This window comes from Burkholderia sp. WSM2230 (assembly GCF_000472445.1).
Taxonomy (GTDB): domain Bacteria; phylum Pseudomonadota; class Gammaproteobacteria; order Burkholderiales; family Burkholderiaceae; genus Paraburkholderia.
On sequence record NZ_AXAJ01000018.1, the window covers coordinates 1 to 56,583 of the forward strand.

Annotated in this window: 53 protein-coding genes (1 of these 53 only partly in view); 27 read left to right on the plus strand and 26 right to left on the minus strand. The window is 63.5% G+C overall.

The genetic code is table 11. From position 1 onward, the window contains the following. The first annotated feature begins 509 nt into the window (after nt 1–509). On the plus strand, nt 510–1,784 hold the full coding sequence (locus tag A3AC_RS0125485; RefSeq protein WP_025602274.1) for an EAL domain-containing protein: 1,275 nt from the start codon (nt 510–512) through the stop codon (nt 1,782–1,784). Here A3AC_RS0125485 and A3AC_RS0125490 read toward each other — a convergent pair. Then, on the minus strand, nt 1,740–2,957 hold the full coding sequence (locus A3AC_RS0125490) for a sigma-70 family RNA polymerase sigma factor (RefSeq protein WP_025602275.1): 1,218 nt from the start codon (nt 2,955–2,957) through the stop codon (nt 1,740–1,742). The two genes, A3AC_RS0125485 and A3AC_RS0125490, sit on opposite strands and share 45 nt — an antisense overlap. Before the next feature lie 197 nt (nt 2,958–3,154). On the opposite strand from A3AC_RS0125490, the gene clpP reads away from it, so the two are divergent. Together clpP and A3AC_RS0125500 are read left to right on the plus strand one after the other, a co-directional pair. Next, nucleotides 3,155–3,814, plus strand: coding sequence for an ATP-dependent Clp endopeptidase proteolytic subunit ClpP (gene clpP, locus A3AC_RS0125495; protein WP_025602276.1), 660 nt, complete (start codon nt 3,155–3,157; stop codon nt 3,812–3,814). Nucleotides 3,815–3,922: 108 nt separating this feature from the next. Beyond that, the gene (locus tag A3AC_RS0125500) at nt 3,923–5,437 is read left to right on the plus strand and encodes an NYN domain-containing protein (RefSeq protein WP_025602277.1); all 1,515 of its coding nucleotides are present in this window, start codon (nt 3,923–3,925) and stop codon (nt 5,435–5,437) included. A 211-nt stretch (nt 5,438–5,648) separates the two neighbouring features. Here A3AC_RS0125500 and A3AC_RS30810 read toward each other — a convergent pair whose 3' ends face one another. The 4 genes from A3AC_RS30810 to xseA form a co-directional block, all read right to left on the minus strand. After that, nucleotides 5,649–5,825, minus strand: a complete 177-nt coding sequence (locus A3AC_RS30810; protein WP_198018036.1) for a hypothetical protein — start codon at nt 5,823–5,825, stop codon at nt 5,649–5,651. A gap of 548 nt (nt 5,826–6,373) precedes the next feature. Then, on the minus strand, nt 6,374–6,949 hold the full coding sequence (locus A3AC_RS0125515) for a glycine zipper family protein (protein WP_025602279.1): 576 nt from the start codon (nt 6,947–6,949) through the stop codon (nt 6,374–6,376). Nucleotides 6,950–7,502: 553 nt separating this feature from the next. Further along, nucleotides 7,503–8,081, minus strand: coding sequence for a superoxide dismutase [Fe] (sodB, locus tag A3AC_RS0125520; RefSeq protein WP_015003605.1), 579 nt, complete (start codon nt 8,079–8,081; stop codon nt 7,503–7,505). A 229-nt stretch (nt 8,082–8,310) separates the two neighbouring features. After that, complete coding sequence (gene xseA, locus A3AC_RS0125525; protein WP_025602280.1) at nt 8,311–9,690, minus strand: exodeoxyribonuclease VII large subunit; 1,380 nt, start codon at nt 9,688–9,690, stop codon at nt 8,311–8,313. Nucleotides 9,691–10,282: 592 nt separating this feature from the next. Between xseA and lpxK the strand changes: the two genes are divergently transcribed. The 5 genes from lpxK to A3AC_RS0125550 all read left to right on the plus strand — a co-directional run bounded on the left by lpxK (nt 10,283) and on the right by A3AC_RS0125550 (nt 14,406). Beyond that, nucleotides 10,283–11,299, plus strand: coding sequence for a tetraacyldisaccharide 4'-kinase (lpxK, locus tag A3AC_RS0125530; protein ID WP_025602281.1), 1,017 nt, complete (start codon nt 10,283–10,285; stop codon nt 11,297–11,299). Then, nucleotides 11,280–11,483 (plus strand): Trm112 family protein, encoded by a 204-nt coding sequence (locus A3AC_RS0125535; protein WP_006050060.1) that lies wholly within the window; start codon nt 11,280–11,282, stop codon nt 11,481–11,483. The genes lpxK and A3AC_RS0125535 overlap by 20 nt, the downstream gene beginning before the upstream one ends. A gap of 288 nt (nt 11,484–11,771) precedes the next feature. Continuing rightward, nucleotides 11,772–12,572, plus strand: a complete 801-nt coding sequence (gene kdsB / locus A3AC_RS0125540) for a 3-deoxy-manno-octulosonate cytidylyltransferase (RefSeq protein ID WP_025602282.1) — start codon at nt 11,772–11,774, stop codon at nt 12,570–12,572. Between the two features lie 207 nt (nt 12,573–12,779). Then, nucleotides 12,780–13,445 carry an adenylate kinase gene (gene adk / locus A3AC_RS0125545; protein ID WP_025602283.1) on the plus strand — a complete coding sequence of 222 codons (666 nt, stop codon included), beginning with the start codon at nt 12,780–12,782 and terminating at the stop codon, nt 13,443–13,445. Between the two features lie 202 nt (nt 13,446–13,647). Beyond that, nucleotides 13,648–14,406, plus strand: a complete 759-nt coding sequence (locus A3AC_RS0125550; protein ID WP_025602284.1) for a 3-hydroxyacyl-CoA dehydrogenase — start codon at nt 13,648–13,650, stop codon at nt 14,404–14,406. Nucleotides 14,407–14,536: 130 nt separating this feature from the next. Here the strand turns inward: A3AC_RS0125550 and A3AC_RS0125555 are convergent, their stop codons facing one another. Beyond that, nucleotides 14,537–15,379 carry a SirB1 family protein gene (locus A3AC_RS0125555; protein WP_025602285.1) on the minus strand — a complete coding sequence of 281 codons (843 nt, stop codon included), beginning with the start codon at nt 15,377–15,379 and terminating at the stop codon, nt 14,537–14,539. A 5-nt stretch (nt 15,380–15,384) separates the two neighbouring features. After that, nucleotides 15,385–16,935: a murein biosynthesis integral membrane protein MurJ gene (gene murJ / locus A3AC_RS0125560; protein WP_025602286.1), complete on the minus strand. Its 1,551-nt coding sequence runs from the start codon at nt 16,933–16,935 to the stop codon at nt 15,385–15,387. Nucleotides 16,936–17,439: 504 nt separating this feature from the next. Between murJ and rpsT the strand changes: the two genes are divergently transcribed. Continuing rightward, nucleotides 17,440–17,718 carry a 30S ribosomal protein S20 gene (gene rpsT / locus A3AC_RS0125565; RefSeq protein WP_013340322.1) on the plus strand — a complete coding sequence of 93 codons (279 nt, stop codon included), beginning with the start codon at nt 17,440–17,442 and terminating at the stop codon, nt 17,716–17,718. A 197-nt stretch (nt 17,719–17,915) separates the two neighbouring features. Here rpsT and A3AC_RS0125570 read toward each other — a convergent pair whose 3' ends face one another. Then, nucleotides 17,916–18,263, minus strand: a complete 348-nt coding sequence (locus A3AC_RS0125570; protein ID WP_013340323.1) for a DUF3579 domain-containing protein — start codon at nt 18,261–18,263, stop codon at nt 17,916–17,918. A gap of 481 nt (nt 18,264–18,744) precedes the next feature. On the opposite strand from A3AC_RS0125570, the gene argF reads away from it, so the two are divergent. After that, a complete protein-coding gene (argF, locus tag A3AC_RS0125575) occupies nt 18,745–19,674 on the plus strand; it encodes an ornithine carbamoyltransferase (protein WP_025602287.1) in 930 nt (309 codons plus the stop codon). Between the two features lie 235 nt (nt 19,675–19,909). Further along, complete coding sequence (locus A3AC_RS0125580; protein ID WP_025602288.1) at nt 19,910–21,136, plus strand: argininosuccinate synthase; 1,227 nt, start codon at nt 19,910–19,912, stop codon at nt 21,134–21,136. Nucleotides 21,137–21,400: 264 nt separating this feature from the next. Here A3AC_RS0125580 and murB read toward each other — a convergent pair whose 3' ends face one another. Then, nucleotides 21,401–22,447, minus strand: a complete 1,047-nt coding sequence (gene murB / locus A3AC_RS0125585; protein ID WP_025602289.1) for a UDP-N-acetylmuramate dehydrogenase — start codon at nt 22,445–22,447, stop codon at nt 21,401–21,403. 170 nt (nt 22,448–22,617) lie between these two features. Here murB and A3AC_RS0125590 point away from each other — a divergent pair, with 170 nt between their 5' ends. Next, on the plus strand, nt 22,618–23,103 hold the full coding sequence (locus tag A3AC_RS0125590; RefSeq protein ID WP_013589450.1) for a YajQ family cyclic di-GMP-binding protein: 486 nt from the start codon (nt 22,618–22,620) through the stop codon (nt 23,101–23,103). Between the two features lie 47 nt (nt 23,104–23,150). Here A3AC_RS0125590 and plsY read toward each other — a convergent pair whose 3' ends face one another. Both plsY and ybaK read right to left on the minus strand, forming a co-directional pair. Further along, entirely contained in the window at nt 23,151–23,795 is a 645-nt protein-coding gene (plsY, locus tag A3AC_RS0125595; RefSeq protein WP_025602290.1) for a glycerol-3-phosphate 1-O-acyltransferase PlsY, read from the minus strand. A 155-nt stretch (nt 23,796–23,950) separates the two neighbouring features. Further along, nucleotides 23,951–24,442, minus strand: coding sequence for a Cys-tRNA(Pro) deacylase (ybaK, locus tag A3AC_RS0125600; RefSeq protein WP_025602291.1), 492 nt, complete (start codon nt 24,440–24,442; stop codon nt 23,951–23,953). A 140-nt stretch (nt 24,443–24,582) separates the two neighbouring features. On the opposite strand from ybaK, the gene A3AC_RS0125605 reads away from it, so the two are divergent. Further along, nucleotides 24,583–26,145: a class I adenylate-forming enzyme family protein gene (locus A3AC_RS0125605; protein WP_025602292.1), complete on the plus strand. Its 1,563-nt coding sequence runs from the start codon at nt 24,583–24,585 to the stop codon at nt 26,143–26,145. A gap of 13 nt (nt 26,146–26,158) precedes the next feature. On the opposite strand, the gene xerD is transcribed toward A3AC_RS0125605, so the two are convergent. The 3 genes from xerD to queG are packed head-to-tail and all read right to left on the minus strand — an operon-like array spanning nt 26,159 to nt 28,874. Then, the gene (xerD, locus tag A3AC_RS0125610) at nt 26,159–27,103 is read right to left on the minus strand and encodes a site-specific tyrosine recombinase XerD (protein ID WP_025602293.1); all 945 of its coding nucleotides are present in this window, start codon (nt 27,101–27,103) and stop codon (nt 26,159–26,161) included. Next, a complete protein-coding gene (locus A3AC_RS0125615; protein WP_025602294.1) occupies nt 27,100–27,570 on the minus strand; it encodes a methylated-DNA--[protein]-cysteine S-methyltransferase in 471 nt (156 codons plus the stop codon). The genes xerD and A3AC_RS0125615 overlap by 4 nt, the downstream gene beginning before the upstream one ends. Nucleotides 27,571–27,626: 56 nt before the next feature. After that, complete coding sequence (queG, locus tag A3AC_RS0125620) at nt 27,627–28,874, minus strand: tRNA epoxyqueuosine(34) reductase QueG (RefSeq protein ID WP_025602295.1); 1,248 nt, start codon at nt 28,872–28,874, stop codon at nt 27,627–27,629. Nucleotides 28,875–28,891: 17 nt separating this feature from the next. Between queG and tsaE the strand changes: the two genes are divergently transcribed. Together tsaE and A3AC_RS0125630 are read left to right on the plus strand one after the other, a co-directional pair. After that, nucleotides 28,892–29,473 carry a tRNA (adenosine(37)-N6)-threonylcarbamoyltransferase complex ATPase subunit type 1 TsaE gene (tsaE, locus tag A3AC_RS0125625; RefSeq protein WP_025602296.1) on the plus strand — a complete coding sequence of 194 codons (582 nt, stop codon included), beginning with the start codon at nt 28,892–28,894 and terminating at the stop codon, nt 29,471–29,473. Next, nucleotides 29,455–31,056: an N-acetylmuramoyl-L-alanine amidase gene (locus A3AC_RS0125630; RefSeq protein WP_025602297.1), complete on the plus strand. Its 1,602-nt coding sequence runs from the start codon at nt 29,455–29,457 to the stop codon at nt 31,054–31,056. Before tsaE ends, A3AC_RS0125630 begins: the two co-directional genes overlap by 19 nt. Before the next feature lie 30 nt (nt 31,057–31,086). Here A3AC_RS0125630 and A3AC_RS0125635 read toward each other — a convergent pair whose 3' ends face one another. Next, nucleotides 31,087–31,968 carry an EamA family transporter gene (locus tag A3AC_RS0125635; RefSeq protein WP_025602298.1) on the minus strand — a complete coding sequence of 294 codons (882 nt, stop codon included), beginning with the start codon at nt 31,966–31,968 and terminating at the stop codon, nt 31,087–31,089. A gap of 184 nt (nt 31,969–32,152) precedes the next feature. Between A3AC_RS0125635 and A3AC_RS0125640 the strand changes: the two genes are divergently transcribed. Both A3AC_RS0125640 and trxA read left to right on the plus strand, forming a co-directional pair. Further along, entirely contained in the window at nt 32,153–33,028 is an 876-nt protein-coding gene (locus A3AC_RS0125640; RefSeq protein WP_025602299.1) for a pirin family protein, read from the plus strand. 87 nt (nt 33,029–33,115) lie between these two features. After that, the gene (gene trxA, locus A3AC_RS0125645; RefSeq protein ID WP_025602300.1) at nt 33,116–33,964 is read left to right on the plus strand and encodes a thioredoxin; all 849 of its coding nucleotides are present in this window, start codon (nt 33,116–33,118) and stop codon (nt 33,962–33,964) included. A gap of 91 nt (nt 33,965–34,055) precedes the next feature. On the opposite strand, the gene tcdA is transcribed toward trxA, so the two are convergent. Further along, complete coding sequence (gene tcdA, locus A3AC_RS0125650) at nt 34,056–34,907, minus strand: tRNA cyclic N6-threonylcarbamoyladenosine(37) synthase TcdA (RefSeq protein WP_025602301.1); 852 nt, start codon at nt 34,905–34,907, stop codon at nt 34,056–34,058. Nucleotides 34,908–35,128: 221 nt separating this feature from the next. Between tcdA and pdxH the strand changes: the two genes are divergently transcribed. From pdxH to A3AC_RS0125665, 3 genes are all read left to right on the plus strand, one after another. Next, a complete protein-coding gene (gene pdxH / locus A3AC_RS0125655) occupies nt 35,129–35,770 on the plus strand; it encodes a pyridoxamine 5'-phosphate oxidase (protein ID WP_025602302.1) in 642 nt (213 codons plus the stop codon). Nucleotides 35,771–35,911: 141 nt separating this feature from the next. Continuing rightward, complete coding sequence (locus A3AC_RS0125660; RefSeq protein WP_025602303.1) at nt 35,912–37,126, plus strand: SAM-dependent methyltransferase; 1,215 nt, start codon at nt 35,912–35,914, stop codon at nt 37,124–37,126. A gap of 71 nt (nt 37,127–37,197) precedes the next feature. After that, complete coding sequence (locus tag A3AC_RS0125665; RefSeq protein ID WP_025602304.1) at nt 37,198–38,391, plus strand: DUF72 domain-containing protein; 1,194 nt, start codon at nt 37,198–37,200, stop codon at nt 38,389–38,391. A 108-nt stretch (nt 38,392–38,499) separates the two neighbouring features. Here A3AC_RS0125665 and msrA read toward each other — a convergent pair whose 3' ends face one another. Further along, nucleotides 38,500–39,048 (minus strand): peptide-methionine (S)-S-oxide reductase MsrA, encoded by a 549-nt coding sequence (gene msrA / locus A3AC_RS0125670; RefSeq protein ID WP_025602305.1) that lies wholly within the window; start codon nt 39,046–39,048, stop codon nt 38,500–38,502. 256 nt (nt 39,049–39,304) lie between these two features. Between msrA and A3AC_RS0125675 the strand changes: the two genes are divergently transcribed. After that, nucleotides 39,305–39,814: a flavin reductase family protein gene (locus A3AC_RS0125675; RefSeq protein ID WP_025602306.1), complete on the plus strand. Its 510-nt coding sequence runs from the start codon at nt 39,305–39,307 to the stop codon at nt 39,812–39,814. Nucleotides 39,815–39,882: 68 nt separating this feature from the next. On the opposite strand, the gene A3AC_RS0125680 is transcribed toward A3AC_RS0125675, so the two are convergent. Beyond that, nucleotides 39,883–40,398: an Lrp/AsnC family transcriptional regulator gene (locus A3AC_RS0125680; protein WP_013340345.1), complete on the minus strand. Its 516-nt coding sequence runs from the start codon at nt 40,396–40,398 to the stop codon at nt 39,883–39,885. 128 nt (nt 40,399–40,526) lie between these two features. On the opposite strand from A3AC_RS0125680, the gene kynB reads away from it, so the two are divergent. The 3 genes from kynB (at nt 40,527) to kynA (ending at nt 43,431) form a co-directional block, all read left to right on the plus strand. Further along, nucleotides 40,527–41,165 carry an arylformamidase gene (kynB, locus tag A3AC_RS0125685; RefSeq protein WP_025602307.1) on the plus strand — a complete coding sequence of 213 codons (639 nt, stop codon included), beginning with the start codon at nt 40,527–40,529 and terminating at the stop codon, nt 41,163–41,165. Between the two features lie 63 nt (nt 41,166–41,228). Beyond that, on the plus strand, nt 41,229–42,479 hold the full coding sequence (gene kynU / locus A3AC_RS0125690; protein WP_025602308.1) for a kynureninase: 1,251 nt from the start codon (nt 41,229–41,231) through the stop codon (nt 42,477–42,479). A 10-nt stretch (nt 42,480–42,489) separates the two neighbouring features. Continuing rightward, nucleotides 42,490–43,431, plus strand: a complete 942-nt coding sequence (gene kynA, locus A3AC_RS0125695; RefSeq protein WP_025602309.1) for a tryptophan 2,3-dioxygenase — start codon at nt 42,490–42,492, stop codon at nt 43,429–43,431. Between the two features lie 21 nt (nt 43,432–43,452). Here the strand turns inward: kynA and A3AC_RS0125700 are convergent, their stop codons facing one another. From A3AC_RS0125700 to A3AC_RS0125730, 7 genes are all read right to left on the minus strand, one after another. Further along, nucleotides 43,453–44,190 carry an SDR family oxidoreductase gene (locus tag A3AC_RS0125700; RefSeq protein ID WP_025602310.1) on the minus strand — a complete coding sequence of 246 codons (738 nt, stop codon included), beginning with the start codon at nt 44,188–44,190 and terminating at the stop codon, nt 43,453–43,455. Next, nucleotides 44,187–45,731, minus strand: a complete 1,545-nt coding sequence (locus tag A3AC_RS0125705; RefSeq protein WP_025602311.1) for an FGGY-family carbohydrate kinase — start codon at nt 45,729–45,731, stop codon at nt 44,187–44,189. Before A3AC_RS0125705 ends, A3AC_RS0125700 begins: the two co-directional genes overlap by 4 nt. Nucleotides 45,732–45,776: 45 nt before the next feature. After that, nucleotides 45,777–46,874 carry an alcohol dehydrogenase catalytic domain-containing protein gene (locus A3AC_RS0125710; RefSeq protein ID WP_025602312.1) on the minus strand — a complete coding sequence of 366 codons (1,098 nt, stop codon included), beginning with the start codon at nt 46,872–46,874 and terminating at the stop codon, nt 45,777–45,779. Between the two features lie 43 nt (nt 46,875–46,917). After that, nucleotides 46,918–47,925 (minus strand): ABC transporter permease, encoded by a 1,008-nt coding sequence (locus A3AC_RS0125715; RefSeq protein ID WP_025602313.1) that lies wholly within the window; start codon nt 47,923–47,925, stop codon nt 46,918–46,920. Then, the gene (locus tag A3AC_RS0125720; RefSeq protein WP_025602314.1) at nt 47,912–49,432 is read right to left on the minus strand and encodes a sugar ABC transporter ATP-binding protein; all 1,521 of its coding nucleotides are present in this window, start codon (nt 49,430–49,432) and stop codon (nt 47,912–47,914) included. Before A3AC_RS0125720 ends, A3AC_RS0125715 begins: the two co-directional genes overlap by 14 nt. A 76-nt stretch (nt 49,433–49,508) precedes the next feature. Next, nucleotides 49,509–50,462: an ABC transporter substrate-binding protein gene (locus A3AC_RS0125725; RefSeq protein WP_025602315.1), complete on the minus strand. Its 954-nt coding sequence runs from the start codon at nt 50,460–50,462 to the stop codon at nt 49,509–49,511. A 132-nt stretch (nt 50,463–50,594) separates the two neighbouring features. Further along, on the minus strand, nt 50,595–51,575 hold the full coding sequence (locus tag A3AC_RS0125730; protein ID WP_025602316.1) for an AraC family transcriptional regulator: 981 nt from the start codon (nt 51,573–51,575) through the stop codon (nt 50,595–50,597). 385 nt (nt 51,576–51,960) lie between these two features. Here A3AC_RS0125730 and dalD point away from each other — a divergent pair, with 385 nt between their 5' ends. The 3 genes from dalD (at nt 51,961) to A3AC_RS0125750 (ending at nt 56,003) form a co-directional block, all read left to right on the plus strand. Next, nucleotides 51,961–53,373, plus strand: coding sequence for a D-arabinitol 4-dehydrogenase (dalD, locus tag A3AC_RS0125740; RefSeq protein ID WP_025602317.1), 1,413 nt, complete (start codon nt 51,961–51,963; stop codon nt 53,371–53,373). Between the two features lie 112 nt (nt 53,374–53,485). Further along, nucleotides 53,486–54,967 carry a xylulokinase gene (xylB, locus tag A3AC_RS0125745; RefSeq protein WP_025602318.1) on the plus strand — a complete coding sequence of 494 codons (1,482 nt, stop codon included), beginning with the start codon at nt 53,486–53,488 and terminating at the stop codon, nt 54,965–54,967. Nucleotides 54,968–55,055: 88 nt separating this feature from the next. After that, nucleotides 55,056–56,003, plus strand: a complete 948-nt coding sequence (locus A3AC_RS0125750; protein WP_025602319.1) for a sugar-binding transcriptional regulator — start codon at nt 55,056–55,058, stop codon at nt 56,001–56,003. A gap of 69 nt (nt 56,004–56,072) precedes the next feature. Here the strand turns inward: A3AC_RS0125750 and A3AC_RS0125755 are convergent, their stop codons facing one another. Continuing rightward, on the minus strand, nt 56,073–56,583 hold the 3' portion of the coding sequence (locus A3AC_RS0125755) for an ABC transporter ATP-binding protein (RefSeq protein ID WP_025602320.1). Its footprint extends 599 nt past the window's final position; only the last 511 of its 1,110 coding nucleotides appear in the window; the start codon falls outside the window, past its right edge — the gene reads right to left on this strand; it ends in the stop codon at nt 56,073–56,075.

The window sequence follows — 56,583 nt, forward strand, 5'->3', positions numbered from 1 at the left end:
GGGGTTTTGGGGCGTGGGGTTTTGGGGCGTGGGGTTTTGGGGCGTGGGAGGGTTGGAGCGCGAGGTTTCCGGGGGCCGAGGCTTTGACTACGTCAAACCACTGCTCAGGGCTACGGGCCGAAGTCTTGGCTGCGTCGTGTCACTGGTCAGCAGCGTTGGGCCGAAGTCTTGGCTAGGCCGGACGTCTGGTCAGCATCCGGGACATGAGTTTTACGACAGCAGTTGCCGGTCCACATGGGGAATGGCCAACGCCTGGCCCGATTCCACGCAAGGTGCCCCCGTCAATTTCGATCCGCAACAGGGCGCGGCCCGCACCAGCAAAGTGCGGATTGCGCGTGCACACGTCGCGTTGACGCTCACTCTTAAGCGACTCAAGCGTCAACCGCACGCGCAGTGAGCATAGCCGCATGCGCATAAATCTTGCTCCGCTATCCTGTAAACTGACGTATCGCGCATTGAGGTTGCGCAACTAGCACGCAGTCTCGCCGCCACCCCACACGACTGACATGATGAGCATGATCGAACTCGATCCTCCCGGCTTTCAGCCTCCCCGCCCGATGGCCGGCGACGAGGGCTCCCGGCGCACCGTTCTCTACGGCGGCTACACCGTCTTCAGCGTATTCCAGCCAGTGTTCTCGGTGTCGCACCGGCGCGCGATTGGCTATCACGCCTCGCTGCGCGCGCACGACGAACATGCCCTGCAAGTTCCCTCGCACGAGGTCTTCACGCAGGCAGCGCGCCGCGGCGACCTGTTGGAACTCGGCCGGCTGGCGGAGTCGCTCCACCTTGGCAACTTCAACGCGTTCGACAGTCACGACGAATGGCTGTTTCTTAGCCTTCATCCGGCCGCGCTGATGGACACCAGCTACGGCGACGCACTGCTGGCCGGGCTGAAGGCACTGGGCTTGCCTCCACAGCGCGTAGTGCTCGAAGTGTCTGAACAGGCGGGCGGTGAAACGACCCGTTTCGCAGAGATCATCGACGCGCTGCGCAAGTCGGGCTTCCTCATCGCGCTGGATGGCTTCGGCGCCAAGCACTCGAACATTGACCGCGTATGGAACCTGCGCCCGGATATCGTCACGCTCGACCGCTGCATCCTCGCACAGGCGAGCGAGCATTCGCACATCGAACGCGTTCTGCCCGGCCTGGTTTCGCTGTTGCATGAATCCGGCCAATTGGTCCTGATGGGCGGCCTGACTACCGAACGTGACGCCCTGATCGCACTGGAATGCAACGTCGACTTCGTGCAGGGCGCGTTTTTTGCCGGCCCGAGCGTTGAACCGGTTAAACCGCAAACCGCAGCCGGCCTGATGGACTCGCTTTCCGCGGCGTTGCGCGAGCGCGTGGCCGCGCGCGAACGCGCGCAGGCCACGCGGCTCGCACCGTACGTCACCGCGCTGGAAACAGCGGCAGCGCAACTTGTTGCCGGACAGTCTGCTGCCGAAGCGACTGCCCCGCTGCTCAAACTCGGCGAAACGGCACGCTGCTTCATTCTAGATGGTTCCGGACGGCAGATTGGCGACAACGTGTTGCCTCCTGGACGCGCCTCGCAGCGCGCCAAGCGCTTCCGTCCGCTGTTGCATTCGGAAGGCGCAAGCTGGGAGCGCCGCCCATATTTCATTCAGGCGATGCGGGCGCCGGGCCGAGTGCATCTCACCCCTCCTTATCTCTCGATAAATGAAGCGCACTTGTGCGTGACTGCCTCGATCGCCGCGCATACGCCGGGCGGCACCCAGGTGCTATGCGTAGACATCAACTGGGAAGTCGCGGCCCATCGCAATTGAATCCAGCGAGCGCTGCTGGATTCGCGCCAGCAGTTCGGTGACGGCGTTGCGGCCGAGCAGGCGGTTGGCGGCCTGCAACCGCGAAGCGCTCGTGACCCAGCGCAACGAAACGATTTTCGCGACGCCATGGGTATGGCCGTAGAGCGGTCCTTGATCGTGCGCTGTGCGGCTTGTTATGCCGCTTGTCGCGTCGCCTGTGATGCGCTTTGTCGTGCCGCTGGCCGGGCCCCTCATCGCGCCGCGTGTCGTCCCACTGGTCAGCCCTTCGTCCGAGCCTCCTGTGGAAACGTCGATCAAGGCGACGACCTCGCCTTCGATAAGCAGCGCAATAGACAGCATTCCGTCCACCGACACCAGTTCCGCCTGCCTCGCCTGACATGCGAGCGAGGTCACCTTTTCCATCCAATCGTGAAATGCCAGCTCTGATACGCTGGCCCCGGCTTCGGCGAGTGCCTTTGTCGGCGCACCATGCGCGTGTGTTCCCACATAGGCAGGCACAGTTCCGGATGAACACGCTACCGTGTCAAGCGGTCCGCGCACCGGCTCGTCGCTGACGACTTCTGGCGCATCGCTAAACAGTTCGAGCAAGCTGGACCTGTCTTGCGCCTGTAGCGCGTTGCGCAAACGCTCGACGATCTGCGCGTGCGCCTCAGGATCGCGCCGCTGCAGCGGTGCACCCGCGCGCTGCAAGCGCGCCCTCGCCCGATGGACGATCTGTCGGCAACTGGCTGGCGGTCGTTCCAGGATCTTGCCGATTTCCGCGTAGTCACAATCAAACGCTTCGTGCAGCACGAACGCCGCGCGCTCGTCGGGCTTGAGACGATCAAGCAACAGCATCACGCCATAGGACATTTCAGCAGCACGCAAGGCAAGTTCTTCAGCTGATGGCGCGAATTCGTCGAGCCACGGCTCCGGCAGCCAGCCGGTGGCCTGAGACTCGCGCTCGCGCTGCACATTTCTCAGACGGTCGATCGCCGTGCGCGTGGTCAGCGTGGTGAGCCAGGCGGCCGGCGTCTGCACATCATGCGTATCGGCAAGGTGCCACTTCAGCCAGACGTCCTGCACGATGTCCTCCGCCTCCGCGCGGCTGCCGAGCATGCGATAGGCCAACGCGAGCAGACGGGCGCGCACCGCCCCGAAGCTGGATGCCTTGTCGATTTCATGTTCTTTCATGCGTGGACCTCCAGATCGTGCGTGGTGAAAAGCGCGTGCGCCGCCTACGGGATTCTTCGACGGCGCGCCGCAAAGGCATCCATTGCAGCTTGACGGTTGGGCGGGCCGCCGCGTGACAGGCGCGCGAAAAAAATTCGTGTCACGCTGCCGACAGCCGGAGCGTCATACGGACAGCAGCCCACTTCAACGAGGCAAACATGCAATCCAGCTACCCCCCGGTTACAGGCCTCGGCCTCGTGCCAACCGTAATCGAGCAGTCCGGCCGCGGCGAACGCGCCTACGACATTTATTCGCGCTTGCTGCGCGAGCGCATCGTATTTCTGGTCGGGCCGGTGAACGAGCAATCGGCCAGTCTCATTGTGGCGCAATTACTGTTTCTGGAGTCGGAGAACCCGGACAAGGACATTTCGTTTTATATCAATTCGCCGGGCGGCTCCGTGTACGACGGGCTCGCCATTTACGACACCATGCAGTTCATCAAGCCGGAGGTATCCACCTTATGCACCGGCTTTGCTGCGAGCATGGGCACGTTCCTGCTATGCGCCGGCCAACCGGGCAAGCGGTATGCATTGCCCAATGCACGCATCATGATTCACCAGCCTTCGGGCGGCGGCCAGGGCACGGCAGCCGACATCGACATTCAGGCAAAGGAAGTGCTCTACTTGCGCGAACGCCTCAACACGATGATGGCCGAACGGACAGGGCGCAGCATGGAAGAAATCGCGCGCGACACCGACCGAGACAATTTCATGTCCGCAGTCGCGGCAAAAACATACGGCCTCGTGGACGAGGTACTGGAAACGCGTACGGCATTAAGCTCATCTTCGGTCGCCTCAGGCAGGCACCATGACGTGTAGCGCGGCAAGGTTCGCTGCGTTGCCGGGGCAAAAGCTGATCCGGTTGGCTGGAATCGCTATCATGGTCGCGATTCGTCGATTCCGACGAGCGCTTCAATGGAGATTCATATGGCGTCATCCAACGAAACCGTCAGCATGGCGCTATTTTGCGACTTCGAGAATGTCGCGCTGGGCGTGCGTGACGCGAAGTACGACAAGTTCGATATCAAGCTGGTGCTCGAGCGTCTGTTGCTCAAGGGCAGCATTGTCGTCAAGAAAGCGTACTGCGACTGGGACCGCTATAAAAGTTTCAAGGGTGCCATGCATGAGGCCAACTTCGAATTGATCGAGATTCCGCATGTGCGTCAATCGGGCAAGAATTCGGCGGACATCCGGCTTGTCGTGGACGCGCTCGACCTTTGCTACACGAAGTCGCACGTCAATACGTTTGTGATCATCAGCGGCGATTCCGACTTTTCGCCCCTTGTATCCAAATTGCGCGAAAACGCGAAGCAGGTGATCGGCGTCGGCGTCCAGCAGTCCACGTCCGACCTGCTGATCGCGAACTGCGACGAGTTCTTTTTTTACGACGACCTCGTGCGCGAGAGTCAGCGCGCCGTCGCGAAAAGGGAATCGTCACGCCAGAAGAACGCTCAGCCGACAGCCAAAGCATCGCAAGACGAAGAGAAAAGCCGCAACAAGGAAGACCTCGAAAAGCGCCGCACGAAGGCCATCGAGATCGCGGTGCAGACATTCGACGCGCTTGCTTCCGAACGCGGCGACAGCGGAAAGATCTGGGCCTCGGTATTGAAGAATGCGATCAAGCGGCGCAAGCCTGATTTCAACGAAACATATTATGGCTTTCGCGCGTTTGGCAATCTGCTCGAAGAGGCACACGCCCGCGGACTGCTGGAATTCGGCCGCGACGAAAAGTCAGGGGCGTACGTGTATCGTAGTACCGCCTCGAACGTGGTCGGAGAGAATGTGGGCGAATCGGGGGCCGAGCAAACAGGAGAACCTGCGGGCGCGCCTGTCGATATTGCGGAGGAAGCAGGACAGCTTGACGCATTGCATACCGCCGGAATGGTGCACACGGAGACAGGCAGCAAACAGGACTCTCGGCGTCGGGGACGCGGCGATCCCAAGCGAGGCGCGAGTCAGCAAGCCGCCCGCGGCGGCGCGCCTGAAGCAGCCCGTGACGCAGCGCGTGAAGGAACCCACGAAGCCGCGCGTGAAGTAGCACATCAAACGGCCCAAGAGGCCGCGAGCGAACAGCCCGGAGCGATGCATGCGCACGCGCCGACACCCGAGGTCACCTCATCCGCGTTGCCGCAACCGCCTACGGCAGAGCCTGGGCATGTAGCCGGCCCCGCTGACCTGGCCGAAATCAGCGACTCCCCGCGCGCCGACGCAACGGAACCAAAGCGTCGCAAGCAGCGGGAACCACGTCAGGCAGCCGCGAAGAAGAGCCGAAAGTCGGCAGCATCAAGTGCAGATGACACTGCGCAGGCCACACCGTCCGGAACGCAACCTCCAACGACCATGGAGGAAAAGCCCGCAGCACGAAAAAATGCCGCGCGTAAGACAGCGTCCACGCGCAATCGCCAGCCGCGCAAGACAAAGGGAGACAACGACACTGAATAGACCATGCGTGGGAGCGGGCTCGGCGGCAAACCCGACGGCACGCCGCCTGCCCGCCGATCTCAGGGGTGAAGTCCCGCATCCGCGGTCGTCGCTGAGCGTTTCGCCGCTGCGGTTCGGCGTCACGTGCCGCAACCGCGCGAAGCTCGCGGCGTCGTAGGCATAGACACTATTGTGCTCACTGGCGACGTAGACCACGTCGTGCGGCGTGCCGTCAATCGGCAACGCTGTCACGAAAAGGCAACGCTGCCACGAAAAGCGGTTGTGCATCCACTTTGCCGTCCGCCGCAAGAAACGCGACTTTGCCGAAGCTCGAGGGTTGACATTGATTGGGCGTGAGCGTCGTCCCGCCCAACATCTGGCCCGTGCGCGCGAAATCGTTGTGATGCATCAGCACGTCCGTGGCATAGGCAGACGGGGCCGGCGTCGTGCCCCCCAACCCGCTTCCCGCGCTGGACCCGCCGCTGTCGGCGCTCGCGCCTGCGCCACCAGCGCCCGCCCCTGCGCCCAACGATGTGGACGACGCTTCCTGTGGACCGCCCGAACCGCCGCCGCAGAAGCGAAAGCCCACGCAGCAGCAAGCAACGCTGCCAAGGTGCACGCACGGACGCACGCCCCGGCCCATGCCCTATCACCGCCACCTTGCGAGATGCGCATGTTCGCCTCGTCTTTCGAACGATGCGACGGTCAGCTCCGCAAAGACGAAGGCTGCGCGTGGTCGGATCACGTCGCGTGCCGCGGACAGGCGCGCCACGCGCGTCTCTCAATGGCTAATCACATTCATCGTCCTCGCGGCAATTGACCGAACGCCGTTTGCGCATTTGAATGTCGCCATGGTCTCGCCAGTCTCGGCCAAGCCGACGTGCGCCCGACCGCGCGGCGCTAGGCGAACGCGAGGCGCTCTGACATGACCTATCGTCATGTCAGAGCATGAGCGGCTCAGTAGTACGGGTAAGGCGCGTAAATAACCGGCGGCGGGCCGTAATAGCGCGGCCGCGGCGCAACATAGACGGGCGGCGGCGCATAGACCGGTTGCGGCACATAAACCGGCGCCTGCGGCTGCGCGATCGTATTGCCCTTCGAAGTCATGCACTGCGCGTATGCCGCGTCATATCGTGCCTGCAGGCCGTTCGCCGAGTACTGCGCGCCGTTCGCGCCAGCCGCGCCGCCAACAAGCAAACCGCTGCCGGCGCCGATTGCGGCGCCCGCTCCGGCATTGCCGGCCGCCGCCCCGAGGAGCGCGCCGACGGCCGCCCCGCCCAACGTGCCCACCGCTGCACTGTTGACGCTGTTCGTGGTTGCGCTCTGCGAAGCACCGGCTGGATCGGACGAACGGAACGCATAGTCGCGGCAAGCGTAATCGTCTTGCTGGAATTGACTGAGTGGCTCGCCGCTGCGCGGCATGGCCACCACCGAAGGACCGCTCGGCGGCACCACGGCACAGCCGCCCAGCAGCGCGAGCGCCAGCGCGCCGAGAGGCAGCGCGACGCGTACCGGTTTGAGACTCGAAATCATGATGGCGCGAATAGCAGAAGATGAGAAAACATACGTTATGCCAATCCGCGCACGACATGTTTACCGCATGGTTACCGTATGTTTTGCATCAACACGCAAACCCGCGCCGACCGCCCGAGCCTTGCGGGTGGCCAGCTAGCGCGGTTACGAACGGTGACAAAAATTATTCAAGCCTGCGAACCCCGTGCGAGCCCGGGGCAGCGCTGGAGACAGGGAAGCCCTCACGCGACATTGCTCCCAAGAGAGGGGCCATGTTCAACTACAAACGTTAGTCCCCTTGCAGTGGCTCTTCCTTGTACTCGGGTAATTCCAACGTCGGTTACGCGCACCTTCAGTATGGCCATGCACCCGAGCATCGCACCTACGTCGCTGCTGAGGTCAAAGCACATCGGTTATCAACGGTGCGATGGCGCATCGCCTACGACATCGCTCCGCCCCGCCCGCACCCCACAAAACAGAAAGCCCTCACACAGGAGGGCTTTCATTTCCACCACGGTTTCCGAACCACATTGCAGCGCCTGGTTTGGATTTCCGGGTCAGTTACACCAGCAAATCACGCAAAATTCTTCGACGCGAATTCCCAGTTGACGATGTTCCAGTAAGCCTCGACAAACTTCGGACGTGCATTGCGATAGTCGATGTAATACGCGTGCTCCCACACGTCGATGGTCAGCAGCGCTTTCGCGTCCGTGGTGAGCGGCGTCGCAGCGTTGCTCGTGGACACGAGGTCGAGCGAACCGTCTGCCTTCTTCACGAGCCATGCCCAGCCCGAGCCGAACGTGCCGATGGCGGTCTTCGCGAACTCTTCCTTGAACTTGTCGAACGAGCCCCACTTGGCGTTGATCGCGTCGGCCAGCGCGCCGGTCGGTGCGCCGCCACCTTGCGGCGACAGACTGTTCCAGAAGAACGTGTGGTTCCACACCTGAGCTGCGTTATTGAACACGCCGCCCGACGACTTCTTCACGATTTCTTCGAGCGACAGGTTCTCGAATTCCGTGCCCTTGATCAGATTGTTCAGGTTAGTCACATAGGTCTGGTGATGCTTGCCGTAGTGAAACTCGAGCGTCTCTTCCGACATGTGCGGAGCGAGTGCGTTTTTCGCGAACGGCAGCGGCGGGAGCGTATGTTCCATGGTGCTTTCCTTCAGTCTGTATCTGTTGTGGGGAGTCTGCGGATAACGCTTCAGAGCACTCGATTGTAGGCGACTTGGAATAACCCCGCAAACCAGCGGACTTTATGTCCGGCATCGGCGAACGGTCCGTAATAACCGCGTAATTACTGCTTGCGTCCGACAGTTGCGCGCGGCCTCACACAGTCAAAAGTACGCACGCGCGGCTGTGCGCAATCTCATTCATGCGATGTCACAAACCGTCGGCAAGACGCGGCTGCACGTCGGACAAAGCGACGTCGGCGGCGCCTTCCGCGAGGTGCATGGTCAGGCGGCGTCCCGGTTTCAGCGACGAGGGCGAGCGCATCGCGCGACCGGTCTGCGCATCGAGCACGGCAGCATAGCCGCGCTCGAGTGTGCGCTTCGGACTCAGCACTTCGAGCCGCGCCGACAGCGTGGCAATGCGCGCAACCTGACGTTCGTGCTGGCGCAACAAGGCGGCATCGAGCCGTTGCGCGAGACCGCCAAGCCTCGCCTGATGCGCGGCGAGATCGGGACGCCAGCGCTGCCAGCGCATCTGCAGCAGCGAAAAACGCGCTCGGGCGTCGCGCACCGGCCGTGCGCCCGCCGACGCAAGCCGCGCGCTCAATTGCTGCAAATGCGTGCGTTGCCGCGCGAGACGCTCGGCGGGCGACACAAGCCGGCGCGCGAGCCAGTCCAGTTGCTGCGCGCGCCGCTCCATCATCCGGCCGAAGCCGCGCGCGAGCGCGGCGTGCCGATGATCGAGCTCGCGCAGCAGCAGCACGCGCTGCGGGCTCACCAGTTCGGCCGCGCCGGTGGGCGTGGGAGCGCGCACGTCGGCGGCAAAATCGGCAATCGTGAAATCGGTTTCGTGGCCGACGCCGCTCACGACCGGAATCGCGCTCTCTGCAATGGCGCGCGCGAGCACTTCTTCATTGAAGGCCCAAAGGTCTTCAATCGAGCCGCCGCCACGGCATACGATCAACACGTCGACCTCGCGCCGCGCGCTGGCCGCCTCGACCATCGCCGCCAGCTTCGCGCTCGCGCCCGCGCCTTGCACCGGCGCGGGATAGACGATCACGGCAATGTGCGGCGCGCGGCGCGACAGCGTCGTCAGCACATCCCGCAGCGCCGCTGCCTGCAACGACGTGACGATACCAATCGCGCGCGGATGCGACGGCAACGCGCGCTTGCGTTCAGCAGCAAAGAGGCCCTCGGCTTCGAGCTGCGCCTTCAGCCGCAAAAACGCTTCGTAAAGACGACCTTGGCCGGTCCGCCGCACGGCCTCGACGTTCAGTTGCAGTTCGCCGCGCGGCTCGTACATCGTCACGAGCGCCCGCACTTCGATACGGTCGCCTTCTTTCGGCGTGAACTCGGCGTACTGCGCGCGGCCGCGGAACATCACGCAACGCATTTGCGCCTGCGCGTCCTTGATCGAGAAGTACCAGTGACCGCTCGCGGCACGCGTGAAGTTCGAGACTTCGCCCGCCACCCACACAAGCGGAAACGAGCGTTCGAGCATGCTGCCGATCGCGCGGTTCAGAGCGGAAACGGGAACGACGACTTCGCCGCCGGGCATCGTCGACGAGGTAAAGGGACTGTCGGGATTCATGCGAGAACTGGTTATGGCTGGCCGGACAGACGATAGACCGACCGGCCATCCGCGTCCAGCGCGACGCGCAAATTGTTAAAAGTGTCCACATGGCGGGACTGGCAAGACAGATTCCGCCACACGCCTGCCTCAACTACGTAAAACATAAGCATCCCCTTGATTTATATGAAATTTAGCGGGAAGCCGCTGAACTCACCGCCGAGGCGATGCGCCTGCAACGGCCTTGGCGGCGGTGCGGCAGGCCGGTTCTCCACAAAGTTATCCACAGGCCGCCGAAGGACCAGGCAGCGACACACGGGCATAGGACGCAGCGTCCGCGACTTGCGGCCACCGACGCGTGCGCGCTAGAGTGGCGGGTTCGACAGCAAGGGAATAGCCGCATCGGGGGCCGCACAATGCCCGCAGCAATCCCCACAGCTGGGCGCTGGCGCGAACAACACTGCCCGCCCCGCCGCCCTTTCCCTTGTCTTCATTTTTCGACCGTCCGGAGAATCGCGCTGATGCCTGTCCCGCGTATTACCCCTGGCGCCTTCATGCCGCTGCCCCCGCGCCGAACCGCGAGCAGTGCGCCGCGCACCCGCCCGGCTTGCCGATGAGCGGAATCTTCGATCGTCTGGAAACGCGCGTAGCGCGCGAGTGGCAGCAGCGTGGACCGCTCGCCTGGTGCCTGACGCCGCTCGCCTGTGTATTCGGCGCTATCGCCGCTTTGCGCCGCGCCGCCTTTTCGCTCGGCTGGCTGAAGTCGGTGCGCGTGGGCGTGCCTGTCGTAGTGGTGGGCAATGTGACCGTCGGCGGCACGGGCAAGACGCCGACCGTGATTGCGCTCGTCGAAGCGCTGCGCGGCGCGGGCTTCAGCCCCGGCGTCGTGTCGCGCGGCTATGGCGCACGCGTGAAAACGCCGACGCCGGTCACACCGGCGTCGGCGGCCCACGTCGGCGGCGACGAACCGCTGCTGATCTCGCGCCGCACCGGTGCGCCGGTGTGGGTGTGCCCGGACCGCGTGGCGGCTGCCGAGGCGCTGTGCGCGGCGCACGAGGACGTCGACGTGATCGTCAGCGACGACGGCCTGCAGCATTACCGGCTCGCGCGCGACGCGGAGCTGGTGGTGTTCGATCACCGGCTGGGCGGCAACGGTTTCCTGCTGCCGGCCGGTCCGTTGCGCGAGCCGCTCTCGCGCCGCCGCGACGCCACGCTGATCAACGACCCATACGCTAAAAGGCTGCCTGCGTGGCCGAACACGTTCGCACTGCAACTCGCACCGGCCGACGCGTGGCACCTCGAAAACCCCGCGTTGCGCCGGCCGCTCGCGCAGTTCCGCGGCGAGCGCGTGCTGGCGGCCGCCGGCATCGGCGCGCCAGAGCGGTTTTTCGCCACGCTGCGCGCCGCCGGCCTGACGCCCGAGACGCGCGCGCTGCCCGATCACTATGCGTTCGAGCGCAATCCTTTTGCGGACGCCGACGCTGACGCGATCCTGATCACAGAAAAGGATGCGGTAAAATTAGGGTCCTGGCGCGACGCGCGCATCTGGGTTGTTCCCGTCGAAGCCGCGCTCGATCATCGCCTCATTGCATTAGTTGTGGAGAAAGTCCGTGGACGCTCGCCTGCTTGAAATTCTCGTCTGCCCGATCTGCAAGGGCCCGCTCAGCTACGATCGTTCCGCGCAGGAGCTCATCTGCAACGCCGACAAGCTCGCGTACCCGATCCGCGACGGCATCCCCGTCATGCTGGTCGACGAGGCGCGGCAGACTGTCGAAGGCACGCCCGTCGATCTGAATCCGGGCTCCGTGGCCTGAAGCGCGGTGCGCGCACGGGCGTAGATCCCGTGCGTCACACGGACGGCGGAGTTAGCGGCGTCCCGTTAGTGTTGTAAGCGGGGCCGCGCGGCAGGCTGGCTTTTAGCTGCCGGTAGCCTTGCCGGCGAGAGTTGACGGCGAGGTTGACGGCCAGATTCGCACCCTCGCTGCCCGGCCACCGTTGGCCGCCGTTGCAGATTCCAATGCGGGCTCACGCGCTGCCGCCGTCCTCTAGCGCGCGCCGTCTTACCCGGCACCAACAACTTCACCCTTCTACTCATCTCTGCGATGAACCACACCGACACCGCCACGCCTCCATTCATTGCCGTCGTGCCGGCGCGCCTCGCGTCGACGCGCCTGCCCAACAAGCCGCTCGCCGATATCGGCGGCAAGCCGATGGTGGTGCGGGTCGCCGAGCGCGCACGCGAGTCGGGCGCACAGCAGGTGTTGATCGCGTCAGATGCGCAGTCGGTGCTCGACGCCGCCCGCGAGCATGGTTTCCAAGCGGTGCTGACGCGCGCCGATCATCCGTCGGGCACGGACCGTCTCGCGGAAGTCGCGTCGCAATTCGGCTGGAGCGACGAAACGATCGTGGTCAACGTGCAAGGCGATGAGCCGCTGATCGATCCGTCTCTCGTGCGTGGCGTCGCGTCCCACCTTGCGGCGGCGAGCAATTGCGCGATCGCCACCGCCGCGCATCCCATCGCGGATGCCGCGGAGATCTTCAACCCTAACGTGGTCAAGGTCGTGCTCGATGCGCGCGGCGTCGCGCTCTACTTCTCGCGCGCGCCGATTCCCTGGGCGCGCGACGCCTACCAGCCCCACTGGCCCGACGTCGCGTCGATGCCGGTGCCGCCCGCGCCGGCCGTGGTTCATCGGCATATCGGCTTGTATGCGTATCGGGCCAGGTTCCTGCGCAGCTATCCCGATCTTGCGATCTCGCCGATCGAGCAGGTCGAAGCACTCGAGCAATTACGCGCGATGTGGCATGGCGAACGGATCGCGGTTCTCGTCACGCGCGACATGCCGCTTCCGGGCGTGGACACCCCCGCGGATCTCGCACGCGTGCGGGCTTTATTCGGGTCTTGAGCGCAAAAACCCATGGCATAATCGGACGCTTGCGCGCGCCTCCTGTTATCAGCGAGAACCAGGGTTTGCCCGGTCGTGCCGCACGTGTTTCTGCAGCGCCGTCGTCGACGTGCAGCGCGAAACGCAAGCGGCAGTCAACGCGGGTCCCTCGCCCCTCGTGGGATGGCTGCAGTGCCACCAAGAATTCACATAGATCTGGAGATACACATGCGTTTGATTCTTTTGGGTGCACCGGGCGCGGGTAAGGGCACTCAGGCAAACTTCATCAAGGAAAAGTTCGGGATTCCGCAAATTTCAACCGGCGACATGCTGCGTGCGGCCGTCAAGGCAGGTACGCCGCTCGGCCTCGAAGCCAAGCGTTTCATGGACGCGGGCGAGCTCGTCACCGACGAGCTGATCATCAACCTCGTGAAAGAGCGTCTGCAACAGCCCGACTGCGCAAACGGCTATCTGTTCGACGGCTTTCCGCGCACCATTCCGCAAGCCGAGGCGATGAAGCAGGCCGGCGTCGCGATCGACTACGTGCTGGAAATCGACGTGCCGTTCGACGAGATCATCGTGCGTATGAGCGGCCGCCGCTCGCACGCCGCATCGGGCCGCACCTACCACGTGAAGTTCAACCCGCCGAAGGTCGAGGGTCTGGACGACGTGACCGGCGAGCCGCTGATCCAGCGCGAGGACGACAAGGAAGAAACGGTCAAGAAGCGTTTGCAAGTGTATGAAGCGCAAACCAAGCCGTTGGTCGAGTACTACAACAACTGGGCGAAGAACGGCGACCAAACCACCCCGCTGAAGGCGCCGCAATACCGCCGCATCTCGGGTCTCGGCACGGTCGAGGAAATCCGCGACCGCGTGTTCGAGGCGCTGAAGTAATCCATGAGGTAGTACCCGATGCCGCAGCCTTCGCTGCAGTCAGACACAGTGAAAGAAACCCGCCCTCTTCCCGGCGGGTTTTTTTATCGCATTCGGTACGGTCGTTTTAATTTGCTCTAGCGCGATGACGATGTGGGATCATCCAGGATCGACAAGCTATTCGATCTGGACGTTACTTACCGTATCAACGAAAGGAGCAGAGATGGAGATTCGTGACAACGCATTCCTGATCACGGGCGGCGCCTCGGGCCTCGGAGCCGCCACCGCGCGTCTTCTCGCGGAGAACGGCGGCAAGGTGGTGCTCGCCGATCTGAACCAGGACGCGGGCGAGGCGCTTGCCAAAGAACTCGGCGGCGTGTTCGTCAAGTGCGACGTGAGCCGCGAAGACGACGCGACGCGCGCCGTCGAAGCCGCAACGAAGCTGGGCACGCTGCGCGGTCTCGTCAATTGCGCAGGTGTGGCGCCCGCCGCCAAGACGGTTGGCAAGGACGGCCCGCATCCGCTCGACACGTTCGCGCGCACTATCTCAATCAACCTGATCGGCACGTTCAACATGATTCGCCTCGCGGCCGCCGCGATGTCGAAGAACGAGCCCAATGCAAATGACGAGCGCGGCGTGATCATCAACACGGCTTCGGTGGCGGCGTATGACGGCCAGATTGGTCAGGCAGCGTACGCGGCGTCCAAAGGCGGCGTGGTCGGCATGACGCTGCCTGTCGCACGCGACCTGTCGCGCAACGCGATCCGCGTGATGACGATTGCGCCCGGCATCTTCGAAACGCCGATGCTGCTCGGCATGCCGCAAGAGGTGCAGGACGCGCTCGGCGCCATGGTGCCGTTCCCGCCGCGTCTCGGCAAACCGGCCGAATACGCGATGCTCGCGAAGCAGATTTTCGACAACCCAATGCTCAATGGCGAGGTGATCCGCCTCGACGGCGCGATCCGCATGCAGCCGAAGTAGCAACGTAGGCGCTGGACGCCGTTTTCCGGCGGCGCAGCCCGTCACCGCCGCGTGAACAAAAAACGCCTGCACATGAAACATGTGCAGGCGTTCTGTTTTGAGGCGCCCGAAAGCCGCGAGCGCTGAATTGCTAGTCGCCGTCGTTATGCTGCGTGCGCTGGCGCAACTCGTGCAACTGCGACTCCACGACCGTTGCGTCTTCCGCGTCCGGGCATTCGCCGAGATAACGCTCCAGGTCTTCTAGCGCCGGGCGCAGATAATCCAGACGCGCGTAAGCGAAACCGCGGTCGCGAATCTCTTCGATGCTGTCGGGCAGCAGAATCACAAGGCGCTGCTGCACGGCAAGCAGACGCTGCCAGCGCTCAGTCTGCAGATACGTGGACTTCAGATTGCGCAACATACGCGCAATGATTTCGCGTCGCGTGGCCGGCTGCAGCAGCATGCGCAACGCCCTGCTCACCGACTCGCCAGCCGACGCCACATACGGCTCCAGCATGTCGACCATTTCCGACTCCGACAGCGAATGTCCGCTGGTGGGGTCGAGCATCACGTCGCCATCCGGCGTGGTGACCCGCAACAGGAAATGGCCCGGAAACGACACGCCGCGCGCTGGAATGCCAATCTGCTCAGCCATCTCCAGATACAGCACGGCGAGCGAAATCGGGATGCCGCGGCGGCGCTTGAGCACCGCGTTCAGATGGCTGTTGTCGGGGTCGTAATAGTCGTTCAGATTGCTCGCGAAGCCCAATTCGCGGAAAAAGAACCGGTTCAGAATGCCGACCTTCTGGCGAATGTCGGCGTCGTCCGGCATGCGGCGCTGCAGGCGCACGACGAGTTCGTCGATCTCCGCCAGCGTGCCTTGCAGGTCGAGGTCGGGGTATGCGTCCTGCGCGAGCGAGAGCGCCGCCTCGGTCAGCGGCAAACTCTCGTCTTCGGCGACGAGCGTGCTGAAATAGTCGAGAACCCGCGTCATCGTCATCACTTCACTCGCCTTTTGAAATACGCGTACTTGAAGCCCATGAGCCAAAGCATACCGAAATATAGCGCGGCGAACAGTACGAGGCAGGCAGCCAGCAGCGCGATGCGGTCGATCGGCCGGTCATGCATGCCGATCCAGTCGAAGCTCTGCGACAGCCAGTGCATGGCGCCCGCGAGCACAAGACACGCGCCGAGCAGCTGCACGAAGAATTTGAGCCAGCCGCCCGACGGCGTGTAGATGCCGCGCTTGCGCAGTCCGAGGAACAGCAGCAGCGCATTGCCGCAAGCGCCGAGCCCGACGCTCAGCGTAAGCCCCGCATGCGCGAAGATCGGCACGAACACATAGTTGCTCAACTGCGTGAGAACCAGCACGCCGATGCCGATTTTCACGGGCGTCTTGATGTCCTGCTTCGCATAAAAGCCTGGCGCGAGAATCTTGATCAGAATCAGGCCGATCAGGCCGACGCCGTAGGCGGCAAGCGCGCGCGCAACCATGACGACCGCGTTGCCGTCGAACTTGCCGTAGTGGAACAACGTGGCCGTCAGCGGCTCTGCGAAAAAGAACAGCGCGACGGCGCTCGGCGCGGCCAGCAGAAACGTGACGCGCAAGCCCCAGTCGAGCAGCGACGAATATTCGTGCGGATCGGCGTCGACGTGCGCCTTCGAAAGGCTCGGCAACAGGATCGTGCCGAGCGCGACGCCGAGCAGCGCGGTCGGAAATTCCATCAGCCGGTCGGCGTAGTTGATCCACGACACGGCGCCCGGCCCAATGCGCGACGCGATATTCGTGTTGATGATGAGGCTGATCTGCGCGACGGAGACGGCGAACATTGCCGGCACCATCTTCCAGAGCACACGCTTCACGCCGCGATGCGCGAGCGCGCGCAGCGGATTCATACCGATGCGCGGCACCATGTCGATCTTCTTGAGACCGGGCAGCTGCACCACGAACTGCAACAGGCCGCCGGCGATCACCGCCCACGCGAGCGCATAGACCGGCGTGTGCATGCGCGGCGCCACGAACACAGCCGCGACAATGAATGCCACATTCAGCAGGACCGGCGCGAAGGCGGGCAACGAGAAGTTCTTGTACGTGTTCAGCACGCCCGACGCCAGCGACGTCAGCGAAATGAAGATGATGTACGGGAACATGATGCGGGTCATGGCGACCGCGAGCGCGTAGGCCTGGCCCTCATGAGCGAGGCCGGAGGCCACTACGAACACCACGCCCGACGCGCCCAGCACGCCGAGGATCGAGAGTACCGCGAGCGCCCACGCGAGCACCGTCGAGGTCGCGTCGACCAGCGCCTTGGTGGCGTCGTGCCCCTGCTGGTTCTTGAATTCAGCGAGAATTGGCACGAAGGCCTGCGAAAACGCGCCTTCGGCGGAAATGCGGCGCAACAGGTTGGGAATGCGGAACGCGACGTAGAAAGCGTCAGTGTATTGACTGGCGCCGAACGCGCGGGCGATCAGCGTTTCGCGGGCCAGTCCGGTCACGCGTGACAACAGCGTGAAGCCGCTGACCGTCAGCAGGGCTCGGAATAGATTCATGGGGCGCTTATTATACGGGTGCCGCAAATGCGGACGACGAGCCAGGAAGCGATTCGGACCGGTTTAGTCGGCAGACGTTCGGCGCGGGCGGCGATTTCCGCTACTTTTATTGCGCGCGGCTCGCGCGGCCGGGGAGGGTTTAGCGAGGCGCGCAGCGCCCGCGCCGGCGAAATCGCGGAGCGCCGGCTTTGCCGCGGGTGCCAGCGCGGCAGCGCATTTCCGTTGCCACGTCCCTGATTTTGTTGCTATAATCGCCGGTTTCGAAGCTCGCTCAGTTCACGGACGGCTTCCGGACGAGGCCGAGGTTGGCACGAAGTTGCCCGCCACGTCCTTGGGATACGCCGGAACATGGCGCCGCAAACACCGGCCCGCCTTCGCGTAGTTCGATCGTTTTTCGACACTTTTGCGCTCTTGGGCAATCGCTTCCAAGAGTTCGGATCTAAAAGCAGCGCCTCACCACTTGAAGGTCAGGTACTGGAAACAGGAACAGGATAAGGAACCGTCATGGCTAACTCCGCACAAGCACGCAAGCGCGCCCGCCAGGCCGCCAAGGCAAACTCGCACAACTCGGCACTGCGCTCGAAGTTCCGCACGGCTATCAAGGCAGTGCGCAAGGCGATCGACGCCGGCGACAAGGCCAAGGCCGCTGAAATCTTCCAGGCATCGTCGAAGACCATCGACATCATTGCCGACAAGAAAATCATTCACAAGAACAAGGCAGCTCGCCATAAGAGCCGCCTCGCCGCAGCCATCAAGGGTCTGCAGGCGTCCGCAGCACAGTAATTCCGGTCGGCCCGCTTCGGCGGGCTACCTCCTGTTTCCGCTGCGCATGAAAGCCCGCTTTGGCGGGCTTTTTTGTTTGCAGCGAATCTGCCGCGAATCTCCCGTGCCGGGGCAAAGACCGCCAGGTCGCCGCCCCACGCATAAAAAAACCCGCCGGCCGCGGGTTTTTGCTTTCCGGCGAGCCGGCGCGGCTCCCCTCAGATGATGTGCCGCTTGGTTTGCGGCGGCGGCGCATGCTCGAGTTCGAGCTCGCACGCCTCGGTCACCACGAGGTCATTGTCTTTCGCAAAGTTCATCACGAAGTCGAATGCCATGGGTTCGATATCGCGCAGGCGCGAGTCGAGAATCACGCATTTGAGGTCGCCGATCATGGTTGGGCGGACGTATAGCGAGTACTGCATATAGGCGTTCGGGCCCTTCCTCGCACCCGGCCCGAAGGATGACATTACGCCTGCGAGACGCTCCGACCAGTCGCTCGGCCGGAATCTTTTTCCCGTCGACGTGATGCCCTGAATGAAGTATTCGGTTGGAGCTGCTTCGGCCATGTAGAAATACCTGTGTGACTGCCCAGCGGATGACGGCGACAGCAAGCGGCAAAACGGATTTCGAAACGTTGTGCCCGCGCTGCGCCCCGCGTTTGAACCGATCGGGAAGAGCCGCGCCGCCGCAGACCGTGCAGGACGGTTGGCCCCGCGGGTTGGCCGCCGGGTTGGCCGCGATTGTTCGCGGCTTTTTCACTCCAACGCGTGCCCGTGACGCTCGCGCTGTGCCTACGTCGACATACCTCACGAGCGGAGCACCGGCCTGCTGGGCCTTGGAATAACCCGCAGATTATAGCGCAGCGAGCCTTTTTCCGCACTGCACACAAGCTTCTTCCGACAGCCTCGCGAGGCTTTCAAGAGGCTTTCCTGGCCTTTTGGCCGACTCGTCAAACGAGGCGAAATCCTTTATGCTGCATTGAGTTACCACAAAACGACGGCGGCGCCGTCCGGCAATCCTGCCGGGTGAGACCGCCGTATTTGTTTCATGACCGCCAAGAAAATTCGCCACTATCTGCAGTTCAAGGATTTCTCGCTAGACGACTACGAGTACGTGCTGGAGCGCGCGCGAATTCTGAAGCGCAAGTTCAAGAGCTATGAGACATACCACCCGCTGCACGACCGCACGCTCGCCATGATCTTCGAAAAAAATTCGACACGCACGCGCCTGTCGTTCGAAGCCGGCATTTTCCAGCTGGGCGGCCACGCCGTCTTCATGAGCACGCGCGACACGCAACTGGGCCGTGGCGAACCTATCGAAGACGCAGCGCAGGTCATCTCGCGCATGGTCGACATCATCATGATCCGCACGTTCGGTCAGGACATCATTCAGCGCTTCGCCGAAAATTCGCGCGTGCCGGTGATCAACGGGCTGACCAACGAATATCACCCGTGCCAGGTGCTGGCCGACATCTTCACCTACTTCGAGCATCGCGGCCCGATCCGCGGCAAAACGGTGGCCTGGGTCGGCGACGCGAACAACATGCTCTATACGTGGATTGAAGCCGCACAGATTCTCGGCTTCAAGCTGCGCCTCTCCACGCCGCCGGGCTACAAGCTTGACCGCGCTCTCGTCGCCGCGGAAAGCGCGCCGTTCTACGAGGAATTCGACGACCCGAACGAAGCCTGCGCGGGCGCCGACCTCGTCACCACGGATGTGTGGACCAGCATGGGCTTCGAAGCCGAAAACGAAGCGCGCAAGAAAGCCTTTGCCGACTGGTGCGTCGACGCGGACATGATGTCGCGCGCCCACGCGGATGCGCTCTTCATGCACTGCCTGCCGGCCCATCGCGGCGAAGAGGTCAGCGCTGAGGTAATCGACGGCCCGCAAAGCGTCGTGTGGGACGAGGCGGAAAACCGTCTGCATGTGCAAAAGGCGTTGATGGAATATCTGCTGCTCGGCAAGCTCAATCACTGAGGCGTGCGCTTAGCGGCATTTGCGTGAAGCAAGGCGGTGCCTTGACTACGCGGCAAGGCACCCGCGCCCGCACCACGCACCGAGCCGCCGCGCTTTCGCCGGCGCCCGGCAAACCTGGTCGGGAGAGCCCAAAAACGCGGGCCACGCGTCGATTTAGTGTCAAAATAGTTGTTTTCCGCGCTCCGGAACCGCCGGCGCGCCTTGTTTTCCCGCTTTCTCCAGCTACGAGTTCACCATGAGCGATATCAAGAAAGTCGTGCTCGCCTATTCGGGCGGCCTCGACACCTCCGTCATCCTGAAGTGGTTGCAGGACAACTACGACGCCGAAGTCGTCACGTTCACGGCCGACATCGGCCAGGGCGAGGAGCTGGAACCGGCGCGCAAAAAGGCACTGCAACTCGGCATCAAGCAGGAAAACATCTTTATCGAAGACCTGCGCGAAGAATTCGTGCGCGACTTCGTGTTCCCGATGTTCCGCGCCAACACGATCTATGAAGGCGAGTACCTGCTGGGCACGTCGATCGCGCGTCCGCTGATCGCCAAGCGCCAGATCGAGATTGCCCGCGCCACTGGCGCGCAGGCTGTGTCGCACGGCGCAACCGGCAAGGGCAACGACCAGGTTCGTTTCGAGCTCGGTTATTACGCGCTCGAGCCGGGCATCAAGGTGATCGCGCCGTGGCGTGAATGGGACCTGCTGTCGCGCGAAAAGCTGCTCGCGTATGCGGAAAAAGCCGGCATTCCGATCGAAATGAAGCACAAGCAAGGCGGCGCGCCCTACTCGATGGACGCGAATCTGCTGCACATCTCGTTCGAAGGCCGTCACCTTGAAGACCCCAAAGCCGAAGCCGAAGCCGACATGTGGCGCTGGACGGTGTCGCCGGAACAGGCGCCGGATCAGGCCGAATATGTCGACATCGAATACGAGCACGGCGATCCGGTTGCGCTGAACGGCAAGCGTCTGTCGGCCGCGGAAATGCTGACTGAACTGAACCGTCTGGGCGGCAAGCATGGCATTGGGCGGCTGGACCTGGTGGAAAACCGCTACGTCGGCATGAAGTCGCGCGGCTGCTATGAAACGCCGGGCGGCACCATCATGCTGAAGGCGCACCGCGGCATCGAGTCGATCACGCTCGACCGTGAAGTCGCCCACCTGAAGGACGACCTGATGGCCCGCTACGCGTCGCTGATTTATAACGGCTACTGGTGGAGCCCGGAGCGTCGCGCGCTGCAAGTGCTGATCGACCACACGCAGGAAAAGGTCAACGGCTGGGTGCGCGTGAAGCTGTACAAGGGCAGCGTGTCGGTGGTCGCCCGCGATTCGAAAGAAACGCTGTTCGACAAGACCATCGCCACGTTCGACGACGACGGCGGCGCGTACAACCAGGCCGACGCCGGCGGCTTCATCAAGCTGAACGCGCTGCGCATGCGGATCGCCGAGAACGCGCGCCGTCAGCGCGGTTAAGCGGGAACGGCGCGAAACGCCGTTCTGCAGAGGGGCGGCAGCGTGGCAACCCGCAAAGGGGCATGTTGATGGCGTGGCAGTGGCACCGCGGCCACGCCAGCATCGCAGCTAACCGCGAGTGCCGGCGAAAGCGGGCTGCGCGCCGGTGCACGAACGCCCCGCGCGATCAATCGAAGCAAAAAAAGGCGCCGTGAGAAACCTCCGGCGCCTTTTTTATCCGCGTCGCCCACGACGACAAGCGGCCCGCTTCACACAATCATCAGTTCACAAGCAAACCGGCTCCGCTTCCAGCTCGACGCCGAATCGCTCGAACACGTCGTCCCGGATCGCACGCGCAAGCGCCAGCACTTCCACGCCGCTCGCGCCGCCGCGATTGACCAGCACCAGCGCCTGGCGCTCATGAACGGCCGCGGCGCCGACTGAGCGGCCTTTCCAGCCGCATCGGTCGATCAGCCAGCCTGCGGCGAGCTTCACGCGTCCGTCAGGTTGCGGGTAGGAGACCACGTCCGGCTCGCGCTTTTTGAGCGCGTCGAACTGGTCAGCGCTCACCACCGGATTCTTGAAGAAGCTGCCTGCGTTGCCCAGTTCCAGCGGATCAGGCAGCTTTGCGCGCCGCACCGCGACGACCGCGTCGAAGATGGCCCGCGCGTCCGGTTCGTTGCCGCCCGGTTCATGGCCGTTCGCAGCAAGCTGCCGCGCCAGATCCGCATAGCCCGCACGCGGCTGCCAGGCCTTCGGCAAACGGAAGGTGACCGATGTGATCACGAAGCGATCGCGCCCTTCCCGCTTGAAAAAACTGTCGCGATAGCCGAATGCGCACGCCTGCGCATCCAGTTCGACGGTGTCGCCCGAAGCAAGCTCGACAGCCCGCAGCCACGCAAAACGCTCGCATAGTTCCAGCCCGTACGCACCGATATTCTGAATGGGCGCCGCGCCGACGGTGCCCGGAATCAGCGCAAGGTTCTCCAGGCCCGGCAAACCTTGGGACAGCGTCCACGCAACGAACTCGTGCCACGGCTCGCCGGCGGCTGCCTCGACATACACGGCTTCGTCGTCCTCGCCCACCACGCGGCGTCCGCGCAATGCCACGAGCAGCACGAGTCCCGCAAAGTCGCGAGTCAGAACGACGTTGCTGCCGCCGCCCAGCACGAGCCGTGGCAAGCCGGCCGCCTGCGGATCGCGCACTGCGGCCAGCAGTTGCGCTTCACGCTCGATGCGGCACGCCCAATGCGCGCGGACATCGAAACCGAAGGTGTTGTGCGCCTTGAGCGGATAGCCGGCAATGAACTCAGCGGAATCGGATTGGGACATCGGATAAGAACTATGGCGACGGCGAAACGGCTGCGGGCGGCGGGCCCGCGCGGCGGCCTTGGGCAAATGAGGGTGGCGTCGGTAAAATGACGTCGGTCCGTGATTATAGCGAGTGCCTCGCGACGAGCCGCCGGCCGCGTCGCGCACCGCAGCACTATTGGGAGAAAGCAATGCCATCGTTTGACGTCGTCTGCGAAGCGAACATGATCGAAGTCAAGAACGCGATCGAGCAGTCCAACAAGGAAATCTCAACCCGCTTCGACTTCAAGGGGTCGGACGCGCGCGTCGAACATAAGGAAAACGAAATCACCGCCTACGCCGACGACGACTTCAAGCTCGGCCAGGTCAAAGACGTGCTGCTGTCCAAAATGGCGAAGCGCAACGTGGACGTGCGCTTTCTCGACTACGGCAAGATCGAGAAGATCGGCGGCGACAAGGTCAAGCAGGTCATCAAGATCAAGAAGGGCGTGTCCGGCGACCTGTCGAAGAAAATCGTGCGCCTCGTGAAGGACAGCAAGATCAAGGTCCAGGCGAGCATTCAGGGCGACGCGGTGCGGGTAACGGGCGCGAAGCGTGACGATCTGCAAAGCGTGATCGCCTTGCTGCGCAAGGACGTGACCGATACGCCGCTCGACTTCAACAACTTCCGCGATTGAGCATTAGGCGCATAGTCGGGAGTCGTCGGCACGGGCGCCGCCTCCCCTCAACGCTTCTCGCCCGCTGCCGCGCCACCCGCAGCCGCCGCCTTCTTCCTGTCGCCGATGCGGCTTTCCTCGCCTCGCATCAGCTTGCCGATGTTCGCGCGATGACGCCACACGAGCAGCGAGCTCATCACCACGATAGCGAGCGCGATGATGTGCGGCCCGAACAGGAAGCCGTCGAAGATCGGCGCGAACACTGCCGCAGCCAATGCGGCCAGCGACGAATAGCGCGTGAAGAACGCCACGATCAGCCACGTCAGCAGCGTGGCCACGCCGAGAACCGGGTTGATCGCGAGCAGCACGCCCGCCGCCGTCGCCACACCCTTGCCGCCCTTGAAGCGGAAAAAGACCGGGTACAGGTGGCCCAGAAATACGGCGACGGAGGCAATCGCGACCGACGTATCGTCGAGCCCGTAGCGCGCGCCGAAATGCACGACGAACCACACTGGCAGCCAGCCTTTGAAGGCGTCGCCGATTAATGTGAGAATCGCGGCCTTCTTGCTGCCGCTGCGCAGCACGTTGGTCGCACCGGGATTGCCCGAGCCGTAAGAGCGCGGGTCCTCGAGCCCCATCGCGGCGCTCACGATCACGGCGAACGACACCGAACCGATCAGGTAGGCAACGACAGCAACGATCAGGTTTTGCATCTGTGACTCTTATAAGGATCGGCGGTCTGCAACTGGATACCTCAACCGCAATGAGAAACGAAAGTCGGAAGGAACCGCGATGCAACGCGACGCGGTCAACCGAAGCGGCGCACATTCTACCGAACGCGCGCGCCGCGAAAACATTCAGGCAAACGTCAATCGACGCTCGCGCACTCCACCGGCTTCGCGCCCAGCAACCCGGTGAGCACTTCCGGCTCGATACTGACGAGAAAACCGCGCCGGCCGCCATTCAGCCAGATCCTGTCCAGTTCCAAAATGCTGGACTCGACGTACACCGGCATCTGCTTGCGTGTGCCGAACGGCGACGTGCCGCCGATCAGATAGCCCGAATGCCGGTTCGCCACCTCGGGCTTGCAGGGCTCGACGCGCTTCGCGCCAATCTGCCGCGCGAGGTTTTTGGTGCTGACGGTGCGGTCGCCGTGCATGAGAACGATCAGCGGCCTGGCGTGCTCGTCCTCCATGACGAGCGTCTTCACGACATGGTGTTCGTCCACGCCAAGCTGGCGCGCGGACTCGCTGGTGCCGCCATGCTCGACATAATCGTAGGGATGCTCGCCGAAAGCCACGCCGTGCCGACGCAGCAACTGCGTGGCGGGCGTCTCGGAAACGTGTCTGGATTTGCTCATCGGCGCATTGTAATGGCGAGTTTGCACAACGGCTATTTGCCAAATGGTCAATTGTGCGGGCCCGGGCATTGTGGCACGATCGTTCGAAAATGTTCCGGCGCGATACACGCCGGGCACACAATCGCACTTAGGAGACGCCGTTGAGCACCCCTTCGCCCTGCCGTTCCACAATAGACGTTGCGGCACTGCTGGCCGCTCTGCCCGCGCGCATTTCGGACCTTCCCGCGCTCGCGGCCGCGCGCGATCCACAGCATGTCGCGCTGATCGAAGACGCACGGCGCCTCACGAACGCCGAACTGGTCGAGGCCGTCGAGGCCGCCGCCGCGTTGCTTCGCCAATGGGGCGTGCGCGGTGGCGATCGCGTGATGATCGTCGCGGAAAACAGCATCGCGCAGATCGTGCTGCTCTTCGCGACGGCGCGGCTCGATGCGTGGGCGTTAGTGTCGAATGCGCGGCTGTCGGCGGCGGAACTGGACGCGATTCGCGCGCACGCGCAGCCGCGTGTGACGGCGTATGTGGTTCAAAGCTCCGTCGACGCCGGTCAGCACGCGCAGCGCCATGGCGCGGACGAGGCGCCGCGCATTGTCCCGGATATCGGTGCATGGTCTTACACCGTGGACGCCTCGACGCAACCCGAAGCGGTAGAGTCCGCGAACCACCGCCAATGCGCGGCGCTCATCTACACCACCGGCACCACCGGCGCGCCGAAGGGCGTGATGCTCTCGCATCGCAATCTGCTCTTTATCGCCGCGGTCTCGAGCCGCCTGCGCCAGGTGCGCCCCGACGATCTCGTGTACGCGGTGCTGCCCATCTCGCACGTGTACGGCTTCGCGTCCGTGTGTCTCGGCAGTCTCTACGCGGGCGCGACCTTGCGCCTCGCGCCGCGCTTTGCGCCCGAAGCCGTGCGCCGCGCGCTCGCCGACGAAGGCGTGACGATCTTCCAGGGCGTGCCGGCCATGCACGCGAAACTGCTCGAGCATCTGCAGACGCAGGGACATGCATGGCGCGCGCCGCGTCTGCGCTTTGTCTATTCGGGCGGCTCGCCGCTCGACGCCGCGCTCAAAGCGCACGTGGAAAGCGTCTACGGTCTGCCGCTGCACAACGGCTATGGCATGACCGAAAGCAGCCCCACCGTCTCGCAGACCATGCTGGATGCGCCGCGCAGCGACTGTTCGGTGGGCGAAGTAATCCCGGGCGTTGAAGTGCGCTTCGTCGGACTGGACGGCGCGGATGCCGCGCCGGGCGAGGCCGGCGAGCTATGGGTGCGTGGTCCGAACGTGATGCTCGGCTACTACCGCAGCCCGGAGCAGACACGCGCCGCCGTCACGCAAGACGGTTGGCTGAAGACCGGCGATCTCGCGCGGCAGGACGCCGACGGCGCGCTGCATATCGTCGGGCGCAGCAAGGATCTGATCATTCGCTCGGGCTTCAACGTGTATCCCGCCGAGGTCGAGCATGTGCTCAACGCGCATCCGCAAGTCGTGCAGTCGGCGGTGATCGGGCGGCCAATCGAGGGCAATGAGGAAGTGGTGGCGTTCGTCGAACTGGCGGCCAATGCGACAGTCACGCCCACTGAACTTTCCGCGTGGTGCGCGCAACGCCTCGCGCCCTACAAGCGTCCCGCCGAGGTCAAGGTGCTCGCGGCGCTGCCGGCGGCATCCACGGGCAAGATTCTCAAGCACCGGCTGCGCGAATGGCTCTGAGCGCGTGCATGCATCATCCGCGTGGATGATGCATTGCATGCAGCGACTTGAGCCGCTCGCGCGCCACGTGCGTGTAGATTTGCGTGGTCGAAATGTCGGTATGGCCGAGCAGCAGTTGGACCACGCGCAGGTCGGCGCCGTGATTGAGCAGATGCGTTGCGAACGCATGCCGCAACGTGTGCGGCGACAGCGGCGCATGCACGCCCGCCGCCGCAGCGTGCCGCTTGATGATGTTCCAGAACTGCTGGCGCGTCATGCCCTCGGCGCGGTTGGTCACAAACAGCGCGTCCGCCGCGCGCGCGCCGAGCAGCGCCGGCCGCGCGTCGCGCAAGTAACGCTCGATCCAGCCGTGCGCCTCTTCGCCGAAAGGAATCAGCCGCTCTTTGGAGCCCTTGCCCATCACGCGAACCACGCCTTCGTTCAGGCCGACCTCCACTGTCTTGAGCGTGACGAGTTCGGTCACGCGCAAGCCGCTCGCATACATCAATTCGAGCATCGTACGATCGCGCAGACCCAACGGTGTCTGAATGTCCGGCGCGCCGAGCAGCGCCTCGACCTGCGCTTCACTGAGCGTGGAAGGAAACCGCGGCGGCTGCTTCGCCGAACGGATGCGCAGCGTCGGATCGACTTTGGCGCGATGCTCGCGCACCGCCCAGCCGTAGTAGCGGCGAAACACCGAAAGCCGCCGGTTGGCCGACGTCGATTTATCTTTCTGACGCGCCGCGCTATAGGCGTTGAGATCGGCTTCGCTGGCGGTGTCCAGCGACGCGTTGCGCGTTTGCGCGAGCCACTCGCTGAAAAGACGCAGGTCGCGGCGATACGCGTCGAGCGTGTTGCGTGACAGGCCATGTTCGAGCCACAGCGCGTCGCAGAATGCGTCGATCGACGCGGTGCTCGCTCCGAACAAAGGCAACAGGGACAAGCCCGCGCTTGCGTCTTCAACCAGGGTATCGCTCATGCGTAGGGAACGCCTTCATGCGCGAGCAGCCAGCGCTTGACGTTACGAAAGAAGCCCTCTTCGGCATGATGCGCGAATCCGCCGATGCCGCTCGAACTCACCACGCGATGGCATGGAATCACAATCGGAAAACAGTTGTCGCCGCAGGCCTGGCCGACAGCGCGCGGCACGCTGCCAAGCTGTTTCGCCAGTTGTCCGTAAGTCACCACGGCGCCGGGCGGAATCTCGCACAGCGCCCGCCACACGCGCCGCCGGAAAGCGGTGCCCACGGGCGCAAGCGGCAATTCGAATTTCGCCGACGGCTGCGCGAAATACCGCTCGATCTGCTCGGCAACGCGTTGCGCCAACGGCGTGTCGGGCGCCACGTTTTGCATCGACTCCGGCAGATAGACGATCTCGCGCACAGCCTCGCCTTCGAGGCGAATGCCAACCTTGCCGAACGGCGCATCGATCACTGCGTTGAACATGTCGCCTCCTTTGCCAGTGTCTTCACTGCAAGCCGAACCCATGAATTGCCGATAGTTTACGCCGCTTCGAGCGCCCACTGCACATGCTCGCGCACGACCGCCGAAGGGTCGTCGGCGCGGCGCCTGAGCGCCTCGACAATCGCCTCGCGTGCCTCGGCGCTCAGGGTGTCGCGCGAGGCGCGCAGCGCATTGCCCATGCCGACGGCGAGATTGCGCAACCAGCTTTCGTAACCGATGCGCCGTATCGCGCTGCCCTGCATGCGCGTGTCGAACTCGTCCGCGCTCCAGCCAAACAGTTCCACCAGCGACGCCCGATCGAGCCCATGCCGCACATCGAAATCCGCGACCGGCGCCGCCTGCGCGAACTTGTTCCACGGACACACGAGCTGGCAATCGTCGCAGCCATACACGCGGTTGCCGATCAGCGGACGCATCTCGACAGGGATGCTGCCCTTCAGTTCGATGGTCAGATACGAGATGCACAGCCGCGCATCCACTTTGTAAGGACCAACGATGGCCCCTGTCGGACACGCGCCGATGCAGCGCGTGCAACTGCCGCAATGCGAGCCCGGCGTTTCGGGCGCGACTTCCGGCGACGTCTCGGCGTCGGTCGGCAAAGGCACATCGACATAGATTTCGCCGAGGAAAAAGAGCGACCCCGCATCCCGTTGCAGAAGCAACGTATGTTTGCCGCGCCAGCCAATGCCGGCCTTCTGCGCCAACTCCACCTCGAGCACCGGCGCGGAGTCGGTAAACACGCGATAACCGAACGCCCCGATCTCCGCCTGAATTTTCTCTGACAGTTGTTGCAGACGGTTACGCATCACCTTGTGATAGTCGCGACCGCGCGCATAAATGGATACGACGGCCGCCGAAGGATCCGCCAGCCGCGCCTGCTCGGCGGCCCGCCAGTCGTGGCCTGGCGGCGCTTCGTGCGGCTCGCTTGCGGCCGGCTCTTCACTCAACGCATGGGCGGGCAAATAGGCGATGCGCGCGGTAATCACACGTAGCGTGCCGGCCACAAGCTCCGCAGGACGCGCGCGTTTCATGCCGTGTTTGGCCATATAATCCATTTCGCCGTGGCAACCCGCTTCCAGCCAGGCTGCAAGCGGCGCTTCGGCAGCGGAAAGATCGGTATCGCTAATGCCGATTGCCCCGAAACCCAGTTCGCGGCCCCACGTCTTGATGTTTTGCGCGAGCGAGCGCAGCGCCGCTTCATCGAATTGACGCTCGGCATGCGCCGCGCCGCCAGATGCAGGCGCGTTGGACACAGGGCACACGGGGGACTCCGGACTTCGGTTCATCACGCCATTTTACGAGAATGCCTGACCATCCCGATCACGCGATCGCGCCGCCCGCCGCAGTTCTGCTCGAACGCTACTTTGCGTTCGCGGACGAAGCCGCCACGCTCGCGTTCGGCGAGCGCTTCGCGCAGGCCATCGAAAGCGTGGCCTTTCGCGAACGCCGCGACAGCGGCGAGCACGGCAACACCAACGCTCAGGTATTCCACGGTCTGCAAGCGCAACTGGTCGGCGATCTCGGCGCCGGCAAAACCACACTCGTGCGCGCCACGTTGCGCGGCCTCGGTCATACGGGCCGTGTGCGCAGCCCCACGTACACGCTCGTCGAGCCTTATGCGCTCGCGCGGCCCGCAGGGGAACTCGCGCTTTATCACTTCGATCTGTACAGATTCACCGATCCGGCCGAATGGGCCGACGCGGGCTTTCGCGAATATTTCGACAGCGGCGCGGTTTGCCTCGTCGAATGGCCGCAACGCGCGGGCGCGCTGCTCGGCGTGCCGGATCTCGTCTTCTCGCTCGACCTGGACAGCGAGGGCGACGGCCGCATACTCGTCGCGCGGGCATACAGCGAAACAGGAAAGGCATGTCTCGAAAGATGTTGATCAAACCGTTCCGCTCGATCGAATCGGCGGCCACCGCAACGCATAGCTGGCGGCGCCGGCAGATCCTGCGCGCGGGCGCGTCCACGCTCGTGCTCGGCCTCATCGCGCCGCGTCTTGCGCACGCCAGCTCGGTACTCGGCGTGCGTGTGTGGCCCGCGCGCGACTACACGCGCGTGACGATCGAATCCGATCAGCCTCTGCAAAACGCACAGCAGCTGCTTCAGAGCCCGGACCGGCTTGTAGTCGACCTGAGCGGCCTCGATCTCGATCAGGCGCTCAAGGACCTGGTCTCCAAGATCACGCCGAACGATCCGCAGATCCAGTCGGTGCGCGTGGGGCAATTCCAGCCGCACGTGGTGCGCATGGTGTTCGATCTGAAGGGCTCGGTGAAGCCGCAAGTGTTCACGCTGCCGCCCGTCGGCGCATATAAATACCGGCTGGTGTTCGACCTGTATCCGGCCGTCGCGCCGGACCCGTTGATGGAACTGCTTGCGCAAAGCGAGCGCAAGCAGCAAACGCTGAACGAAGAGAACAGCGCGCCGCCCGCCACGTTGAGCGGCCCGGGCACGACGCCGCCTCTCGCCGACAACAGCGAAGCATTCTTCGAGCGCTATGCGCAGAACGGCGGCAGCGGCTCCGCGCCGGCCGTGCCGCGCGCGCCCGCGCACGGCGCGCCGCCGTCCGGGGCGCCCTCGTTGCCGCCGATCATCGCCAAACCGTCGACGCCTGGCACGCCGGCCACGCCGCCGAGCGCGATCGCACGCAACAAAGGCAGCGGCAGCAGCGGGAGCGCCGCCAACAGTCCCGCCAACGACGACAGCGGCGACGACACCTACGCATTCACCACGCCGAAGTCCGGCAAGAGCAACACGGTGCGCCTGCTGACCGTCGCGATCGATCCGGGACATGGCGGCGAGGACCCAGGCGCAATCGGCGGCTCGGGCACTTATGAAAAGCACGTCGCGCTCGACATCGCGAAGAAGCTGCGCGCGAAAATCGACGCGCAGCCGAACATGCGCGCCATGATGACCCGCGACGCCGACTTCTTCGTGCCGCTGAACGTGCGCGTGCAAAAGGCGCGGCGCGTGGGCGCGGACCTCTTTGTGTCGATTCACGCGGACGCGTTCACCACGCCCGAGGCGCGCGGTTCGTCGGTGTTCGCATTGTCGGAGCATGGCGCTTCGAGCGCGGCCGCGCGCTGGATGGCGAACAAGGAAAACTCGTCGGATCAGATTGGCGGCATCAACATCAAGTCTGCCGACGCCACGGTCAACCGCGCGCTGTTCGATATGTCCACCACCGCGCAGATTCGCGACTCCATGCGCTACGGCAACTTCGTGCTTAAGGAAATTGGCGGAATCAACAAGCTGCACAAGGGCTCGGTGGAACAGGCCGGCTTCGCTGTACTGAAGGCGCCCGATATTCCGTCGATCCTCGTGGAAACGGCGTTCATCAGCAATCCCGACGAGGAGCGGCGCCTGAACGACGACGCCTATCGCGACAAGATGGCCGACGCGATCATGACCGGCATCAAGCGCTACTTCGCGGCGAATCCGCCGCTTGCCAAGAACCGCATGACGTAATGAGCGTGCAGCGCGGATTCGCCGGCCGGTTCAGCGCGCCGGCGAGAGGCGCTGCACCACCCAACCTCCGAACACATTCACCGCAAGCCCGGCCATGACGAGCAGTGCGCCTGCAATCTGCGCTGCGGAGAGCCGCTCATCGAGAAAGACGGACGCGGAGGCGAGGCCAACAATCGGCACCAGCAGCGAAAACGGCGCCACCTGGCTCGCCGGATAGCGCGACAGCAGACGGCTCCACAAACCGTAGCCGAGCAGCGTGGCAATAAACGCGAGATAGACGATCGCGAAAATCGACATCGCGCTGATGCCGGACAACGCGGAGGTAATCCGCTGCGGGCCTTCCAACGCATAAGACAGCGCGAAGAACGGCACGGGCGGAATCAGACTGCCCCACACCACGAGCCCGACCAGATCGACCTTGCCGACCTTCTTCGTGACGATATTGCCGAGCGCCCATGAACACGCGGCACACAACGTGAGCACGAAGCCGGCGAGCGTCATTGCATGGCCGCCTTGCATGCCGATCACGGCGAGCCCGGCGGCGGCGATCAGCAGGCCGACCACGTTCGGCAAGCGAAAGCGCTCATGCAGAAACAGCGCGGCGAAGATCAGCGTGAAAAAAGCCTGCGCCTGCAAGACGAGCGACGCGAGACCCGCCGGCATGCCGACATACATGGCGGAGAACAGGAAGGCGAACTGCCCAAGCGAAATGGTCAGGCCGTAAGCGAGAAGCCAGCGCCACGGCAATTGCGGACGCTTGACGAAAAACACCGCCGGCAACGCGGCGAGCGTGAAGCGCAGTGCGCCGAGCAGCATGGGCGGCACGCCATGCAAACCCACCTTGATCACGACGAAATTGACGCCCCACGCGATCACGACGACCAACGCGAGCAGCAGATCCTTGGGCGACATCCCCGTCTCCAATTGAGTATTGAACCCGTCAGTTTAGCGGAGAGCGGCGCGGCATGTGCACGCCCGTCCTACGGCTTTGCGGACTGCGCGTGTGCGCGAAAAGTCGCCGTTTCGCCCGCCGCAGTAGAATCGTCGCTTAAGCCTTTTCTCCTATGCGTCTTCCCCTTATTCGCCGAGCCCGCTCATGTCCTCTTCGATCAAGGCAGTTCTCAAACCGCATCTGCGCGATGTCGGCAGTCTGACTGTGCGGCGGGTGCTGCCTGCAATGGCCGCGCGTCTGATCGGCCCGTTCATTTTCTTCGACCACATGGGCCCGGCGACGCTGGAACCCGGCGTCGGTCTCGACGTGCGTCCGCATCCGCATATCGGCCTCGCCACCGTGACGTTTCTGTTCGAAGGCGCGATCATGCACCGCGACAGTCTCGGCTCGGAGCAGAGAATCGTCCCCGGCGACGTCAACTGGATGACGGCCGGACGCGGCATCGTGCATTCGGAGCGCACGCCCGCCGAAGACCGTGCGAAAGGCCAGACCGTCCACGGCATTCAGACGTGGGTCGCGCTGCCGCTCGAAGACGAAGACGTCGAGCCCTCGTTCGCACACCACGCCGCGCATACGCTGCCGGTCGTCGAGCGCAACGGCGTCACGCTGCGCGTGATCGCGGGCACGGCTTTCGGCGAGAGTTCACCGGTCCGCACATTTTCCGGCACGCTATATGTGGCGGGCGAGTTCGCGCCGGGCAGCGCGTTCGCGCTCGAACCCGAGCACGAGGAACGCGGCGTGTACCTCGTGGAGGGCGACCTGGAAATTGACGGCGCGCCGCTCGAAGTCGGCCAGATGGCCGTGCTCGCGCTCGACGAAACCGTCACGCTCGCCAGCACGCACGGCGCGCGCGTGATGGTGCTCGGCGGCGAAAAGCTCGACGGCGAGCGCTTTATCGAATGGAATTTCGTCGCGAGTTCGCGTGAGAAGATCGAAGCCGCGAAGCTCGCGTGGACGAATCAGGAAATGGGCAAGGTGCCGGGCGAAACCGAATGGATTCCGCTGCCGCAAAAGAAATGAGGACGATGCGCCGCCGTCATGACGCGCATTGAATCCGCGCAGTCCGGCCCCAAGTAACCGACAAACCGCTTTATCGACGAGGATGCAATGGACACCACTCTGGCCACATTTGAAAAGGACGTCATCGCGGCGTCGACACTGGCCCCTGTGCTGGTCGATTTCTGGGCGCCGTGGTGCGGCCCCTGCAAGACGCTCGGCCCGATGCTGGAAAAGCTCGAGGCCGAGGCCGGCGGCAAATGGAAGCTCGTCAAGGTGAATGTGGACGAGAACCAGGAGCTCGCCGCGCACTTCCAGGTGCGCAGCATTCCGCACGTCATGGCATTCGCGGACGGACGGCCGGTCGATCAGTTCGTCGGCGTGCTGCCTGAAGGGCAACTGCGCGAATTCATCGAACGGCTCGTGCCGCAAGGCGCGGACGCCGCGCGTCTGGAAGCGCAGGCCGCGCTGGCGGAAGGCCGCCGTGAAGACGCTTACGAGGCGTTGGAGGCTGCGCTCGCCATCGATCCGGGCTTCGACGAAGCGCGCCTCGACCGCATCGAGATGCTGCTCGACGACAACCGTATCGACGAGGCACGCAACGAAGTCGATCTGCTGTCGCCGAAAACGACGCAGGGCATCGACGCGCGCTTCAACGCGATCAAGACGCGCCTCGACGCCGTGGACGCCGCCGCCGACCTGCCGCCTACCGACGCGCTGGAAGCCCGCGTCGCGAGTCATCCGGAGGACCTCGAAGCGCGCTTCGATCTGGCGAGCGCATTCATCGCGCGCCGTAAATATGCGGCGGCACTCGAGCACCTTCTTGCGATCGTGCAGACAGACCGTACGTTCCGCGACGATATCGGCCGCAAGACGATGCTCTCGGTATTCGATCTGGCCGCGCATCAGCCGGAGCTGGTCGCGCAATGGCGGCGCAAGCTGAGCGCCGCGCTGAACTAAGCAATGTAGCTTTCGCGCGCGCGTGGCACGGCGGGCGGCCGGGCGCCGCGCGTCGCCGGCGGCTATTTGCTGCGCTTCTCGCAGGCAGGCACTACCCCGCCTGTTTCGCCAGCGCGCGCAACACATGCGCGGCCGCGGCGAAACCAAAGCTCGCCGTCACGCACACGCTCGAACCGAAGCCCGCGCAGTTTAGGCCCACCGGCCCCGTATGTCCGGGAGACGTGGTGACATGCTCTGCCTGCTCGTCGATATCGCAGACCGCGGCTTCCGGATAGATGAGCGGCTCGTCCGAATACACGGCGCTCACCTTGAATTTCGCTTTGGGCCCGCGCGGGAAACCGTGCTGCTTGCGCAACTGCCCGCGCACTTTGGAGAGCAGCGGGTCCTGAATCGTCAACGCAAGATCGTCGATGCGAATGCGCGTCGGGTCGAGTTGCCCGCCCGCCCCGCCAATCGTGATCAACGGCTGCTGGCGCTCGACGCACCACGCGATCAGCGCGGTCTTGGTGCGCACGCTGTCGATCGCATCGATCACATAGTCGAAGCCGCCACCGAGCGTCGCGGAGAAATTGTCGGGCTCGACGAAGTCTTCGACGACGCGCACGTCGCAAAACGGATTGATTGCGGCGATGCGCTCGGCCATCGCTTCGACCTTCGGTTTTCCGTAGTTGCCGTCGAGCGCGTGAATCTGTCGGTTCGTGTTGCTCTCCGCGACGTTGTCGAGATCGATCAGCGTGAGCGTGCCGACGGCGCTGCGCGCCAACGCTTCCGCTACCCACGAACCGACTCCGCCAATGCCGATTACCGCGACATGCGCGTCTTCGAAAGCGGCGAGCGCCGGCGCGCCGTACAGACGCGCAATGCCGCCGAAGCGCCGCGCACGGTCGGCGGTTTCACTCCCGTCGAGGCTGGTAGTAAGATCGGAATGCGCGGTGGTCGACATGATGGGACTCGTTGAACAGGCAGAGAAGAGAAGGCGCAGGTAACTCGCGCAGCCCGTATTTTGCCTGAACGCATCGATTCGCATTGCCGCAGCAATGTCCCTGCATTGAACCGGCACACTGACCGCGAAGCGCGCGCAGCGGGCGTCACGCTTGATCTGGCTGCGCGCAAAAAATTGCCGCCTTAGCTATACTGGCCTGACTGTAGCGTTCGCATAAGAACATGACCTCACTCGCCGAGCTTCGAAAAAACTATTCGCTGGGTTCTCTGGACATCGGCGACGTGGACCGCAACCCGTTCCGGCAATTCGACCTCTGGTTTCAACAGGCTGTGGAGGCGAAACTGCCCGAGCCGAATACCATGACGCTCGCCACCGTAGACTCGCGCGGCCGACCTTCGGCGCGCATCGTGCTGATCAAGGGCGTCGACGAGCGCGGCTTCGTGTTCTTCACCAATTACGAAAGCCGCAAGGGCCGCGAGCTGGCCGCGAATCCTTACGCAAGCCTGCTCTTCTACTGGATCGAGCTCGAGCGCCAGGTGCGCATCGAGGGGCGCGTCGTCAAAACAAGCGCGGAAGAAAGCGACGCCTATTTCGCGTCGCGCCCGCTCGGCTCGCGCATCGGCGCGTGGGCGTCAAACCAGAGTCAGGTGATTGAAAGCCGTTCCCAGCTCGAAACGCGCGAACGTGAAATGCGCCTGCAATACGGCGATGAACCGCCGCGTCCGCCGCATTGGGGCGGCTATCGTTTGGTGCCCGAAGCAATCGAATTCTGGCAGGGCCGGCCGTCGCGTCTGCACGACCGCCTGCTTTACACGCGTTCGAGCGAAAACAGCGACTGGCAGATCGCCCGTCTGTCGCCCTGAATCTGAATCAACAACATCGTCAGCACGCTGCCAATGCAGCAGCGCGCGGCGAAGATCGCATCGCGCGGCATGGGAGTCGAGCCGAACCGGATTGCGGTCTACACAAGCTTCGCTTTAATTCAACGGACACGGAGAAATCGCATGTTCTGGGAGAAAAAGCTGGCGCAGTGGGTGGAAGAAGTAAAAACCAAGGCTGACTTACCGGCGCGTCTCGTGCTGTGGGACGGCCAGCAGCACGACTTTGGGCGGTTCGCCGCACCTCAGGTCACGCTGCACGTCAAGAGCGCGACGGCGCTGCCCTATCTGCTCGAACCGAGCCTCGACAATCTCGGCGAGGCCTACGTCAAGGGCAAGATCGACATCGAGGGCAAGCTCTCGGACATCATCAACGTGGGCTATCAGCTCGCGCGCAATACGGTCAACAGTGCGGGGAAGCTCGCGCGCGTGCGGCGCTATTTCCAGCATTCGAAAGCGTCGGATAAAAAGGCGATCCAGTATCACTACGACGTCTCGAACGAGTTCTACAAGCTCTGGCTCGACGAGAACATGGTGTACTCGTGCGCCTACTTCGAGAACGGCGACGAAGACCTGGCCACCGCGCAGCTGAAGAAAATCGACCACATCCTCACCAAGATCCAGGTGCAGCCGGGGCAGCGCCTGCTCGACATAGGCTGCGGCTGGGGGGCGCTCGTGCTGCGCGCGGCGCAGAAATTCGGCGCGCAATGCGTGGGCGTGACGCTGTCGCAAAACCAGTTCGACCTCGCCACCGCGCGCGTGAAAGCCGCGGGGCTCGAGAACCAGATCGAGATTCGCCTGCAGGACTACCGCGACGTCGAGGGGCAATTCGACCGGATCACGAGCGTGGGCATGTTCGAGCACGTGGGCCGCAAGAACCTGCCCGGCTACTTCAGGAAAATGCACGACCTGCTCGCCGACGACGGCATCGCGATGAATCACGGCATCACGTCGAGCGACTCGGACAGCGGCGAGACGGCGCTAGGCGGCGGCGAGTTCATCGACCGTTATGTGTTTCCGGACGGCGAGCTGCCGCACATCAGCCTCGCGCTCGAGTCGATGCAGCGTGGCGGCCTCGAAGCGGTTGACGTGGAAAGCTTGCGCCGTCACTATGCGCACACGCTCGACATCTGGGCGGAAAATTTCGAGGCGCGCGCGGAAGAAGCGCGCAAGCTCGTCGACGACGAAAAATTCCGCATCTGGCGCGTGTACCTGGCCGGCTGCGCGTATGCATTCGAAAACGACGACGTCTCGATCTATCAGGTCGTCTGCCGCAAGGCCGGCCGCAGCGCGAAAACCCTGCCGTGGTCGCGCCGCTACATGTACGAGAAACCGCTGTGACGTGAGCGCCGCGGCGCCGTGCTGAAGCGTGCCGCCGCGGCGTACACCACTGAACAGCAGGTCGAATCTCGATGGGCCAAAGCGGGACAAGCGAAGTTGAAGCGGCGCTCAGGGCGCCAACCGGAGCAGAAGCACAAGAGCAGGCACACGACGAAGCGGTGCAGTTCGATCTGTTCGGGATGCCGGTGGAAGCGGCGCCGGCGGCACCGCAACAACCTCCTGCCGATGCGCCCAAAAAGCGCCGCGCTCGCGAAATACTCGCCGCCCCGCCCTCGCAGGATGTGCTCGCGCTCGCCGCGCAACTGCCCCCGCAAGTGCACCTCGGCACGTCGACATGGTCGTTTCCCGGCTGGAACGGCATCGTCTACGGCGACGAATACAGCAACAGCAAGCTCTCGCGCGACGGCCTCACGGCTTACGGCGCGCATCCGCTGCTGAAGACGGTCAGCATCGACCGCTCGTTCTATCAGGCGCTCACGGTCACCGACTACCTGCGCTATGCCCAGCAGGTGCCCGAGCATTTCCGCTTCATCGTCAAGGCGCCGATGACGATCACCGACGCCACCGTGCGCGCCGAACGCGGCGAGCCGGTGTCGCTGAATCCGTGCTTTCTGAACGCGCAAATGGCGATCGACGACTTCGTGACGCCCTGTCTCGAAGGTCTCGGTGCGAAAGCCGGCGCGCTGGTGTTTCAGCTTCCGCCTCTGCCCGACCAGATGCTCGCGCAGCCGGCGGCATTTATCGAACGGCTGGCCGCGTTCCTGACGGCTTTGCCGAAGCTGCCGCAGGGCACCTGTTATGCGATTGAAATCCGCGATGCGAGTCTCCTGACGCCGCGCTTCATTCGTACGCTGAAAGCGGCGGGCGTGCGCTATTGCGTAGGCATTCATGCGCGGATGCCGGATCCGCTGCGGCAGGCGGCGGCCCTGGCGCTGCTGGACGGCGAGCCGGCGGGCCCGCTGATCGTGCGCTGGAGCCTGCACGGCGGTTTCAAGTACGAGCAGGCGAAGGCGAAGTATGAGCCGTTCGATAAGCTCATCGACCAGGACCCGGCCACGCGCGCGTCGCTCGCGGAACTGGCCGCGCGCTATGCGCTGGCCGGCCAGCCAGTGGTGATCGCGGTCAACAACAAGGCGGAAGGATCGGCGCCGCTAAGTTGTGTCGAGTTGGCGCGGGAGATTATTGACGCGTATCGGCGGCTCGTGCAGGAGCAGGAGCGGGAGCGGCAGCAGGAAATCGAGCAGGAACCGCACGCACGCGCATGACGTCTCGCTGCGGCATGCACCATCCACCGCCCGACGCGCGCCGGACCTCGATCAACCGGCGCGCCTCAACTTGACGCCGCCACCGCGCGACCCGGCTTCCCGCCCGCGTCAACCCGCCTTGATCCGGTGAGCAAACTTCTGACGGAACTTGGCCACTTTCGGCGCGACCACGAACGAGCAGTACCCCTGATTCGGATGCTGCGCGAAATAGTTCTGATGGTAGGCCTCGGCAGGCCAGTAATTGCCGTCTAGTGGCAACACCTGCGTGACGATCTGCCCGTCGTAGATGCGCTGCTCGCCGATTTCCCGGATGGCCTGCAACGCCGCCTCGCGCTGCGCGTCGGAGTGCGTGAAGATGACCGAACGGTATTGCGTGCCGACATCGTTACCTTGCCGGTTCAGCTGCGTCGGATCGTGAATCGCGAAGAAGATGTCGAGAATCTCGCGATAGCTGATCTTCGACGGATCGAAGTCCACCTTGACCACTTCCGCATGGCCCGTCTCGCCATCGCACACCTGCTCATAGGTCGGATGCTGCGTGTGGCCGCCCGCATAGCCCGACTCCACCGAGTTGACGCCGTCGACGCCCAGATAAACCGCTTCGAGGCACCAGAAACACCCGCCACCCAAGGTGGCGATTTCGCCTGTCTGACTCATGCTGCTCGCTCCTTCAAACTCGTGATCGGCCCATGCCGCATCCCTTTTGCCGCAACGCCCATGCCATCGGCGTAGCGTTCCAGCTTAGCCGGTTTTGCACGGCGCCGGTTGCGTCGCGGCCAGTGCGCCGCGATTGCAGTTAAAATTGGGACAAATCGACGATTTTCACTATGACTTTCGAATCATCTGTTTCCCGCCGTGCGCGCGAGAGCTTCAGCGCGGCTTCCAGCGGCCATGCACCGGCGGCTCGCGCGCAATGAAGCAAGCCAGCCCGCCCAACTTCGACCAGCCCGCCTTCCGGCAGGCGCTCAGCCAATTCGCCACGGGCGTCACCGTCATTACAACGCGGGCGTCGTCGGGGCAATTGATCGGCATCACGGCCAGTTCGTTCAATTCGGTTTCGCTGGACCCGCCGCTCGTGCTGTGGAGTCTTGCCACGCGCTCGGCGTCCATGCCGGTGTTTCGTGCGAACAGCCACTATGTAGTCAACGTGCTGGCGGCGTCGCAACTGGATCTATGCAAGCGCTTTGCCACGGTGAAAGGCGACCGCTTCGAAGGGGTATCGCACGCGGCGGGCGACACCGGCATGCCGGTGCTCGACGGCGCGCTGGCGTGGTTCGAATGCCATAACCGCAGCCGTTACGAAGAAGGCGATCACGTGATTTTCGTCGGCGAGGTGGAGCGCTGCGGCGTGCATGAGAATGCCACGGAGATCGCACCGCTCGTCTTTCAGAACGGCCAGTTCCACGGGCTCAAGCCGCTGTAGCGGAGGGGGCGCCTGCAAGCGTGGCCGCCGCAGGCCGCGAGCCTAAGGCAGCCCGCTAAGGCCACACCTCAGCGATCATTGTGCGGCGCGCCGTGCGTGCCAGTGCGCGTGACGAGCGAGACCGGCACGCCCGAATCTTCCTTTAACGTCTGCAGCACGATATTCGATCGGATATCCAGTACGCCGGGCGCCTTGTACAGACGCTGCAGCACGAAATCCGAATAGTGCTTGAGGTTGTGCGCGAGAACCCGCAGCAGATAATGCGTCTCGCCCGTCACGACAAACGCGCCGACCACTTCCGGCCAGTCGCGCAGCGCCTCGGCGAAGCGCTCATGCCAATTCTGCTGTTCGTTGCGCATCGACACCTGTACGAACGCCTCCAGTTCGAAGCCCAGCACTTCGCGGTTCAGACACGCGCGATAGTGCTCGATGACACCTTGTTCTTCCAGCAGACGTAAACGGCGCAGGCACGCCGACGGCGACAGCGAGATGCGCTCCGCGAGATCGAGATTGCTGATTCGTCCTTCCTGCTGAAGCACCGTCAAGATACGGCAATCGGTGGCGTCGAGCGAGATCGCGTTCATTTTCGGTCTCCCTTTCCCATTTGACTCAAATTATGTTCCAAGACCGGGCTCAGAAGGAGATTTTTTCGCAATCACATTTCGCGCCTCTACGCCTATCATTCCCTATAGACATCCACTTGAATGCGGATATGCAAACTCTTTGGGACATCACCCCTGCGGTGGATACCGCGACGCCCGTCTGGCCAGGCGACACGCCGGTCGGCATCGAGCGCGTCTGGCGAATCGAGGCCGGCTCGCCCGTCAACGTCGCGCGGCTCACGCTCTCGCCGCACACCGGCGCGCACGCGGACGCGCCATTGCACTACGACGCACAGGGCGCCGCGATCGGCCAAGTGCCGCTCGACACCTATCTCGGACGATGCCGCGTGATTCACTGCATCGGCGCGTCGCCTGTTGTGATGCCACAACATCTGCAGGACTCGCTGGCCGACCTGCCGCCGCGAGTCTTACTGCGCACTTACGGAAACGCGCCGACCACCGCGTGGGATAGCGGCTTTTGCGCGGTCGCGCCCGACACCATCGACCTCCTCGCGACGAAAGGCGTGAAGCTGGTCGGCATCGACACGCCGTCGCTCGATCCGCAGGAGTCAAAGACCATGGACGCGCATCATCGCATTCGCGCGCACGGCATGGCCATTCTGGAAGGCATCGTGCTCGACGAAGTGGCCCCCGGCGACTACGAACTGATCGCGCTGCCGCTGAAGCTGACCACGCTCGACGCGAGCCCCGTGCGCGCGGTCCTGCGCGCGCTGCCCGACGCGCACTGATTTTTCGCATCGGCCGGGTATCCGCAACCGCCAATCCGCAATCCGCGAACCAACGAGACCATCATGAATCATCGCGAAGAAGCACTGGCGCTCGACAGCGCCGACCCGCTCGCGACATTGCGCGACCAGTTCGCGCTGTCGCCGACCACCATCTATCTCGACGGCAATTCGCTCGGCGTACCGCCGGCCGCCGCCGCGCAACGCGCGCAGACCGTGATCGCCGCCGAATGGGGCGAAGGACTGATCCGCAGCTGGAATGCCGCCGGCTGGTTCGCGCTGCCGCGCCGCCTCGGCAACAAGCTCGCGCCGCTGATCGGCGCGGCGGAAGACGAAGTGGTCGTGACCGATACGATTTCGATCAACCTGTTCAAAGTGCTCTCTGCCGCGCTGAGGCTCGCCGACGCGCGCGATCCGAAGCGTCGCGTGATCGTTTCCGAGCGGTCGAACTTTCCGTCGGATCTGTACATCGCGCAGGGGTTGATCCAGCAGCTCGACCGCGGCTATGAACTGCGTCTCGTCGATGATCCGTCCGAATTGCCCGAGGCAATCGGCGACGACACCGCCATCGCGATGATCACGCACGTGAATTACCGCACCGGCTACATGCACGACATGGCCGCGTTGACGCAACTGATTCACGACAAGGGTGCGCTCGCGCTGTGGGACCTCGCGCATTCGGCTGGCGCGGTGCCGGTCGATCTGAACGGCGTCGGCGCGGACTATGCGGTGGGTTGCACGTACAAGTATCTGAACGGCGGTCCGGGCTCGCCCGCGTTCGTGTGGGTACCCAAGCGTCATCAGAACGAATTTGCGCAGCCGCTTTCCGGCTGGTGGGGACATGCCGCGCCGTTCGAGATGAACCCGACGTATCGTCCCGACCAAGGCGTCGGCCGGTATCTGTGCGGCACGCAGCCGATGGTGTCGATGGCGCTGGTCGAATGTGGGCTCGACGTGTTCCTGCAAACCGACATGCAGGCGATTCGCCGTAAGTCGCTCGCGTTGACCGATCTCTTTATCGAACTCGTCGAAACGCGGTGCAGCGAGTTTCCGCTCAAGCTCGTCACGCCGCGCGCGCACACGCAGCGCGGCTCGCATGCGAGCTTCGAGCATCCGCATGGCTATGAGGTGATGCAGGCGCTGATCGCACGTGGCGTGATCGGCGATTATCGCGAGCCGCATGTGTTGCGCTTCGGCTTCACGCCGCTTTATACGCGCTTCGTGGACGTGTGGGACGCTGTCGAAACGCTGCGCGAGGTGCTCGCGCGTGAGACCTGGCGCGCGCCCGAATTTGCCGCACGCGGCGCCGTGACCTGAGGAGCGCGCAATGAACGATCACATGAAAACACCGGGCTTGCCGGAAGAACAGCCGGCGCAAGGTTGCCCGTTCGGGCATGGACGCGCCGCGTCCGCCGACACTGACGCTGCGGCAGCTAAGGCCTCTTCAGCCGATGGCTGGCACGACGCGCAGCTCGACTTCTCCAGGTCGATGAGTTACGGCGACTATCTGTCGCTCGGAACGGTGCTGAATGCGCAGCACCCGTTGTCGCCCGATCACAACGAGATGCTGTTCATCATTCAGCATCAGACAAGCGAATTGTGGATGAAGCTGGCGCTGTACGAGTTGCGCGCCGCGCTCGACGCGGTGCATCGCGACGAGCTGCCGCCGGCGTTCAAGATGCTCGCACGCGTCTCGCGGATCATGGAGCAGCTCGTGCAGGCATGGAATGTCCTCGCCACCATGACCCCGTCCGAATACACGTCGATGCGGCCATATCTAGGCAGCTCGTCGGGATTTCAGTCTTATCAGTACCGGCAGATCGAGTTTTTGCTCGGCAACAAGAACGAGCAGATGCTAAAGCCGCACTCGCATCGCGCCGATGTGCTTGCGGAGGTCAAGGCTTCGCTGGAGTCACCTTCTTTCTACGATGAAGTGGTGAAGCTGCTCGCGCGTCGCGGATTCGCGATTTCGCCTGCGCGGCTCGAGCGCGACTGGACGCAGCCCACGCTTCACGATGCGTCTGTCGAAGCAGCCTGGCTGGAGGTGTATCGCAATCCCTCGCAGCATTGGGAGCTGTACGAGATGGCCGAGGAACTGGTCGATCTCGAGGATGCTTTCCGGCAGTGGCGATTCAGGCATGTGACGACCGTCGAAAGAATCATTGGATTCAAGCAGGGGACCGGCGGGACCAGCGGGGCGCCTTATTTGCGCAAGATGCTCGACGTGGTTCTGTTTCCTGAGCTTTGGCATGTGAGGACTATGTTGTAGTTGGGGCGTGCGGCGGCGGGCTCACCTGACGAGGAACCCGCCATCAACAGCCAGCGAAACCCCGCTCACCATAGAAGCCGCGTCACTCAACAAAAACATCACCACGGAAGCCACTTCAGCCGGCTCCGCAAAACGCCCCAATGGAATGGCCTTCAATGCAGGCTCACGCTTCGCAGGATCGCTCCACGCCTGGACCGCCATTGGAGTGAGGGTCACCGTCGGATTCACACTATTGGCGCGGATTCCAAACGGCCCAAGCTCGATGCATAAAGACCGCGTAAGTGCATCGAGCGCCGCTTTCGAAGCCGAATAGCTCAAATGATCGTCCAGCGCCACAAGCGACGCCTGGCTGGAAACGTTCACGATGCTGCCCGAGCGCTTCGCCTCGATCATTCCTCGCGCCACATGCTTTGCCACCAGCACTGCGCCGCGTGCGTTCACCGCCATCACGCGATCAAAACTCGAGGCGGTGGTGTCCACCGCTCGCTCGAGCAAGGCGATACCAGCGCAATTCACGAGACCGTCGAAAGCACCGAGCGAGCGGAACGCATCATCAATCGCTGCTTCGTCGCTCACGTCGAGCGTCAACGGCTCGCAGCCGGTCTCCTCCGCAAGACGCGCAAGCTCGTTCACGTTGCGCGCCGCCGCAACGACATTGGCGCCGCTCGCGCACAGCATCTCGACCGTCGCGCGCCCTATTCCACTGGAGGCACCGGTCACGAGAATCGAGCGGCCGGAAAAATCGAAAGTAGCATTCATGATGTTTGCAAGCGGTGCATGACCGGCTTCAACGCCGGATACAGGTCCTTATAGATGCCAAAGCGCTCTCCATATAGCGCCATTCGTCCGGCGTCGGGCTGCGCCCGTTCGACCAGCGTGATCCATCCGCCCTGCGCGGCCTCGCGCGAAATGAGCCCTACGCCTAGCGCCGCAAGCAACGCGGCGCCCATCGCGGCTTCCACTTCCTGCTCGATCGTATAGACCGGATAGCCGGTGATGTCGGCGATGATCTGCATCCACAAGTCCGAATGCGCGGCGCCGCCAACCACGATGAGCTTGTCTTCCAGCGACTGGGCGCCTTGGCGCCCCGCCTCGATGTTGTGCTTCAGTGCAAAGGACACGCCCTCCAGCACCGCGCGATACAGATGCGCCCGCGTATGAAAGAGGCTCAGGCCAACGAATGCGCCGCTCGCCTTTGCGTCCCACACGGGGCTGCGTTCGCCCATCAGATACGGCAAAAACATCACGCCATCCGATCCCGCCGGCACGTTCGAAGCGCTTTCTTCGAGCAGGCGATGCGGATCGCCATGCGGCGTCGCGCGCGCGGCTTCAATCTCCGCATGACAGAACTGCTCGCGATACCACGTCACCGACGCCCCTGCGGTAATCGCACCGCCGAACACATAGATGTCATGTTGGCCGTTGAAAACATGAGGCATGCTTATCAATCCGTGGCGCGCATCGACGCTTTGATTGATGTAGCCCCAGCACATGCTGGTGCCGATCATCGCGACATGCTGGCCGGCGCGGCTTACGCCGGCGGCGAAAGTCGCAACCGCCGCATCCACGCCGCCCGCGACAATCGCCGTACCAGCCGCGAGGCCGAGCTGTTCGGTCCACTGCGACAGCAGACCGCCCACTACCTCCGACGACTCGACCAGACGCTCGGGCATCATCGTCGCGGGAATGCCGAGCATGTCGAGCGCCTCGTCGGACCAGTCGCGCCTCGCAATATCGTAGATGCCGCCGATGTTGCCCGCGGAGCTGTGATCCACGGCAATCTCGCCGGTCAGCATATAGATCACATACGCGTTCGGTGGCAGGAAGTAGCGCGTTTGCGCCCATACGTCGGGCGTGTTATCGCGCAGCCACAGCATCTTCGTATAACCGTAATAGCTGTCCACGCCATTGCCGGTAATCCTGTAGAGCCGGTCGAGATCGACGTTGCCGCGCACCCATTCGACCTGATCGGTCGCGCGCCGGTCCATCCATATCAGGCACGGATAAAGCGGGCGCATTTCGCTGTCGACGGGAATGCCCGAGCCGCCGTACAGGCTGCTCACACACACGGCTTTGATGGAATCCGCCGCGACGCCGGCCTGCTTCGCGGTTTGCACGCACGCGGCGACGCATTCGGTAACGGCCTTGAACCACACGGCCGGCCATTGCTCGGCCCATAGCGGCCTCGGCGTATCCGGCTGATAGCTCGACGCATGCTGCGCCACGATAGCGCCATGCCGATCGACAAGCAGCGCCTTCGTGCTCTGCGTGCCGATATCCACGCCGATGACGTACTCCATACAGCCTCCGTTGTTATGCCGCGCCGATCCCGTAGCGGCGCAAGCTCATGCCCGCGGCTTCATCAGCACCTTGATCGAATCGAGCGAATTGGCAACCTTGATCGCCTCGTCCCATTCTTCCAGCGAAAAACCGTGCGTGACGATGCCCTTCGATGTCACGAGTCCGCGCGCGAGCAGATCGATTGCAATCGGATAGCAATAGGGTCCAAGATGCGCGCCGCGCACATCCAGTTCCTTGCGATCGCCGATCACCGACCAGTCCAGCGTGGTATCCGCGCCAAACACCGAAAACTCGACGAAGCGCCCCAGCTTGCGAATCAGGTCCATGCCCTGATTGACGCCGATCGGCGCGCCGGTCGTTTCAATATAGACGTCGCAGCCGTAGCCGTCAGTCAGCGAATGAATGATCGCGAGCGCGTCGTCCTGCTTGGGATTGATCGTCACGTCTGCGCCGTACTCGCGGGCGAGCGCGAGGCGTTCTTCCACCAGATCGATCACCACGAGTTTCTTCGGCGTTTTCAGGTGCGCGACCTGCGTCATCATCAAACCGAGCGGACCCGCGCCTGCAATGACGACGACGTCATCCAGTTGCAGGTCGCCGCGATTGACCGTGTGAATCGCGCACGCAAGCGGTTCGATGATGGCGGCGTCTTCGAGAGAAATGCCGTCTGGAATCTTGTGGACGATGGCAGTCGGCGGAATGCGCATGTACTCGGCCATGCCGCCGTCCGCGACTTCGCGCTGGAAGCCAAAGATGTTGTGCACTTCGCACATCCAGTACTGGCCGGATTTGCAATAACGGCACTTGCCGCACGGCACGATCTGCTCGGCGATCACGCGGTCGCCGATCTTCACGCCGAAATGCTCGGCCGCGCCTTCGCCAAGTTCCTGCACGAAGCCGAAGAACTCATGCCCCGGAATCACCGGCGCCTTGACCCACGGACTCGGGCCGCCCCAGAACATCTTCGCGCCTGAATGGCATTTGCAGTCGCTCGCGCAGATCCCGCATGCGGCGATGCGAATCACCAGTTCGTGCGCTCGCGCGCGCGGCCTCGCCACTTGTTCGACGCGATAGTCCTTCGGCGCGTGGCAGACAATCGCCGTCATGTTCTGCTTGTCGGATGGAGTGAATTCATTCGTCATTGCATGATCCTGCCGGAAGTGGAAATCAATGGAGAAGAGAGCTTTACTTTCTGCGGTCGCGGCCGATGTAGATCGCAAGCAGAATGATTCCGCCCTTGATCACGTTCTGCACATACGGATTCACGCCGACCATGTTCAGCCCGTTGTTCAATACGCCGAGCAGCAGCGCGCCGATCAAAGTGCCGATGATCGAACCGCGTCCGCCGGAAATGGACGTGCCGCCCATCACCACGGCGGCGATGGCGTCAAGCTCGAAGCCCACGCCCGCGTTCGGCTGGCCGCTCATCAAACGCGCGGTCAATACGATTGCGGCAAACGAGGACGTCAACCCCGCGATCGTGTAGACGATCAGCTTCACGCGCGCCACGCGCACGCCGGATAGGCGCGTCGCCTGTTCATTGCCGCCGATCGCATACACGTAGCGGCCAAACGGCATGCGTTCCAGCAGCAACCACGCGATCACATAGATCACCGCCATGATCACGACCGGCGCCTGAATGCCCAGGATCTTGCCGCTGCCGAAGAAGCTGACCCAGTCGGGCAAGCCGTCGATCGGATAGCCGCCGGTGTAGATTAGTGCGAGGCCTCGCGCGATGCCCATGGTCGCGAGCGTCACGATGATCGGCGGCATGCCGGCGAACGCGACGAAGAACCCATTCGCCGCGCCGAAGCCGAGACCGACCGCGACACCTATTGCCAATGCAGCGAGCGCATTCATGCCGGCCACCATCAGGCCCGCGGCGAGCGTGCCCGCGAGTGCCATTACCGAACCCACCGACAGGTCAATGCCGCCGGTGAGAATCACGCATGTCATGCCGACTGCGATGATCGCGTTGATCGACACCTGACGCAGCACGTTTTCTATATTCGCGGCCGAGAGAAAGCTGTCGCTCGCGAACACCATCACGATGCAAACAACGAGCAGGCCGATGAACGGATAGAAGAGCGTCGAGCGCTTCAACGCGGCCCATGTGAAGCGCACTGGTGCGCCCGGCGTATTGCCGCTGATGTTCGACGTTTTCGGCGACGAAGAAGGGTTAGGCGTGTTCATGCAAAGCTCCACGAGTGCCGGCGGTTGCATAGGTCATCACGGCGTTCGAGTCGATCTGATCGCCTTCGAGCAGCGCTTCGATACGGCCTTGACGGAACACGGCGACGCGGTCGCACATGCCGACAATCTCAGGCAGTTCCGACGAAATCATGATGATCGAATAGCCGCGCGCGGTGAGTTCGCGCATCAGCAGATAAATTTCCGCCTTCGCGCCGACGTCGATACCGCGCGTCGGTTCGTCGAAGATCAGGATGTTCGTGTGATGGTTCAGCCAGCGCGCAATCACCACCTTCTGCTGGTTGCCGCCTGAAAGCGTGGCCACTTCGGTGTGCATGGTCGGCGCTTTCACGCCCACGCGTTTCATGATGTCGGCTGTGGCGCGCGCTTCGCTGCGCTGATCGATAAAAAAACGCAGCGAGCGATACTTGCCCAGGTTGTTGATCGAGATGTTCTGCTTGATGGAGAAGTCCGTAATCAGCCCTTCGGTCTTACGGCTTTCAGGAAGAATACCCACGCCCGCGCGCAACGCGTCGGCTGGATCGGACAATTTCGCGGCCTCGCCGTTGATGCGAATGTCCTTCGCGTAAGCCGGGTCTGCGCCGATCACAGCGAGCGCGGTCTCCGTGCGGCCCGACCCGACCAGTCCCGCAAAGCCGAGAATTTCCCCTTCGCGCAGCGTGAATTGCAGCACCGGGCCGTCTTTCAGCAATTGCAGCTTCTGCACGTCCAGCACGATCTTTGTGTCCGAGCGCAACGGCGGCTTCGGCGGAAAGCTGTTTTCTATGCGGCGTCCCACCATCATCTCGACAAGGCGGCTCACGTCCGACTGCGCGACCTCGGTCATGCCGACATACTGCCCATCGCGCAGCACCGTGATGCGGTCACACACTTCGAAAATTTCTTCGAGGTGGTGCGAGATGAAAATCATCGCGACGCCCTGTTGTTTCAACTCGCGCATGATCGCAAACAGATGCTCGGCTTCGGCGGGCGTGAGCGTGGCGGTCGGTTCGTCGAGAATCAAAATGCGCGCTTCCAGAGAGAGCGCCTTGCCGATTTCCACAAACTGCTGCTGCGCAACCGAGAGTTCACGAATCGGCACGGACAAGTCAATCGACACGCCGAGCCGCGCGAAAATCTCCGCTGCGGCGCGCCGCATCTTGCCGCGTTCGAGCAGACCGAGACCATTCTTCATTTCGCGGCCGAGAAACATGTTCTCGACTGCATTCAGATACGGAATCAGGCTGAATTCCTGAAACACGATGCCGACGCCCGCCGCCACCGCGTCGTGATAGTTCGCGAAGTGGCGCGGCGTGCCTTCTATCGTGACCGTGCCTTCGTCCGGCTGATAGATGCCGCACAAAATCTTCATTAGCGTCGACTTGCCCGCGCCGTTTTCGCCGAGCAGCGCATGAATCTCGCCACGCGCGATCTCGAGGTGAATGGCTTGCAACGCCTTCACGCCGGGAAAGCTTTTGCTGATGTTCTCGAGCTTGAGTATCGTGTTCATCGGGTGCTCCATCGCTGCCCGCCGTCATGCCGGCCGACCATAAAATCCGGGCATGCCGCAACGGCGGGCACTCGGCTTACCAGCTGAAACCCTTTGCGTTGCTCCGGTCGATCATCTTCACGTCGACGGGAATCGCCTTCGGCACATTGGCGCCCCACTTCTTCGCGTACGCGATGCCGAGCGCGATGCGAACCTGATCGGCAGGAAACTGCGCGGACGTCTCGATGAATTTTGAATTCGGCTTCTGGATCGCGGCAATCGCTTCGGGCGCACCGTCGACGCTCGTCAGCTTGATGTCCTTGCCCGAGGACTCGATAGCGGAAAGCGCGCCCATCGAGCCGCCGTCGTTCACGCTGAAGATGCCCTTCAGGTTCGGATGCGCCTGGATCATGTTCTCGGTCACCGAGAGCGCGGTCGCGCGTTCCTGCTTGCCGTTCTGCGTATCCACGAGCTTGACGTTCGGCGACTTCGCCAGCGCCGCTTTGCAGCCGCGCACGCGTTCGAGAATCGGCACCACCGGAATGCCGTCGAGAATCGCAACTTCGCCGCTGCCGCCAATCGACTTCGCGAGGTACTCGCAGGCCATCTGTCCGGCATCGAAGTTCTTCGAGCCGACGAAGGAATCGACCGGGCCGTTCGCGTTCGCATCCACCGCGACCACCACCACGCCTGCTTTTTTCGCCGATGTCACCGCCGATTGAATGCCTGTCGAATCAGTCGGATTCACGAGGAGGATGTCGATCTTCTTCTGCAGCATGTCCTCGACGTCGCTCACCTGTTTGCTCACGTCGTGATGCGCGTCGGTCACGACAACCGTTGCGCCGGTCGATGCAGCCGCATCGTTCAACGCCTTCTGCATCGTCACGAAGTAGGGATTGTTGAGCTCCTGAAACGTCATGCCGATCTTCAGCGGCGCGGCCTGTGCGGCGGGCGCGGCGATGAACGAGAGGCTGAAGGCGAGGCTCGCGAACAGCGCGCCGCGCCGCGTGAAGGTGGTCGACGATGCCTGTTTCATGGTGGTTTGCGTCATGGTTGTCTCCGTTTTTGAAGTGAGCACGTCCCTCGCGCTGTCGTCGGACAGCGCGATACATGTTGAACGTGGTGAAGCAAGGTGCTTGCTGAAAAAAGCCCTGCAGTGGACTACATTGGGGCTACATTGCTGCTAGGTTGGCGGGTAAGCAGCAGCCGCAGGATGCGGCAGACCAGGCGCTAGCACGATGGCGGGCGCGTCGTCGATACCCCTGCCGCGCGCCGCGGCTTCTTCCGAAGCATCGCGGCTCGCGTCGTTCAATTGCTGATAGCGGCGAAATTTCGAAGGCGCCATGCCTTTCACTGCGAGAAACTGCCGGTTGAAATTCGACAGGTTGTTAAAGCCCGCCTTGAAGCAGATGTCGGTCACGCTCAGTTCGCTATCGGTCAGCAACTGGCACGCGAGATTGATCCGCATGCGGTTCACGTACTGCACGAACGGCAAGCCCGTATGCCGGCGGAAATAGCGCGAGAACGCACTCACGCTCTGGCCGGCCAGTTGCGCGAGATCCGACTCGCGCAAGTCGTTCGCGAGGTTCTTGCCGATATACGAAAGCACGTGATTGATGCGCGTCGACGCAAAACCCGTCGGGTCGGCCTGATAAGCGGGGCTCGCGAGCGTCTCGCGGTCTTCGGCGTTCATCAGGATTTCCAGCATCGACATGAACAGCACGAGGCGGCGCAGTCCGCGCGCCGCCAGCAGTTCGAGAAAGAGCGGCTGGATCGCGGCACTGGTGAGCGCGCCGAACGACACGCCGCGGCGCGAATCGGCAAGCAGCGCCTCTACCTGACGCCATTCGGGAAAGCTTTCCAGACAGCTCGACACGAATTCCTGGCCGAACTGCACGACCAGATTGCGCTGCGCGATGCTCTCGCCTTCGGGCACGTCGCTCACCCAGTTATGCGGCAGGTTCGGACCCATCAACACGAGATTGCCAGGCGCAAAACTGCTGATGTGATCGCCGACGAACATCTTGCCCGTGGTCGCCACGATCAGATGGATCTCGTACTCGGGATGAAAATGCCAGCGTACCGTGCGATACGGATAGCCGTGCGACCACACTTTGAACGACTCGTCGCGGCGTACGGCCACGATCTCCAGATCGGGTTGCACTGTCTGCCTCCATGAAGCGGCTCGGGAACGATGCCGCTCGTCTTCGTCTTGTACAGCGAAAAGTAGCCTTCAAACGCGCAATCCACCACTAAAAATGAAACCGCGGACCGATACTTTTTTGCATTCGGGTAAGTCCCGACGCGCGACAGGTCAAGAATGATGCAATGCAAAACGCGTGGCGAAGCGCGCCGCAAGGCGTGCGCGTGCGCCGTTGAGGATGCCGGGGAGTCACGCGCCGCCGCGCCGCGCCACGAAAACATCGCGCGGTCGCCTTGACTTTCGTTTCGGCGGGTACGATCATTCGCCCACAAGCAGAGCAAATGCTCTCACCGAAAAGAAACGCGCGCGACTAGCCGCGCGAGAGCCCAGACAGATGGAGACGCACATGAGCAGCGGGCAAGGCAGCGGCGAGGCCGCACACGTGATTCTGCACATCGGCGCGGGATCGTTTCATCGCGCGCATCAGGCGTGGTATCTGCACAGGTTGAATGAAGCGAAGCTGCCGGGAGAGCCGCACTGGTCGCTTACCGTCGGTAATATTCGCAGCGACATGAACGCGGTGCTTGAAGCACTGGCCGCGCAAGACGGCGTCTATACGCTCGAGACGGTCACGCCTCAGGGCGAACGCGCGTACGAGACTATCCGCTCGATTGAACGCGTGGTGCCGTGGACCGAAAGCCTCGACGCGCTGATCGAGGCCGGCGCCGATCCCGCTTGCAAGATCATCTCGTTCACGGTCACGGAAGGCGGCTACTACCTCGACGAACACGACCAGCTAGACACGGCCAACGCCGATCTCGCGGCCGACCTGAAAGGCGGACACACCACCATCTACGGCGCGCTGGCGGCGATTCTCGACGCGCGCATGAAAGCCGGCGCGGGTCCCGTCACGCTGCAAACCTGCGACAACCTGCGCCGCAACGGCGAGCGTTTTCATGCAGGCATGAGCGCGTTTCTCGAACTGCGCGGCGCGGCCGAACTTGCGCAATGGTTCGACGACAACACCGCGTGTCCGAGTTCAATGGTCGATCGCATCACGCCGCGCCCGACGCCCGACGTGCGTGAGCGCGTAACGGCCGCGACGGGCGTGGACGACGCCTGCCCGGTAATGGGCGAAGCGTTCATCCAATGGGTGATCGAAGAGCGCTTCATTGCCGGGCGTCCCGCCTGGGAGAAGGTCGGCGCGGAACTGGTCGAGTCGGTGCTGCCCTACGAAGAAGCGAAGATCCGCATACTCAACGCGACCCATAGCTGCATTGCGTGGGCGGGCACGCTCGTCGGTCTTAACTACATTCACGAAGGCACGCAAGACGCGGACATCCGCCAGTTCGCGTTCGATTACGTGAGCGAGGATGTAATTCCGTGCCTCACGCCGAGCCCGCTCGACCTCGAACGCTATCGCGATGTCGTGCTCGAACGCTTCGGCAATCCTTATATCCAGGACACCAACCAGCGCGTGGCCGCCGACGGCTTTTCCAAACTGCCAGGCTTCATTGCGCCGACTCTCGCCGAGTGTTTCGAGCGCGGCGTCACGCCCGCGGCCACGGCAATGCTGCCCGCGCTGTTCTTCCGCTTCCTCGACCGCTGGCAGGCAGGCACGCTGCCCTACGCCTATCAGGACGGCGTGATGGACGAGCGCGTCGCGCGCGGCTTCTTCGCGGCGCCCGATCCGTTGCAGGCGTTCGCGGCGGACCGGCTGTTGTGGGGCAGCATGACCGGCACGCAGGAACTCGAATCCGCACTGGCCGGCGCGTTGGCGCGCGTCGACGTGTGGCTCGCAAAACGCGGGCAGGTCTAGAAGCGCAAGCCCGTCCCATCGAATCGCGCGCGGTGCCAGGCTTTATGCGCATGGCACCGCGCGCCTTGTGCGGCTAAAGTAGCGCATCTCCAACGACGAAGGTTTCGCGCCCATGTATCTCGGCATCGACCTAGGCACGTCCGAAGTGAAAGTCCTGCTGCTCGCCTCCACTGGACGCGTGATCGGCACCGCTGGCTCTCCGTTCACCGTTTCGCGCCCGCATCAGCGCTGGGCCGAGCAGAATCCCGAAGATTGGTGGGCCGGCACGCGAAGCGCGCTGGCTGCATTGCGCGCGAAACATCCCGACGAGTTCGCGCAGATTCGCGGCATCGGCCTCTCGGGTCAGATGCACGGCGCGGTGCTGCTGGATGCCGAGGACCGCGTGCTGCGGCCGGCGATTCTGTGGAACGACATGCGCAGCGACAAGGAATGCGCCGAGCTGACCGAACGCGCGCCGGACCTGCACAGTGTGGCCGGTAATCTGGCGATGCCGGGTTTCACCGCGCCCAAGCTGTTATGGGTCGCGCGTCACGAGCCCGACATCTTTGCGCGGACCGCGTGCGTGCTGCTGCCGAAAGACTACTTGCGTCTGCAACTGACGGGCGGCAAGGTGTCCGATCCATCGGATGCGGCCGGCACACTGTGGCTCGACGTCGCCAAACGCGACTGGTCCGATTCGCTGCTTGCGGCCTGCAACATGACGCGCGCGCAGATGCCGGGCCTCGCCGAAGGCAGCGCGCCGTCCGGCACGCTGCTGCCGCAACTCGCGCGCGAGCTTGGCTTGAGCGACGGCGTGATCGTCGCGGCGGGCGGCGGCGACAACGCGACGAGCGCAATCGGCATCGGCGCGACGCAGCCGGGCGACGGCTTCGTTTCGCTCGGCACCTCGGGCGTGCTGTGCGTGGTGGGCGACAGCTTCCGGCCGAACCCGGCTTCGGCAGTGCATGCGTTCTGCCACGCGATTCCGGACCGCTGGCATCAGATGAGCGTCGTGCTCTCGGCGGCAAGCTGTTTGCGCTGGGTCTGCAAGCTCACATCGACCGACGAACCCACGCTGCTCGCCGAGATCGAAGCGTTGCCCGAGGATGCGCTGAATACCGCGCCGCTCTTTTTGCCGTATCTCTCGGGTGAGCGCACGCCGCACAACGACCCCTATGCGCAGGGCGTGTTCTTCGGCATGAATCACGCAACGGATCGCGCGCTGCTCGGCTATGCGGTGCTGGAAGGCGTGACGCTCGCGCTCACCGACGGCCTCGACGCGCTGCGTGCGGCCGGCACCGAAGCAAAAGCTCTGTCACTGCTGGGCGGCGGCGCGCGCAGCGATTACTGGGCGCAACTGCTCGCGGACGCGCTGGACACCGCGACGCGCAAGCACGGCGGCGGCGAGACCGGTGCGGCGCTCGGCGCGGCCCGCCTCGGCTGGCTCGCGGCGGGCGGCGATCCGGCGAGCGTGCTCGCCAAACCGCCCATCGAGAAAGAGTTCACGCCGAATCCGCGCCGGCATGCGCAATTGCGCGCGCGGCTCGACGCGTATCGCGCGCTGTACCGTCACGTGCGGCCGCTTTTCGATCCCGCGCGCGAAAAGCTCGCCTGAGCGCGCAGCACCGCGCAAACGGCAGCCGGCGGCATCGACATGCATGCGCCGGCTGCTATCATCGGCGCCCTTCAAGCGGATCGTCACCGTGCCCAAGTCCACAGAAAAACTAGACCTTGCTACTCGCGCCGCGTGGCTCTACTACGTCGCGGGCAATACGCAGAACGAGATCGCCGAGAAACTGCAGGTGTCGCGCCCGGTCGCGCAACGGCTCGTCGCCTTCGCGGTGGAAAAGAACCTGATTCGCGTGCGCGTCGATCATCAACTGGCCGACTGTCTGTCGCTTGCCGATCAGCTGACGAAACGCTATGGCCTTTCCATGTGCGAAGTGGTGCCCATCGACAGCGACACGCCCGAGGAAGTCGATCGCAAACTCGCGGTGGCCGGCGCGCAGGTGATGGAGCGCTACCTCGCGGAAGAAAAGCCGATGGTGGTCGCCGTGAGCAGCGGCCGCACGCTGAAAGCCGCGGTCGATCAGATCGCGCAGCTAGACCGTCCGCAGCACCGGTTGGTATCCATGGTAGGAGCGATCGCTCAGGACGGCTCCTCGAACCGCTACGACGTCGCACTACACATTTCGGAGAAGACGGGCGGCAAGCATTTTCTGCTGCCCGCGCCGTTGATCGCCGATAGTGAGGCCGAGCGCGCGCAGTGGTGCAATCACCGGCTGTACCGGATCGTCGAGTCGCTGTCGGCGGAGGCGGACGTGGCGTTTGTCGGCATCGGCAATATCGGGCCGAAATGTCCGCTGCACGAAGACGGCTTCATCACGTCGGCAGAGGTGAAGGAGTTGATGCAGAACGGCGCGGTGGCCGAAATGCTTGGCCTGCCGATCGATGCGGCCGGCGCGCGCGTCGAGTCGCCCACGGGCCGGCGCGTGACCAGCATTTCGATCGACTCGCCGCCGCGGCGGCCGACTATCGGTTTTGCAGGTGGCAAACGCAAACGCGAGGCACTGATCGCGGTGCTCAAGGGCGGCTGGCTCTCGGGGTTGGTGACCGACGAGTTGTGTGCGCGCGCGGCGCTAGAGGCGTAAGTCGCACTCTGAACGCGCGCGCCGCTTCGTATGAAAAGGCAGGAAGGCGCCCTTTCCCGCCTTTCGAACTCAAGCCGCCAGCACTTCGACGATCTTGCGCTGGAATGCCTTGCCGTCGCTGTCGAACAAATGACAATGGTCGGGCGTCGCGCCGAGCTTCTGCGTATCGCCCTTCGCGTGACGTTCGAGCGGCGGAATGCGCGCGATCAAGCCATCGGGCGCCACGCTCGACTCCGCATACAGGTACGCGGCATCGCCGAGCGATTCGACGGCCATCGTGCGCGCCGACACGCCGTCTTCCGTCATGCCCACATGCAGGTGCTCGGGACGAATGCCCACCGTCACCTTGTCGCCCTGCTTCACCGATCCCGGCTCCACTGCGACGCGCTGCGTCTCGCCGGTTTCATAGCGCACGGTCACGCCGTCGTGCGTGACCGACTGCACGACGCCTTCCATGAAGTTCATTTTGGGCGAACCGATGAAGCCCGCGACGAAGCGATTGGCCGGCGCGTGATACAGCATCGTCGGACTGCCGACCTGTTCGAGATTGCCCGCCGACAGCACGACGATCTTGTCCGCG

Coding starts and splice junctions, on each gene's coding strand:
- A3AC_RS0125715 (WP_025602313.1), bottom strand. CDS start 47,925: ATGAACACGCCTAACCCTTCTTCGTCGCCGAAAACGTCGAACATCAGC.
- A3AC_RS0125555 (WP_025602285.1), bottom strand. CDS start 15,379: ATGACGCGGGTTCTCGACTATTTCAGCACGCTCGTCGCCGAAGACGAG.
- A3AC_RS0125630 (WP_025602297.1), top strand. CDS start 29,455: ATGTCTCGAAAGATGTTGATCAAACCGTTCCGCTCGATCGAATCGGCG.
- A3AC_RS0125500 (WP_025602277.1), top strand. CDS start 3,923: ATGGCGTCATCCAACGAAACCGTCAGCATGGCGCTATTTTGCGACTTC.
- A3AC_RS0125680 (WP_013340345.1), bottom strand. CDS start 40,398: ATGAACGCGATCTCGCTCGACGCCACCGATTGCCGTATCTTGACGGTG.
- msrA (WP_025602305.1), bottom strand. CDS start 39,048: ATGAGTCAGACAGGCGAAATCGCCACCTTGGGTGGCGGGTGTTTCTGG.
- A3AC_RS0125705 (WP_025602311.1), bottom strand. CDS start 45,731: ATGGAGTACGTCATCGGCGTGGATATCGGCACGCAGAGCACGAAGGCG.
- clpP (WP_025602276.1), top strand. CDS start 3,155: ATGCAATCCAGCTACCCCCCGGTTACAGGCCTCGGCCTCGTGCCAACC.
- sodB (WP_015003605.1), bottom strand. CDS start 8,081: ATGGAACATACGCTCCCGCCGCTGCCGTTCGCGAAAAACGCACTCGCT.
- A3AC_RS0125710 (WP_025602312.1), bottom strand. CDS start 46,874: ATGACGAATGAATTCACTCCATCCGACAAGCAGAACATGACGGCGATT.
- adk (WP_025602283.1), top strand. CDS start 12,780: ATGCGTTTGATTCTTTTGGGTGCACCGGGCGCGGGTAAGGGCACTCAG.
- A3AC_RS0125665 (WP_025602304.1), top strand. CDS start 37,198: ATGGGCCAAAGCGGGACAAGCGAAGTTGAAGCGGCGCTCAGGGCGCCA.
- A3AC_RS0125725 (WP_025602315.1), bottom strand. CDS start 50,462: ATGACGCAAACCACCATGAAACAGGCATCGTCGACCACCTTCACGCGG.
- murB (WP_025602289.1), bottom strand. CDS start 22,447: ATGTCCCAATCCGATTCCGCTGAGTTCATTGCCGGCTATCCGCTCAAG.
- A3AC_RS0125580 (WP_025602288.1), top strand. CDS start 19,910: ATGAGCGATATCAAGAAAGTCGTGCTCGCCTATTCGGGCGGCCTCGAC.
- A3AC_RS0125720 (WP_025602314.1), bottom strand. CDS start 49,432: ATGAACACGATACTCAAGCTCGAGAACATCAGCAAAAGCTTTCCCGGC.
- xerD (WP_025602293.1), bottom strand. CDS start 27,103: ATGAGCGATACCCTGGTTGAAGACGCAAGCGCGGGCTTGTCCCTGTTG.
- A3AC_RS0125590 (WP_013589450.1), top strand. CDS start 22,618: ATGCCATCGTTTGACGTCGTCTGCGAAGCGAACATGATCGAAGTCAAG.
- A3AC_RS0125490 (WP_025602275.1), bottom strand. CDS start 2,957: ATGAAAGAACATGAAATCGACAAGGCATCCAGCTTCGGGGCGGTGCGC.
- A3AC_RS0125635 (WP_025602298.1), bottom strand. CDS start 31,968: ATGTCGCCCAAGGATCTGCTGCTCGCGTTGGTCGTCGTGATCGCGTGG.
- kdsB (WP_025602282.1), top strand. CDS start 11,772: ATGAACCACACCGACACCGCCACGCCTCCATTCATTGCCGTCGTGCCG.
- argF (WP_025602287.1), top strand. CDS start 18,745: ATGACCGCCAAGAAAATTCGCCACTATCTGCAGTTCAAGGATTTCTCG.
- xylB (WP_025602318.1), top strand. CDS start 53,486: ATGTATCTCGGCATCGACCTAGGCACGTCCGAAGTGAAAGTCCTGCTG.
- ybaK (WP_025602291.1), bottom strand. CDS start 24,442: ATGAGCAAATCCAGACACGTTTCCGAGACGCCCGCCACGCAGTTGCTG.
- A3AC_RS0125570 (WP_013340323.1), bottom strand. CDS start 18,263: ATGGCCGAAGCAGCTCCAACCGAATACTTCATTCAGGGCATCACGTCG.
- A3AC_RS0125485 (WP_025602274.1), top strand. CDS start 510: ATGAGCATGATCGAACTCGATCCTCCCGGCTTTCAGCCTCCCCGCCCG.
- A3AC_RS0125615 (WP_025602294.1), bottom strand. CDS start 27,570: ATGTTCAACGCAGTGATCGATGCGCCGTTCGGCAAGGTTGGCATTCGC.
- A3AC_RS0125640 (WP_025602299.1), top strand. CDS start 32,153: ATGTCCTCTTCGATCAAGGCAGTTCTCAAACCGCATCTGCGCGATGTC.
- xseA (WP_025602280.1), bottom strand. CDS start 9,690: ATGAATCCCGACAGTCCCTTTACCTCGTCGACGATGCCCGGCGGCGAA.
- tcdA (WP_025602301.1), bottom strand. CDS start 34,907: ATGTCGACCACCGCGCATTCCGATCTTACTACCAGCCTCGACGGGAGT.
- A3AC_RS0125675 (WP_025602306.1), top strand. CDS start 39,305: ATGAAGCAAGCCAGCCCGCCCAACTTCGACCAGCCCGCCTTCCGGCAG.
- queG (WP_025602295.1), bottom strand. CDS start 28,874: ATGAACCGAAGTCCGGAGTCCCCCGTGTGCCCTGTGTCCAACGCGCCT.
- trxA (WP_025602300.1), top strand. CDS start 33,116: ATGGACACCACTCTGGCCACATTTGAAAAGGACGTCATCGCGGCGTCG.
- kynU (WP_025602308.1), top strand. CDS start 41,229: ATGAATCATCGCGAAGAAGCACTGGCGCTCGACAGCGCCGACCCGCTC.
- kynB (WP_025602307.1), top strand. CDS start 40,527: ATGCAAACTCTTTGGGACATCACCCCTGCGGTGGATACCGCGACGCCC.
- A3AC_RS0125550 (WP_025602284.1), top strand. CDS start 13,648: ATGGAGATTCGTGACAACGCATTCCTGATCACGGGCGGCGCCTCGGGC.
- rpsT (WP_013340322.1), top strand. CDS start 17,440: ATGGCTAACTCCGCACAAGCACGCAAGCGCGCCCGCCAGGCCGCCAAG.
- tsaE (WP_025602296.1), top strand. CDS start 28,892: ATGCCTGACCATCCCGATCACGCGATCGCGCCGCCCGCCGCAGTTCTG.
- plsY (WP_025602290.1), bottom strand. CDS start 23,795: ATGCAAAACCTGATCGTTGCTGTCGTTGCCTACCTGATCGGTTCGGTG.
- kynA (WP_025602309.1), top strand. CDS start 42,490: ATGAACGATCACATGAAAACACCGGGCTTGCCGGAAGAACAGCCGGCG.
- A3AC_RS0125515 (WP_025602279.1), bottom strand. CDS start 6,949: ATGATTTCGAGTCTCAAACCGGTACGCGTCGCGCTGCCTCTCGGCGCG.
- dalD (WP_025602317.1), top strand. CDS start 51,961: ATGAGCAGCGGGCAAGGCAGCGGCGAGGCCGCACACGTGATTCTGCAC.
- murJ (WP_025602286.1), bottom strand. CDS start 16,935: ATGAATCTATTCCGAGCCCTGCTGACGGTCAGCGGCTTCACGCTGTTG.
- pdxH (WP_025602302.1), top strand. CDS start 35,129: ATGACCTCACTCGCCGAGCTTCGAAAAAACTATTCGCTGGGTTCTCTG.
- lpxK (WP_025602281.1), top strand. CDS start 10,283: ATGAGCGGAATCTTCGATCGTCTGGAAACGCGCGTAGCGCGCGAGTGG.
- A3AC_RS30810 (WP_198018036.1), bottom strand. CDS start 5,825: ATGCATCACAACGATTTCGCGCGCACGGGCCAGATGTTGGGCGGGACG.
- A3AC_RS0125660 (WP_025602303.1), top strand. CDS start 35,912: ATGTTCTGGGAGAAAAAGCTGGCGCAGTGGGTGGAAGAAGTAAAAACC.
- A3AC_RS0125700 (WP_025602310.1), bottom strand. CDS start 44,190: ATGAATGCTACTTTCGATTTTTCCGGCCGCTCGATTCTCGTGACCGGT.